Here is a 49,322-nt window from a genome sequence, read left to right as displayed (position 1 = left end):
TTAGACATAATAAATACTCCCCCATAAGCAGCCAGATTTTTATTTTTTAATCTGTCTACCTAAAGGGGAGCATATCAACCGAGGATCGGGGCTTTACTTTTTAAACGAAAAAAAAGAAGTATTCTGTCTATTAAAATCGATTGAAAACCTATTGCAAGGACAGGAAAAACCGACTAAAATTATTTTGGATTTCGAAATAGTGTCCGGGAGTTAATGTACCGGCTAAACATAAAAAATACCGAAAAAGGGGCGTTATCTTATGCCGCGGACCTTGTGGCTTTTAATTATTGGGATGGCAGTGAATGTAACCGGATCTTCTTTTTTGTGGCCTCTTAACACAATCTACATCCATGACTACTTAGGGAAATCCTTATCGGTAGCCGGCCTGGTTCTGATGGTGAACGCAGCAGCCAGTGTCGCAGGAAATTTAATAGGGGGAAGTCTATATGATAAAATAGGCGGCTATCGTTCGATTCTTCTTGGAATTGTCATCACGGTAATGGCACTCCTCGGTTTGACATTTTGGCATGGCTGGCCTGCATATGTGGTTTTCCTCACCTTTGTCGGATTCGGATCCGGGATTGTTTTTCCTTCGATGTTTGCGATGGCAGGATCAGTCTGGAAAGAAGGAGGACGCAAAGCTTTCAATGCCATCTATGTAGCCCAGAATGCCGGTGTGGCCATTGGCGCTGCTCTTGGAGGTCTCGTGGCGTCTTACTCTTTTCAGTTAATATTTCTCGCCAATACTGTCATGTATATCGTTTTTTTACTGATTGCGGTTTTTGGATACAGGGGAATAAACACGGTTTCGGGTCAGCAGACCTCCATCCTTCAGGAAAATGGCATGGTTAAAAATCATACCAAGCTTTATGCGCTGCTCATATTATGCGCGGGCTATTTATTGTGCTGGGTGGGATATGTACAATGGCAATCGACTATTGCCGCCTATACACAGGAGCTGAACATTTCTTTAAAGCAATACAGTTTGCTGTGGACTATTAATGGAGCCCTGATTGTCTTGGGGCAGCCGGTAATCAGTGCAATGGTAAAATGGTTTAAAACATTAAAGATTCAGATGGTCGCGGGAATGGTAATATTTATTGGCTCGTTTGCTGCTGCTGCGATCGCAGAGCAGTTCTCCGCATTTGTCACTAGCATGGTTATACTGACAGTAGGCGAAATGCTGATATGGCCAGCTGTTCCGACCATTGCCAACCAGCTTGCTCCTAAAGGGAGAGAAGGGTTTTACCAGGGAATCGTAAACAGCACAGCTACAGGCGGAAGGATGATCGGCCCTTTACTGGGGGGAATTCTGGTTGATCTTTATGGAATCTCCATGCTGTTTGCTGTATTAATGGTTCTTTTTGTTTTTGCCATTCTGACGACTCTTGTATATGACAGGAAATTAAAGGAGTCTAAAGAATTGGCGCATGCTTCATAACAATAAGCGAAAGAATGAAACCTGCAGTTTTGAGCTGCAGGTTTTATAGTTTCAAGTAATTAATTTAACCTGCGCCTTCAAGAGAGTTCTCTTTTTGGTTAGCGCAAAATACAACCTCATTGAAGAAGCTTTTCAGAATCAGCCATCTCGCCGGATAAGAATGGATAAAGTCTTCAAGGACCTCTTCAGAATAAAGAAGCAGGATATCCAGCTCTGCTTTCTTTTTCTTCAAATCATACAATAGGGCATGTGGAATGGTGTAGTAGTCGTTCAGCTGCCATTGATTTAGCTTCACTGAATAAATATTATGGTTCTCAATATAGGATTCCAATGCCTGTTTTTGCAGCTGAATACATTCTTCTTTGGACTTGTTTAAGTACTGCCAATGAGGATTGATCATATATATGCCTTTCAGCTGAAACACCTCCCATGTCTTTCGCGGATTACTAATGGTATGGACAGTAAAAGCAAATGGAATACCTATTGAAATGAATCTGTTGTCAGAAAAATATGATAAAATAGTGTTTACTATATTAGAATGTTCAAAATGAGGGGATCAAAAATGAAAAGCGCATTATTTGATTTGCCTGTTCAAATGGTTGAAACCATTGTAGAAAACGCCTTTGGATGGCTTGTCGTTGTAAATAAAGAAGGAACGATCATTTACATCAATAAAAATTATTGCGATTTCCTTGAGGTGGAGAGGGAACAGGTTCTGGGGAAGCATGTATCGGGGGTTATTGAAAATTCACGAATGCATATAGTGGCAGAATCAGGAAAGGAAGAAATTGCGGACCTGCAATTTATAAGAGGCAACTATATGATAGCAAACCGCATTCCCATTTTTTCTGATGGCGAGGTAATTGGCGCATTCGGGACGGTTTTCTTTAGGGATACAAAGGAATGGATGCAGATGAACAGCCATGTAAAGAGCATGCTCACAAAAATCCAGAGCTATATTCAGGGAATTGATCCAAGTGTAAAATACAGCCTCGATGATATATTAGGAAGCTCAAGCCAGATTCACAGCCTGAAAGAAAAGGTGAAAATGGTGGCAGCCAGTGACATTTCCGTTTTAATCCGCGGGGAAAGCGGGACCGGCAAAGAACTGTTTGCCCACAGCATTCATCAGCTAAGCAACAGAAGCCATCAGCCATTTGTAAAAATTAACTGCGGGGCCATTCCTGAACATCTGCTGGAGTCTGAACTGTTTGGCTATGAAGAGGGAGCTTTTACAGGGGCGAAAAAGGGCGGCAAAAAAGGAAAATTTCAGCTAGCAGATGGAGGAACCTTGTTTTTAGATGAAATCGGGGATATGCCGCTTAATATGCAGGTGAAGCTATTGCGTGCCCTTCAGGAAGGCGAGATCGAAAGTGTTGGATCGACTGCTCCGGTTAAAGTGGATGTCCGGATTATTGCTGCAACTAACAGACCGCTCGAAAAAATGATGGAGGAAAAGCGTTTTAGGGAGGATCTATTTTATCGGATTAATGTAGTGCCGTTCATGGTTCCTTCTTTGCGCGACAGGATGGAGGACTTACCGCTTCTAATTGACAGCTTTATCAAGAAAATAACGAAAAAATCGGGAAAGCGAATAAGTGCAATTGAAGAGGAAGTCATAGAAAAGTTCCATCAATACAGCTGGCCCGGAAACATCAGGGAGCTTGAAAATGTAATAGAAGCATCTATTCACCTGACAAGCAATGAAACTATCACGACAGAATCATTGCCGGATTATATGAAAGAAACTGCTGTATATCCGGTTGGAAAAAAGAATCTGAAGGATATTCTTGAGGAAACAGAGAAGCGGATTCTGTCACAAAGCTTGAGCAAATATAATAATGACCGAATAGCAGCAGCAAACGCTCTTGGCATCAGTAAATCGTCCATGTACGAAAAGTTAAAGAAATATGGAATTGTATAGGTGTAAAAAGTCCAGAAATCCGGAATGCATTCCAAAATTCTGGACTTTTTTGACTCTAGGAATCATTAATGCTGATAGCCCTCTGTTAGACGGAATTATCTGAAAACTATTCTATTAAATTGGAGGACTTGCTCCCTGCCCGTTCCAGATTTCCGGAAAAATAATTCATTAAATGTTCACCATTCCCTTCACCCAGGAAGTATTTTATGTTGGCACACTTCTTGCATTAATTTTCAGAAGAAGTTATTTTTCTATTTTTGAAAACGCTTGCAAGAGGAGGGGTGACAAGTTTATTTTCTTATATTTAAAACAAAGGGGGAAATGAAATGCTAAGTATGATTGGGTTAATAGGCGGGCTTGCACTGCTGATATACCTGACGATGCGGGGAATGAACCTGCTGGTGGTCGGTCCATTATCTGCGCTGTTTGTAGCTCTTTTTAGCGGTATGCCTTTATTTCCGCAGCTGGCAGGTGAAGGAGAGGCTAACTTGGTCGGGAACTATATGTCCGGCTTTTCGGGATTTGTCACATCATGGTATCTGATGTTCCTATTGGGTGCTATTTTTGGAAAGGTAATGGAGGATAGCGGTGCAGCTGACAGTGTATCCAAAATGGTCGTGGATAAGCTTGGAATGAAATATGCCGTTCTTGCCATAGTCGCTTCCTGTGCCATTTTAACTTATGGCGGAGTCAGTTTATTCGTTGTCGCCTTCTCTGTGTATCCGATGGCGTTGAGTTTATTTAAGCAGGCAAATCTGCCGAGAAGATTTATCCCTGCAGCACTGGCTTTTGGATCTGTAACATTTACGATGACTTCTGCAGGTTCACCTGAAATTCAAAACTGGATTCCGATTGAATTTCTTGGAACGACTCCATATGCGGGCTGGGAAGTCAGCTTAATTGTGGCTGTGTTCATGATGATCTTCGGCTACTGGTGGCTGAAGCGAATGATTACCAAGGCTGTAAACAAAGGAGAAACGTTTGAATCTCGCAAGCAGGATCCTGTAACAGAAAATAAGGATTTACCGCATCCAATTATGGGTGTTGTACCATTGGCTGTCGTTTTAATTATTTCCTTCGTTTTTCATGATTCACTTGCACAATCTGCACTTATTCTTGCCTTGCTGGGTGGAGTCATTGCCACATATCTATTGAACCGAAAGTATTTCACTAATTTCTGGAATGCTGTGTCTGATGGAACATTAGGTGCATTGATTGCTATAGGTAATACGGCTGCTGTCGTTGGGTTTGGCGGCGTAGCAAAAGCAGTGCCGGCATTTGCCACAGCGGTTGATTGGATGACGAGCATTCCTGGCAGTCCGCTGATAGGCGGTGCCATAGCTGTAAGTGTGATCGCAGGGATGACTGGGTCAGCTTCAGGCGGCCAGGCAATCGCCCTGCCAATTCTGGCCCCGCATTATATGGACATGGGCGTTAATGCAGAAGCCCTGCACAGAACGGTTGCCATTTCTTCCGGAGCCCTGGACTCGTTGCCGCATAATGGCTATGTTGTTACCACAGTACGTGCAATCTGCGGTGAAACCCACCAGGCAGCATATGGAGCAGTAGCTGCTGTTACGGTAATTGTCCCGCTTATCGGAGTTGCGATTGCTATTATCCTGTTCTCACTTGGGTTGGGAATCTAATTTCAGCAGGGGCTCTTAAAATTGAGCCCCGGTTTTGTTTTTGAAAGGAGCTTATTCATGGTACAAAATAAAGTCGTTTTTATCACTGGTGCAGCGCAGGGAATTGGATATGAGATTGGTAAGAGATTTGCTGAACATGGCGCGAGAATTGTTCTGACAGATATTCAGGAGGATGCCGTGAAAAAGGCTGCAGAAAACCTGCAGAATGAAGGTTTTGAAGCGCTTGGGCTAAAATGTGATGTGACATCAGAGTCTGATATACAGGCGGCCATCAATGAAACTATCAGCCGATTCGGTGCTTTGGATGTACTGATCAATAATGCAGGGCTGCAGCATGTTTCCTTTATTGAAGATTTTCCCACTGAGAAGTTTGAATTTATGATCAAAGTAATGCTGACTGCTCCATTCGTGGCTATAAAGCATGCGATGCCAATCATGAAAAAACAAAAGTCAGGCCGGATACTGAACATGGCTTCCATTAACGGGCTTGTGGGGTTTGCTGGCAAGGCAGCATATAACAGTGCCAAGCATGGCGTCATCGGCCTTACAAAAGTAGCGGCACTGGAGGCTGCTGAACACGGAATTACGGTTAATGCCATCTGTCCGGGCTATGTAGACACACCACTCGTAAGAAATCAGCTGAATGACCTAGCTAAAACAAGAAATGTACCCATCGAAAAAGCACTGGAGGAAGTCATTTATCCATTAGTCCCGCAAAAAAGGCTGCTGACGGTGGAAGAGATAGCAGATTATGCGATTTTTTTGGCCGGTGATGCAGCTAAAGGAATTACGGGCCAGGCGGCAGTTATTGATGGAGGCTATACAGTTCAATAAAGGCATGCGCATAGCAATTTTTAGAGAGGGCAGAGAATGGCCCTCTTTTTCTCATGTCCAGTAATGCGAATAAAACCTTTGAAACTATGGGTATATTGTTGATACTGAAATGATGGCAGATAATTGGTGGAGATATTGTGTATTTATTATTGGTTGTACTTGTTTATGTTTTTTTTGCCTGGAAATTTGTTGATTGGAAAAGATGGAAAGAATACTATCCAACTGTCCAATTTTATATCATTGCTAACTTTCTATATAATTTTTTATTTTATAATCATACCCTATGGGCCTATAGAGCAGTTACGCTGGATTGGCTGAATCACACGTTTATTGAAATCACCTTCACTTTGTTGATTATTCCAGTCGTCGTCATGATTTACCTTCGCTATTTTCCGGAAAAAAATCTAAAGAAAAAGATTTTTTATATTGGCGTGTGGATCGTTTATTTCTCAGTGCTGGAGTATTTGTTTTCTAAAAAGGGATTGTTTGTTTATGATAATGGGTGGAATTTCTGGTGGTCTGTGCTGTTTAATCTCATCATGTTCATCATGCTGCGAATGCATTATAAAAAGCCGGGAATCGCTATGGCAGTTTCGCTGCCCATCATTGCGATTCTATTATGGTTCTTTCATCCGCATCTGATTGATTTGAAATAATGAATTGAATGGCTTCGTAAACTTTTGCCCTAAAGAAAGTGAAACATGGTGCACAATTTTAAAAGCCTTGCATATTCTAAGTATTAAATTCCTGTCAGGATAAGCCTACTTGCATCCTGGCGGGAAATTTATTACAATAGTCATATTCTTATACTAAAATGCTTAGATAAGGAGCAGTAGTGGTGCAGCGCCCGTTTTAAGAGAGTTGACGGCAGGTGCAAGTCAGCCGGGCACATCATGAACTCGCCTTTGAGCAGCAAGTGTGAAATACCAGTAATGCTTGCCGTTTTCCGCGTTAAGGATGAATGAAGCGAGTGACATGTTCACTAATGTGGGTGGTACCGCGGGAGATTTATACATAATCCTCTCGTCCCTTTTTTGGGATGAGGGGTTTTTTATTTTTTTTAGGCTGTCTCATAAGACATGTTTCTTACAGACTAAGTTTAACTTTCTGAATTGCTTTCCACTGCGGAAAGCAAGTGTCCGCAGCGGAAATCAAGTGTCCGCAGCGGAAATCAACGGGCATTATTCATAAGCTAAACAACGGTTTAGAAGGAGAGAGCCTGATTTTACTTTCATTAATAGGAGGAAACAAAAATGAGTTTCAATCATCAGCAGATTGAAAAAAAGTGGCAAGGCCACTGGGAAGAAAATAAAACATTCAAAACAACTGAAGATAAAGGCAAGCGCAAGTTTTATGCGCTTGATATGTTCCCATATCCTTCAGGCGCTGGTCTTCACGTTGGCCATCCGGAAGGATATACGGCAACAGATATCCTTTCCCGCATGAAGCGCATGCAGGGCTATAATGTCCTTCATCCGATGGGCTGGGATGCATTTGGCTTGCCTGCAGAGCAATATGCACTTGATACAGGGAATGACCCGGCAGAATTCACAGAACAGAATATCAACACCTTCCGCCGCCAGATTAAGGCGTTAGGCTTCTCCTATGACTGGGATCGTGAAGTAAACACAACAGACCCTGAATACTATAAATGGACTCAATGGATCTTCTTAAAGCTTTATGAAAAAGGGCTTGCTTATATCGATGAAGTAGCTGTTAACTGGTGTCCTGCACTTGGAACAGTACTTGCAAATGAAGAGGTTATCGACGGAAAAAGCGAGCGCGGAGGCCATCCTGTAGAACGCCGCCCAATGAGACAGTGGATGCTGAAAATTACGGCTTATGCGGATCGCCTGCTTGAAGATCTTGATCTATTGGATTGGCCAGAGAGCCTGAAAGATATGCAGCGCAACTGGATCGGACGCTCTGAAGGAGCAGAAGTGACATTCAATATTGAAGGTCATGATGGCACATTCACTGTTTTCACAACACGTCCTGACACATTATATGGTGCAACATATGCAGTACTTGCTCCAGAGCACGCGCTTGTTGATAAGATCACAACTGAGGGCCAGCAAGAAGCAGTTCAGGCTTACATTGACAAAGTAAAGAGCAAGAGCGATCTTGAGCGGACAGATCTTGCTAAAGAAAAAACGGGTGTCTTCACTGGTGCGTATGCGATTAATCCGACCAACGGCGAAAAAATGCCGATCTGGATTGCAGATTATGTTTTAGTCAGCTATGGAACGGGTGCCATCATGGCGGTTCCGGCACATGACGAGCGCGACTATGAGTTCGCCAAGCAATTTGATTTGCCTATTAAAGAAGTCGTTGCTGGCGGAGATGTTGATAAAGAAGCATACACTGGCGATGGCGAGCATGTAAACTCAGGTTTCCTTGATGGATTAAACAAAGAGGACGCTATTGAGAAAATGATTGCCTGGCTTGAAGAAAAAGGTATTGGCACTAAGAAGGTTACTTACCGTCTTCGTGACTGGTTATTCAGCCGCCAGCGCTATTGGGGCGAGCCGATTCCAGTCATCCACTGGGAAGATGGCACAATGACTGCCGTGCCGGAAGATCAGCTTCCATTAGTGCTTCCAAAAACAACGGAGATCAAACCATCCGGCACTGGTGAGTCACCATTGGCCAATATCGATGATTGGGTTAATGTAGTGGATCCGGAAACTGGCAAAAAAGGCCGCAGGGAAACCAACACAATGCCGCAATGGGCAGGCAGCTGCTGGTACTACCTTCGCTATATTGATCCAAAAAATAGTGAAGCTCTTGCAGATCCCGAGAAATTAAAAGAATGGCTTCCGGTTGATATATATATTGGAGGAGCTGAACATGCGGTTCTTCACCTTCTATATGCCCGCTTCTGGCACAAGGTCCTTTACGATGTGGGAGTTGTCCATACGAAGGAACCGTTCCAAAAGCTATTTAACCAGGGTATGATTCTTGGGGAAAACAATGAGAAAATGAGTAAATCAAAAGGCAATGTCGTTAATCCGGATGAAATCGTAGAGAGCCATGGTGCAGATACTCTTCGCCTGTACGAAATGTTCATGGGGCCGCTTGAAGCTTCCATCGCCTGGTCTACAAATGGATTGGATGGCTCTAGAAGATTCCTTGACCGCATCTGGCGTTTGTTTGTGGAAGAGACTGGTGAATTAAGCCCGGGAATTCAGGACATTGATGAAGGCAGCAGTCTTGAAAAGGTTTACCACCAAACGGTGAAAAAAGTAACTGAGGACTACGAAGGACTTCGTTTTAACACAGCTATTTCTCAAATGATGGTATTCATCAACGAAGCTTATAAAGCAGATGTGCTTCCAAAAACTTTTGCAGAAGGTTTTGTTAAAATGCTTTCACCAATCGCTCCTCATATTTCAGAAGAGCTTTGGTCAAAATTCGGCCATGATGAGTCCATTGCTTATGAAGCCTGGCCGGCATTTGATGAAGCCAAAATGGTGGATGACGAGGTCGAAATCGTTATTCAAATCAACGGCAAAGTAAAAGCGAAACTAATGGTACCGGCCGATGCTAAAAAAGACCTGTTGGAGCAAATCGCAATGGGTGATGAAAAAGTAAAAGAGCAAATTGACGGAAAAACTGTCCGTAAAGTTATTGCAGTACCGGGCAAGCTTGTAAACATCGTTGCAAATTAAGTTATATGAGATGAAACCACCTCTAGTTGATCAGGGGTGGTTTTTTTGTATTTGTGTTAAAGAAACTTCTCATTTTTTTTTTTTGTGCCATATAGGGTATTATAGGAGTGGCAGCATTAGCAGATGCAAAGTGCTATTTAAAAAGATTTCCGGAAAGGGTGTTAGAATTGGATCGTATTGAAGAGATTACCACAGATGAATTGCAAAAAAAGCTGGAGGCTGGAGAGAAGCCCGAGCTTGTAGATGTTAGGGAAGATGAAGAGGTGGCATCCGGAATGATTCCTGGAGCCAGACATATCCGCATGGGCACGATTCCTGAGAATCTTGATAAATTTGATAAAGACACTGAGTACATCATTATCTGCCGCTCTGGCGGCCGCAGCGGAAATGTTTGTCATTACTTGCAGGAACAAGGATATAAGGTTCGCAATATGGCTGGCGGCATGCTGGACTGGCAGGGGAAAACAGAATAAATTACAAACGGGGCCAATTAGGCTTCGTTTTTTTTTGGAATGTTATTTTAAAAATTCCGAAAATTGTCCAAGCTAGTAAAAAATACTGGGAGGAAAGAACTCTATGATTAAGGTAAAGTTATTCGATCATGAGCATGAAAAAGACCTGGAAAAGGATATGAATCATTTTCTGGAGAAAATTGAGGAGAAAAAACTTCTGGATATCAAATATAATGTGGCCGCAGTGCATGAGGATGAAGACGAACAGATTTATTGTTTTACTGCCATGGTTATATATAGAGCCTAATGTATTCTAATGCATCAGGCTCTATTTTTATTACACGGTATGTGCAGATACAGCTGCGTTTAATCCGGCTAACCGGCCTGTTACAAGTGCCGAAGTGATATTGTAACCGCCTGTGTAGCCATGGATATCCAAAATTTCTCCGCAGAAGAAAAGACCTTCCATCATTTTTGAAGCCATTGTCTGCGGTTCGATTTCTTTGACGGAAACACCTCCGCCGGTCACAAAGGCTTTATCGAGAGGCAAAGTGCCGTTTACTTTAAACTGAAAAGATTTGCAGCCCTTAACAAAGCTTCTGATTTTTTCATTGGAAATAACAGCCCCTTGCGCAGATGGATCAATTCCGTTCTGCTCAAGAAGAAACAAAAGATACCTTTCCGGAAGAAGCCCTTTTAATAGGTTTTTAATGATTTTTTTCGGTTCTTCTTTAATCTTTTTGGACACTTCCTGAAAAAGAGGTTCTTCCTTTGTATCCGGGAGTGCATCCAGGTTCATGGTTACTTCTTTCAAATTCCACTTCTTCATCGCTTTCACCGCATACTGGCTGCAGCGCAAGACCGCCGGGCCGCTAATGCCGAAATGGGTGAAAATCATATCCATCCGATGCGTTATGAGCGCTTTTCCTTTAGGGTTTAGAACACTAAGTGCCACGCTTCGGAGCGACAATCCCTGCAGCGCTTTTTCTTTAATAAAGCTCTCTGAAGATGTCAGCGGGACCTCAGTTGGAAAAAGCTCTGTAATTGTATGGCCTGCTTTTTCCGCCCATGCATAGCCGTCTCCGGTTGAGCCGGTGTGAGGGACTGATTTTCCTCCGACGGCTATCACAACAGAGTCTGCTTCATAAACATCGCCTGTTTTTAATTCTACCGATTTCACCCTGCCATTTTCATAGTGAACATCCTGGATCGGGCTGTCTGTTTTGATATCGACCTTCAGTTCCCTCAGCCTTAAAATTAAGGCATCAACAACCGATTGCGCTTTGTCGGTAACGGGAAACATCCGCCCGTGATCTTCCTCTTTCAGCTCAATTCCCAAATTCTCAAAGAAGCGGATAATATCTTCATTGCTGAAGATGGAAAATGCACTGTACAAAAATCTCCCATTGCCGGGAATATGCTTAATGATTTCATCTACTGGGAGCCTGTTTGTGACATTGCACCGGCCTCCGCCGGAAATGGCAAGCTTCCTGCCAAGCTTGTTTCCTTTGTCAATGAGAAGGACCTTTGCCTTCTTTTCCGCAGCACCGATTGCTGCCATCAATCCCGAAGGACCTCCGCCTATCACTATTACATCATATTTCATGGTTTCACCAACTTATCTAAATTCGCTAAGTAAACAATAGATTCATTATAAATCAAATATCCTATTTCTAAAAATAATCCTTCATTATACGGTATTGCAAGTGGAATTTCCCCGGCAAGAAGAGTACACTACAAATAGTGTGTCTAAAAAGATAGAAAAATGACGAACGCAGCTCGGCATTCATATACAGTTCTAGATTACTGCGCAGCTTTTTTAAGGAAGGGATTATATGTCATCTAAGCTTTTAAAGGGAACCTTCATCCTTACGCTTGGCACCATTATTTCGAAGGTTCTTGGTTTGTTTTATGTTATTCCTTTTTATCAAATAGTCGGTAAGGAAGGGACAGCCCTTTATTCCTTTTCGTATACACCTTATACAATCTTTATTAGTATCGCAACTGCAGGGGTTCCGCTGGCAGTTTCAAAGTTTATCTCTAAATATAATGCAATAGAGGAGTATGCTGTCGGCAGAAAGCTGTTCAAGTCAGGTTTGGTGATCATGACGGCAAGCGGAGTCATCTCCTTCCTGCTCCTGTTCTTCCTTGCTCCAACGGTTGCCGAAATGACCCTGGCAGGGGAAGATGTGGAGGTAAGTGTTGAAGATGTAACAACCGTTATCAGAGCAGTATCATTTGCCTTGATTATTATTCCCTTCATGAGTCTGATAAGAGGATTTTTCCAGGGGCACCAGTCCATGGGGCCTACTGCGGTTTCACAGGTGGTGGAGCAGATTGTCCGCATCCTGTTTGTGCTTGCGGGTGCATATGTCGTTTTAAATGTTATGGAAGGCTCTATCACTACGGCAATCAGTGTCGCAACTTTTGCTGCCTTTATAGGAGGACTCGGTAGCCTCGGGGTGTTATTCTGGTATTGGTATAAGCGCAAGCCGCATTTGGATAAAATGCTTGAAGAAGATAAAGGAACAGTGGACATCTCTCTCAAGGGAATATATAAAGAAATCATTCTTTATGCTGCACCTTTTGTGTTTGTGGGTCTTGCAAATCCGCTCTTTCAATTCATCGATCAGATTACATTTAAAAGGGCGATGGACGCTATTGGCGAAGCAGGCAATGCTGTAGCAGCCTTTTCTGTTCTGAACTTTGAGACCCATAAGCTGGTCATCATTCCTGTCTCACTTGCCACAGCCTTCTCGCTGACACTTGTGCCGAGTGTGACGAAAGCATTCATGGAAGAAGACCGGGCTGACTTAAACCGCCAGCTGAACCAGACGTTCCAGGTGCTATTATTTCTGACTCTTCCTGCCGTGGCAGGATTGTCCCTGCTCGCAGAGCCCATTTTTACTCTATTCTATGAGCATAAAGATTTGGGTACTGAAGTGTTAAGAACTTACGCACTGGTAGCGATTCTCTTTGCTTATTTTTCGGTAACAGCAGCCATTCTGCAGGGAATCAATGAACAGCGTTTCACCATTTTGGGTTTGCTGACAGGCCTGCTTGTAAAGCTGTCATTGAATATTCCGCTCATAAAAATGTTCGAAACACAGGGAGCCGTATTTGCAACTGCACTTGGCTATATTGCGGCGATCTTAATTAACCTGTATGTAATAAAAACATATGCAAAATATCCATTCAAGCTTGTCTTAAGACGAGGTACGCTGATTGTATTATTTACTGCATGCATGTACATTGCTGCAGGCTTGGTTTATCAAATTACCACCAGCTTCTTATCGCCTGCATCCAGTGTCGGGGCTGTCATTATTGTCATCATCTGCGCAGCAGCAGGAGCCGGAGTCTATTTCTACCTAAGCTTCAGAACAAAACTAATCTATCTCCTGTTCGGATCAAGGGTTGATAGAATGCTGAAGAAATTAAGACTGAAAGCATAAAAAATAAAAGGTCTCCATGATGGGGGCCTTTTTAAAGAGGAAGTTTGTAAAAGCTTTCGCTCATTCAGAAATATTTCAGAGGAGGGTCATTATGAGAATAGACAAAATGCTCGCCAATCTCGGCTACGGCAGCCGCAAGGATGTTAAAAAGCTATTAAAGGATGGAGCAGTAACCGTTAATGATGAGAAAGTAAAGGATCCAAAACACCATGTAGATCCTGAACAGGATGCCGTTGTCATCAACGGCGAAAAAGTTGAATACAAGGAATTCATTTATTTAATGATGAACAAACCGCCTGGCGTCATTTCCGCAACAGAGGACTCACAATCTGAGACCGTGGTGGACCTGCTCGAAATGGAAGATCTTGTGTTTTCTCCTTTTCCGGTAGGGCGTCTCGATAAGGATACAGAAGGGCTTTTGCTGCTTACGAATGATGGCCAGCTGTCCCATCGCCTGCTTTCACCCAAAAAACATGTCCCCAAAACCTATTTTGCAGTCATAGACAGTGAAGTTACAGCAGAGGATATAGCCGCATTTCAAAAAGGGGTTATATTGGATGATGGCTATGAAACTAAGCCTGGGACATTAAAAATTCTTAAGTCCGGCATCACCTCTGATATAGAATTAACAATAACAGAAGGCAAGTTCCATCAAGTGAAAAGGATGTTCGAAGCTGTGGGAAAAAGAGTCATTTACTTAAAGAGACTTTCCATGGGCCCGCTCGAGCTGGATGAGACATTGGAATTGGGAGAATATCGGGAATTGACGGAAGAAGAGCTTGATAAGCTGATGAATTATGAAGTGGGATAAGACAGAAAAATCGCCCTGAGAGCAGGGCGATTTTTTATTTATTATGCTGGTTTTGCTTTGAGTATTAAGATGACATCTTTACTTTCTTTTGAGTAATAGTCCATTTGCCTCTGCTCGGACTCTTAACCAAGTCATTGTAGGCGAGGACATTTAAATCTCTTTGAATGGTGCGAGGAGTGATGCCAAATTCCTCTACAAGCTCCTGAGTTGTTACAGTTCCGCGCTTACTTATAAACATGTAGACGGATTTTACACGGTTTAACATCCGGTTAGTTGAAGGTTTCAAAAAACCACTCCCTATCCTTTTTTCAAACCCCATGGCAATTTTCTGCAACCGACAGCTACATTGAAGGTTAACCTTCAATCGTATGTAGTTTTCTTTTCCCCAGACAACCCCTTTATACTCTTGTTTTTAGTCAAGATGTCATACCTCTGACTATATTGTAACGTTATTATCTGATTATTTCTACTTCAAGGTTAAAATTTTACAAAATATTTATAATGGTGCTTCTTTTTTTAGTCTTTGCGTTCCCCCTTTTTTTAATGTATGTTTAATTCCCTAAATTACTGCGATTAAACTTCGATGCGAAAAGCATTATTTACTATACCTTATGGCAGAAGGGGTTTGTAATATGACAGAAAATTCTAAAATATGTTCTGGATTTCCCTATATCCTAAAATATGTTTTTTGATTATAATCAATTGGTATATTTATAAGTAAGATTGAAAGGAAGAAAAGTTATGGAAGCTCACACTCTGAGAGATCGCCTGGTATACCCGAAGGAAAGTATTTATTTTGCATTTGTTGCCTTATTTAGTATTGTGTCTTATATTTTTCTCGCATTTTCTATTATTGGGATTGTTATTATTTTAACTTTGATCCTTGTATCTCTCTTGTTCCATGGGATTATGATGGGCGGCATCAGAAGAAACGGGGTAAGAATAAGTGAGAAACAGTTTCCGGAGATTTTTGAAAAAGCAGTAATGACTGCGAAGGAAATGGGTCTGCAGGATCTGCCGGATATTTACGTAATTGAGTCTGAAGGGGTTCTAAATGCCTTTGCCACCAGATTTTTCAGAAGAAATATGGTTGTCTTATATTCTGGTATTTTTGAGCTGGTTGAGCGGGGAGCTGAAAAGGAAGTGCTGTTCGTCCTGGCCCATGAGTTCGCTCATTTAAAAAGAAAACATGTTATCATAAGTCTCCTGCTCCTTCCTGCTATGTGGGTTCCATTCCTGGGGAATGCGTACCTGAGAGCTTGCGAGTATACATGTGATCGTTATGCTGCCTTTTATATAAAATCCTTTGAAGCATCAAGGGATGCTTTAACCATGCTTGCCATTGGAAAAGACCTTTATCCTAAGGTCAATAAACAGGCATATATGGAGCAGCTTCAAACAGAAACCGGATTTTTTGTCTGGCTGAATGAAAAACTATCCACGCATCCGCACTTGCCAAAAAGAATATATGCCCTATCAAAATTTTTTGCCAATGAATCTACAATTGAATTAAAAGAACCGAAGGGCAGAGTTTGGATTGGTGCAGCAGTGTCAGTCCTGTCTTTGACGATTTTATCCGCAGGACTCTGGTTTGGTTTTAAAACACTTGAAAAAATGGATTTATGGACTGAAACGGTTATGGGTATTGAAGGTGCCACCGCACTAATGAACGCAGCGAGCGAAAATGATACTGACATGGTTCACACATTATTGACTGATGGTGCGGATATTGAGGAAACAGATGCAGACGGCACTACTGCTTTACATTGGGCTGTTTCTTATGGCCAGTATGACAGCGCTGCTCTTCTGCTTGAAAGTGGGGCTAACCCTAATGTAATCGATAACTATCAAACCTCTCCTTTAATGAGTGCAGTGTTTAATGATGATATTGAAATGGCTGCGCTGCTTCTGGAGTATGGCGCTGATCCCTCTGTGAAAGATGCCGAGGGCTATACAGCCTATGATTACGCAAAGGACTTTGAAAATATAGAATTAATGGAAATCCTCCAGCCATAAAAAAAACTGCCTCTTTGAAGGGGCAGTTTTTTTTATGGCTTAAAAATATTAAATTAGTGCAAACTTTTTCCAGTGATATTCGTATGTATAGTCAGGAGGAGAGAAAATGAATCTATTAAACGTGGAAATTGCATCTGCAGGCTATGAAAATGAAAAACCGATCATACATAATATTCGATTTGATTTGCAGGAAGGGGAATTAATCGGCCTTATAGGGCCAAACGGCGCTGGAAAAAGCACAACGATAAAAACGATTCTGGGATTGATGGAGCATAAAAAGGGAGCAGTGGAATTTAAGCAGGGAGTGAAATATTCCTATATCCCGGAACGGCCTATTTTTTATGATGAGCTGACACTGTGGGAACACCTGGATTTTACAGCGGCAGTGGAAGGATTGCCGGAATTCCATTATAAGAAGAAAGCAGAGGAGCTCTTAAAAGAGTATAATCTGTCTGAACATGCTCACAAGTTTCCCGGGACTTATTCAAAAGGAATGCAGCAAAAGGCTATGCTGATACTTGCGATGATTGCCGATCCGGATGTCTATATCATTGATGAACCGTTTATTGGGCTGGATCCTAATGCAATGAAACTGTTTCTGGAATCAATTGATCGGGAAAGGCAAAGAGGCGCAGGCATTCTCATGTCCACGCATGTTCTGGATACGGCAGAGAAAGTATGCAGCCGCTTCTTAATTGTGCATGAGGGGCAGTTGAAGGCTTCAGGCACATTAACTGATATCAGGCGGCAATGCGGTCTTCCCGCTGGGTCACTTTATGAATGTTTTCATCAGATCGCAGAGGGGAACCGCAATGAAAAATAATTCTCTCTTTCTCAGAAGGCTAATAGACAGCTGGAGTTATCAGTTTGGTATTTTCCGTTCCATTGCAGATTGGACCATTATGGTCTATCTCATTGTTCCGGGAACTGTCATCTTTGGAATGATCTATCGCTCCTGGTGGCTGGAAACTCCGGAATGGATTGCTGGCCTGCCATTGTTTCTCCTGTTCTTTCTGTTCTATATTTTTTCATGGATGGGAAATTTCCGTCCATTTGTATTAGAGGCAGATAAGGTATTTCTGGTGAAAAATAAGACCCTCTTTATGGGAATGAGAACATGGGGATTTGTTTACTCATTATTTTTTCAAGCAATGGGTACAGCAGCGATGATTGCTGTTTTTCTTCCCTTTTTAAAGAATAGATATCTTTTGGAATGGAACCAAATTGCTGTCTTCCTGCTCTTTTTCATCTCACTGAAATGGTCTATTATGATAGTTTCTTATTTTTTGAAAAGGATTGAAGGGAAATTAAAAAGATATGTGATTACCTTTTTGCTGTTTGTACTCTTAAGCTGGTTCAGCCAGCTTGTATATTCACTCTGGTCTATCGGTGCAGAATTTCCGGTTATAATTGCATCAGCAGTGCTGCTTTCCGGTGCATTAATAACAGCTTCCCAGATGCTGAAAAAAATCTCGTCCTTAGAATTTGAGGTTATGCTTGAACAAGAAGAAAAAACAAAGTATATAAAATGGATTTTTATGATGGCTCCTGATCTGGAAAAGCCCGTTGTTTCAATGCGGACAAAACCGCTATTATTCAGAAACTCCAGACGGATCTTTAATAAGAGAACACCCATAACGGGACTGGCGGAATTATTTTTAAAGATTTTTATTCGAAACCCCTCGTATATTTTCGGTTATTTTCAAATCATTTCCGTGAGCGCTGCCGGCATTCTTCTTATACCGCCTCTATGGATAAAAGTGATTGTATCAGGTGTCTTTCTTTTCCTGATGTATTCTTGGCTCTCCCTTACTTGGGATAAAGCGATTATGTCTCATCCCTTTACTAAAAAATACAGTGAAAAGGATTTTTACTTTACTTCGAGAAATAGAACCGTCTTAGCCCTTTTCCTCCTCGCCATTTTACTGTTAGGGCTGTTTTTAAGCGCCTCAACGCTCGTCTTGGCAAGGTTCAGCTTTCCTGATGCATAATAAATGTATGTTTCATTAAACTATCCCATGAGCAAAAGGCGGACAAAATGGGTTATAATGGGGAAATCATAAATGTTCAAGTTAAGGAGGCAACTGTATGAACGTATTAGATTGGCAAAAAGAGGTTAATAAGAGAAAAGATGAATTAATAAAGGATACTCAAAACCTTTTAAGAATCAGAAGTCTGCTGGACGAAGAGAATGCAACAGATGATGCTCCCCTTGGTGAAGGTGTAAAAGAAGCGCTTGATTTCATGCTTGCACTTGGTGAAAAGGATGGATTCACTGCAAAAAACGTCGGCAGTCTGGCTGGTCATCTGGAATTCGGCGAAGGCGAAGAAATTGTTGGAGTACTTTGTCACGTTGACGTGGTTCCAGAAGGGGATGGATGGACAAGCGACCCGTTTGGTGCAGAGATTCGCGATGGAAAAATCTTTGCCAGAGGGGCGATTGACGACAAAGGCCCAACGATGGCTGCTTATTATGCCATGAAAATTGTGAAGGAATTAGAGCTGCCTTTAAGCAAACGGGTCCGAATGATTATCGGAACAGATGAAGAAAGCGACTGGCGCTGTGTGGAGCATTATTTCAAACACGAAGAAATGCCTTCCATTGGATTTGCTCCGGATGCAGATTTCCCAATTATTTATGCTGAAAAAGGCATCTCTGATTTTGATCTTGTCCAAATTGGATACACCGAAGAAGCAGACAGAGAAGTATTGGCAGAGGTTGTCTATTTCCAGGCAGGAAGAAGATATAACATGGTTCCTGATTTTGCAAAAGCCAGTCTTGTGGTTCACCTTGAACATACTGAAGTGGTGCAAAGGTATATTAATTTCCTGAAAAAGACAGAGCTTGAAGGCAAGTATTACATAGATAATGGCGAGCTGATCCTCGAACTCCAGGGAGTCTCAGCACATGGGATGGAGCCTGATAATGGGAAAAATGCCGGTATACTGATGGCATCATTCCTGGCTTCTCTTCAGCTGGATGAGAAGGCATGTCAATATTTTCAGTTTGTTTCACAATACTTATGTGATGATTCCAGAGGAAGAAAGCTTGGCATTGCATGCACGGATGATATTACAGGCGACTTAACCATCAATGTAGGCAAACTTTCATATACGAAGGAAAATGGCGGCCGTTTAGGATTTAATGTACGCTATCCCGTTACAAATGATATGGGAGAAACGAAAAACAAGCTTGAGTCTCTAATCGAAAACGAACATTTCAGATTGGAGAATTTCTCAGATGCCAAGCCTCATCATGTGGAAGAAGATGATGTTTTGATTCAAACACTGAAGAAAGTATACGAACAGCAGACTGGCGAAAAGGCAGAGCTTTTATCCATTGGCGGGGGGACATATGCACGCTCATTGAAATCAGGAGTTGCATTTGGCCCGCTCTTCCCAGGCAGGGAAGATGTCGCACATCAAAAAGATGAATATATGTTTATTGAGGATTTGTTAAAGGCTGCAGCCATTTATGCACAGGCGATTTATGAACTTGCGAAATAACTTTGAAACCTGATATGATGGCTGAAAGATTTTACATACAGCAGACAGATAGACATACAAATCATATACAGGGAGTGTCGGGAAATGGAATATGTCATTTTGAATGGTGATTTGATCGAACGTTCAAAAGCGAAAGTCGATATTGAGGATCGCGGCTATCAATTTGGTGATGGCGTCTATGAAGTAATCCGCGTCTATAACGGGAAAATGTTTACAGCAGATGAGCATCTTGAAAGGCTTCTTGAAAGCGGCAAGAAAATAGAGCTGAACATTCCTTATTCCAAGGATCAGCTTAAACAGATGCTTATAGAGATGATTGAGAGAAATAATCTTGAACTGGGTATTGTTTATATGCAATTTTCCAGGGGGACTTCTCCTAGAAACCATGCATATCCTGGTGCAGATGTTGCACCGGTGCTTACCGCCTATACACGTGAAACCACAAGGCCGGTTGAATCAATGAGAAATGGCGTTAAAGCTATTCTGATTGAAGACATCCGCTGGCTGCGATGTGATATAAAGAGCCTGAATTTGCTGGGCAACATCATGGCGAAGCAAAAAGCAGCCCAATCAGGCAGCTTTGAAGCCATTCAGCATCGCGGAGATACGGTGACTGAGGGAAGTTCTTCCAATATAGCCATTGTAAAGGATGGAACACTTTATACACACCCTGCAACAAATTTGATCTTAAATGGCATTACCCGCCGCAAGATCAATGAGATCTGCAGGGAAACTGGAATAGCACTTAAAGAATCAGCTTTTACTAAGGAAGATTTACTGGCCGCAGATGAAGTCTTTATGTCCAGCACATCAGCCGAAGTTACTCCGATTATCGAGATTGAAGGAAAGCTGATTGGAAATGGAAGTCCAGGACCAATCACAAATAAATTACAGAACCTTTTTGAAGAGTCAATTGAAAAACAGTGCGGCAGCTTGACGGTTAAAATTAGATAATACTTAAACGAAAGACCCCAGGAATTTTTCTGGGGTCTTTTACCTTAGCTTATTCAAACTGAAACAGATCGCTTGAAAGATATCTTTCTCCAGTATCGCAGACAATGAATACGACAACATCGTCCGGCTTTAGCCTTTTTGCAACCTGGATGGCGGCATAGCAGGCAGCTCCTGAGGATGGACCGACTAATATCCCTTCTTCTCTTGCCATTCTGCGTGTGGTATCATATGCTTCTTCATCTTTGATTTGATGGATTTCATCATAAACATCGGTATTGAGAATTTCCGGAACAAATCCGGGACTTGTGCCGACAAGCTTGTGCCTGCCAGGCTTTCCGCCTGATAGGACGGGCGAGCCTTTTGGCTCCACTACATGCACTTCCAACCCCGTATAATGCTCTTTCAGAACTTCACCTGTGCCGGTAATCGTCCCGCCCGTACCTGCCGTGGCAACGAAGGCAGACAGTGGTTTGCCGATTTCCTTCATAGCCTCAATAATTTCGATGGCAGTTGAATGGCGGTGTGCATCAGGGTTAGCGCTATTTTCAAATTGCATCGGCACAAAGCTGTTTGGAATCTCCTCAGCCAGTTCATTTGCTTTATTAATAGCACCGGGCATTTTGTCATCTCCAGGAGTCAGGACAACTTCTGCTCCATATGCTTTCAAAAGGTTGATGCGCTCTGCCGTCATAGTATCAGGCATAACCAGGATGGCTTTATAGCCGCGTGCAGCTGCATTCATTGCCAGCCCGATGCCGGTGTTCCCGCTTGTTGGTTCAATAATGGTTGAACCAGGTTTTAATTTGCCTGCTTTCTCCGCTTCGATAATCATATTATATGCCGCGCGGTCTTTTACACTGCGGCTTGGATTGTAGAATTCAAGCTTTGCATAAATGCTTGCGCCATTTTCAGGTGCCAGCTTATTTAATTTCACAAGTGGAGTATCTCCAATTAAGTCCGCAAGATTGTTGACAACTTTCATCTGACTCTCCCTTTCAAAAATGACTTTATTTAATAACAAGGAAGTTTACTATATAGAATTATTATCTTTGTTATTTTATCGCAGTCTAACGGTCAGTAAGACCCCCACTCAAGACTCAGAGGAATCAAAGGAGGTAAGTGAGGGTCAAACTGACCGTAAAGGCCGAAAAGAAGAACAAAGACTAAGAACGCCACGTCCTGTGGCAACGTCTTTGTGACCCACTTCCTGTGGGCCTCAACTAACAATCAGTGGGGATAAAGAACCCCCCGCTGATTGAAGTTTCACTTTATGTCCATTTGTTTAATTTCACCCTGATAAAGGAAATCTATACCTATCCGTTATATCCATCATACTAAAACAGACTATTCCAATCAAATCAAAAGGAATTGGAAGGAAGACAAAAATAAGAGGATAAACAGAAAGTATCTGCCAATTTCAACAGATGTTTGTTAAAATAAGTGGAAATATGGAGGAATATCAAATGTCCAAACAAATGAATGCTCATTTTTTCTTTGCGGTGAAATTGCCGGTTGAAACAAAGAAAAAATTGAAGGAATATATGGAATGTGCAAGTCTCAAACTGCCTTTTAGCCGCTGGGTCCATCATGAAGATTATCATATTACTTTAGCATTCCTTGGATCGGCCCCCGAAGAAAAACTGCAGAAAGCATCCAGTCTTATCGCTGATTCCATCAAAAACGAAAAGAGTTTTCCGCTGTACATATGCAAACTTGGCGTATTCGGAAAACAAGACGCGCCAAGAATTTTCTGGTGTGGAACACAGCAGGACAAACATCTTCAAGACTTAAGATTGAAAGTATATTCAGCCTGTCAGGAAGCGGGATTTGAGCTGGAGACAAGGCCGTTTAAGCCTCATATCACCATGGCAAGAAAATGGGCCGGCACTGGTCCATTTCAGCAAAGTCTGCTCGATGTTAACAGTCCTTTTAAAGACGGGCATCTGGAGTTTGAGGCTTCAGAAGTTGTTCTATATCAAACTCATCTGGATAAATCGCCGAAATATGAAAGCATTGCCATCTTTCCGCTTTTGGCGGAATAAAATAATTACATACTTAAAAAGTAAATGATAGATAGAAAGTTATTTACGAAAGCAGGGCTAGGAGAATGGGACAGTTAATTAAATTGCAGGATTATGTATCACGTTACCAGCAGGACATTTTTGTTTATCCCTCCCGTTTTGTCAGGCTGAAAAAACAGCAGTGGGATAAATGGCATAAAGCGTGGGAATCAAATGAATCCTTTACCCCTCAATCCGCGCAGCATGATACTGCGGGCACAGCGGACTGGTCCGGTGAAGAAAAAGAGCCGCTGATTGAAAAACTAAAGGGGTTATTAAAACGGAGCAGGAATGAAGAATTTGAGGAATATGATGCTGCCGGAAATGAAGTGAAAAAGGAGGAAGACGTGCTCGAATTTGAAGCCTCCTTTGCTGTACGTCCAGAAACAATTGAGAATCTAAAACACCAGTTTCTGGACCAGCTTTACCGGTTCCAGATGAAATGGGCAACCTCTACACTAACGGAGAAATCATTTCCCGAGAAGCACTACTATTATGATGAAAAGCTAAAGTACTTTCTGCAGAGATATCCGGATACGTATCTTGTCATGTATAATCCGATCTTTTTATTGAAAAGGGCTCCGGTTGAAACAGAAATTATTGTCATAGGGCCGACAGAGGTATGGTGCATCAGCTTTTTGGAGCAGGAAGATTCAGCGGTATTCACAGGTTCAAAGGATAGATTCTGGATAAAAAAGGGGAAAGGGGAAGAAAAAAAAGTCCTGAATCCACTGCTTGCATTAAATAGAACAGAAAAAATTATCCAAAAAATATTTGAAATTCATTCTATTGAATTGCCGGTTAAAAAAGCTGTTCTTACGCGAAATGGCTATATTGATTATCCTGCAGCACCGATAGATGTGCAGCTGGTCGAGAAAAGGAACTATGATCAATGGTTTCAGGCAATGAGAAGTCAGCGTTCTCCCCTCAAGCATGCTCAATTAAAAGGAGCACAGGCACTGCTTCAATATTGCCAGACTGCATCAGTCAAAAGGCTGGAGTGGGAGAATCGGAATGAATCCTGAAACGTTCCACGGGGATAAACCACTTATGTTCATTATTAATCCGCAGGCGAAAAATGGTTATTGCCTGAAAGTCTGGGGAAAAGTTGAGCAGATGCTGAAAAAGGCAAATATCTCTTACTATGCAGTCAGGACAGAATACTGCGGCCATGCAAGGGAATTGGCAAAGATTTATATAGAACAGGCAGGCGGACAAAGATTGTATCTTGTTGCTGTGGGCGGAGACGGAACGGTTCATGAAGTGATGAATGGCGCGGCGGGTCATCATAATGTAACTGTCGGTTTTATTCCAGGAGGGTCCGGGAACGACTTCTCGCGGGGCTTTGATATCCCTAAAGACCCGGAGGAATCTTTAACCGCAATACTTAAGGGAATCAGCCATCCTGTGAAGGCCGATATCGGAATGATTAGACACACTGATGGGAAAACAACATATTTTATTAATAATATGGGTGCAGGATTTGATGCACTGATTTCCCGGAAAGTAAACAGTTCAAAGTTGAAGGGTATCTTGAATCAGCTTTCTCTGGGCCAATTTGTATACGCTCTCTTTCTTATAAAAGAGCTGTTTTTCTATAAATGCTCTGATCTTGAAATCATCATTGACGGAAAAAAACATCAAATAAGGTCAGCATGGTTTATCACTATTTCCAATCAGCCATTCTACGGAGGCGGTATGAAGATTTCTCCGGATGCAAACCCTTTTGATGGAATTCTAAATGTTACGGTAGTCCACAATATATCCAAGATTAAACTTTTGTTTGTATTTGCCTCTGTCTTCAAAGGGAGACATATAGGATTTAAAGAAGTCGCAATTCTGCAGGGCAAAAATATCAGCATTCGTTCATCACACCCCATCCCTGCCCACGCAGATGGCGAGGTTATGGACAGCACACCGATTTCAGCAACTGTTTGCCCGGAATTCATTTCAATAATTAAAGGATATGTTAAAGAAGGGTGATGATTTTTAGGAGAGAGCTGCTCTTAAATTACCGTCCTACTAAGCAAAGGAGCTGAGTTCGGAATGATAACGATTGAACGGACTTTTAATGCATACCTGGATGAAATGCACATCATTACGATTCTACTTCCTTTCAGCTATCATCAGGGACGTTCTTCCGGTTTCTCTCTCCTTTCAGACGTGGAGGAAGAGTTTCCTGTAGACATATTGCAAAGCAGCCCGATTGAGGACGCTGTTAAATATACATGCAAAATAGACCATGATGTGGAATTCGGGAAACAATACTGGATAATGGATGAGTATGGCGGAAAAACAGACCTGCAAATCGGAGCGGTCATTCGAACAAGTGATTTTGATGAGAAGTTCTATTATGACGGACCACTGGGTATATCGTACAGCAAAGAAAAGACATGCTTCAGGCTCTGGGCTCCGACAGCCGCAATGGTAAAGCTGAAGCTAAAAGAAGCATTGGAGGGGGAAGAGGAGCTTTTTCCGATGACAAGAGGCGAGAAGGGAGTCTGGAGCTGTGAAGTAACCGGCGACCTGGATCGTTTTCTTTATTCTTTCCTGGTATGCATTAACCTGGAGTGGAAAGAAGCTGTAGATCCATATGCTGTGTCCTCGGCTATGAATGGTGAATATGGTGCTGTCGTCAATCTGGAAAGTACAAAAATAAAGAAGCCGGAGCTTCCACCGCTCCATCAGCCGACAGATGCTATTATATATGAAACACATATCAGGGATTTTACCATTCATCCAGGGAGCGGGGCACAACAGAAAGGCCTATATCTGGGAGCAGGCGAGACAAACACTGTTGGCAGTGACGGGGAGCCGACATGCCTGTCATATGTCAAACAGCTCGGTGTAACTCACATTGAATTTCTGCCTGTCCATGACTTTGAAGGTGTAAATGAAGAAAGTCCAAAAGAAGAATACAACTGGGGGTATAATCCCCTCCATTTTAATGTCCCGGAAGGAAGCTATTCTTCCAATCCCCTGGATCCCTATTCACGGATTAGAGAGTTGAAAGCTTTGATTCAGGCTGTTCATTCCCAGGGGCTTAGAGTCATAATGGACGTAGTCTACAACCATGTATATATTCGTGAGCATTCTTCTTTTGAAAAAATCGTACCGGGCTATTTCTTCCGCCATGATCAATATGGAATGCCTTCAAATGGCACCGGAGTTGGAAATGACTTTGCTTCTGAGCGCCTGATGGCCAGGAAATTCATTGCTGATTCTGTATCATACTGGATGAAGGAATATCAAATTGATGGTTTCAGGTTTGATTTGATGGGTATCCTCGATATCGAAACGATGAATGAGGTTCACAGAATTTCGGAATCAATTGACCCTGCTGCCATTATCATTGGAGAAGGATGGGATTTGAATACCCCTATACCGGAAGACCGGAAAGCAAGCATCCGCAATCAGGAAAAGCTGCCGGGAATCGGCCAATTCAATGACTGGTTCAGAGATTCCGTCAAAGGCAGCACCTTTAATTTATATGATAAAGGATATGCGTTAGGGAATGACCATTACTATGATGCGGCGAAGCAGGTATTGGCCGGAAGCATTGGCCTTGAAAAAAAGGAGAAAGGCATCTTCCTTTCCCCGTCGCAATCAGTAAATTATGTGGAATCCCATGATAATCACACTCTATGGGATAAAATCCTGGTTTGTTCTGAAAATGCGGATTCGATTACACAGCAAAAAAAGCACCGTTTGGCAACCGTAATGGTACTCCTGTCACAGGGAATTCCATTTCTGCATAGCGGGCAGGAATTTTATCGGACCAAAGGCGGGAATGGAAACAGCTACCGAGCTCCAGACTCCATCAATCAACTGGACTGGGAGAGAAAATCACGTTATTTTAATAATGTTGAATATATTAAAGGGATGATCAGCATTAGAAGGTCAATTCCTCTTTTCAGGCTTGCCGATGCCGGATTAATCCGGAATTCCATGCAGTTCATGGATATTAAAAAACCGCTAATTGGTTATGTCTTAACCAGCTCTGATCAAAATGCCGGGTGCAGCCATGCAGCAGTTATTATCAATCCTACAGCGACGGAAGAAGAAATCCTGCTTCCTGATGGGGATTGGGACCTTATTGCTGATGAACATACCGCCGGTAATTCCACCATACGCAAGATAAGCACCAGATTGACAATTCCGCCATTAAGTTCATATGTACTGGTTTGCAGAAAATAGTAACAGGCTGCTGCTTTTTTCTGCAAACATTACCCTTAATTAGAAAATACTGATATAACGACCGGAAAAAACATCATTTTTCCTGATGATATTCCGTAAACCTAAATAGTTGCACTTGACGAAAAAAGCCAGTAAGAATAAAATTTATAAAGATGGCTATTGTGAGGAACTTACATCAATAGCTCTTTTTTTATTTTTAAGTTCCCGTTACATGGCTGGTTTTATATTTGCTTATTACTTTTGTGCATTATTGGTGCTTTACTTAATTAACCTGATAAACAGCTATATTTTGCGAAAATGCATTATAGTCGAATAGAACATAACATTACTAAGCAACGGCCCTTTTATCGGCCATGGCAAAATAAGTCTTGATGCAAAAAACAGGGCTTATTTTTCAACTCAAGCTATTTAACAACCAATGGCTTACTAAATTGCAGGTGAACAATTTTGGAACATTTATTTGGACATGACTGGGAGATTGTTCCCGCCGGAGGGGCGACAGGGGAAGCTTTTTATGCAAAGAATGATGAGCAGAGGCTTTTTCTTAAAAGAAACTCTTCTCCTTTCCTGGCGGTTCTATCTGCGGAAGGAATCGTCCCGAAACTTATCTGGACAAAAAGAATGGAAAATGGGGACGTTATAACTGCCCAGCAATGGCTTAATGGACGGGAGCTGAAAGCTTCTGACATGAACCGGGAAAGCGTGGCAAAGCTTTTGAGGAAGATTCACTCTTCAAAGCCGCTGCTTGGTATGCTGACAAGAATGGGGAAGTCTCCGCTGCAGCCTGAAACTCTTCTGCATTTGATAGAGGAAGAGCTGGACTTTGATCTGAAGGAGCAGGATGCTGTTATTCAGTCAGTCGATTTCCTGAAAAAAGAAGTCTCGCATATCCGCTGTGAAGAAAATACGGTGTGCCACTGCGATGTGAATCATAACAACTGGCTGCTTGCGGAAAACAACCAGCTGTACTTGATTGATTGGGATGGAGCCATGATAGCAGATCCCGCCATCGACCTGGGCATGCTGCTATATTGGTACATTCCTAAAGAAGAATGGCCGAATTGGCTTGAGCGGTATGGCATTCAATTGACAGATGATTTGCTGCTCCGGATGAAATGGTATGTGATTGCACAGACTTTGACATCTATCCAATGGCATAAAAATAAATTCCGATTCCAGGAAATGGACAAGTGGCTTTCTTACCTGGATGAGCTTCTTTGAGATTTACGAAAATTGATCAATATCCTGTACCCATTGTGATAAATCATTCTGATGGGATTCAATGTGGGTATCCAATTGGGAAGAATTGATTCCATGCTGACTGTATTCATAAATTTCTTCTAATACTGTTTTTACGTTTTGTTTAATGTTTCCGTTGATCATTAATGATTTAACCAGGCGTTCCAATTGTTCACATTCTGAAATAGAGCCACAGCAATCTGTCTGATGATTGCTTAAAATATCTTTTAATAAATTTAATTGATCCTGGTGTCCAAGCGGCATGAAAAACACCCTTTCTTTTGAATCTGAAAATAAAAGCAAAAGGAATTCACTTTTAGGTTGTGGATTCCTTTTTTATTTATTCATGGGCGGAATGTAATTTAAGTGTATAAATGTCATCTGGTTAAACTACAAACAAGGGATGAACCTATTTAGCAAAAATAAAGTTGCATCACCGGGATGGGCATGATATTGTTTGAACGATATTAATTTTTAGGAGTGTCAATATGCGACAGCGAAATAAACCTTGGGCGAAGGATAAATTAGCCGAATATACTCAATACGTAATTTCAGAACCTGAAAAATATAAAGGAAAATGGAATGAAGCTTTCGATAAAAATCAGCCCCTTCATATAGAAATTGGGACAGGCAAAGGCCGCTTCGTAACTGGTATGGCAAAAGCAAACCCGGATATCAACTATATTGGAATCGAGCTGGCTGAAAGCGTGATTGTCACCGCTCTGGATCGTATCATCGAGGAGGAGCTTCCAAATGTAAAGCTTTTGAATGTGAATGCCAATGATTTGCGGAATTACTTTGAAAAAGGCGAAGTCAATCGTGTCTACCTCAATTTTTCAGATCCATGGCCGAAGAAGCGTCATGCAAAACGCAGGCTGACTTATAGAAGCTTCCTGGAAATTTATGAAGATATCCTTGTGGATAAAGGAGAAATCCACTTTAAGACTGATAACCAGGGATTGTTTGAATCTTCTCTTATGAGCTTTTCCGATTACGGCATGCTGCTGACGTTTGTCAGCCTCGACCTTCACAACAGTGATTATGAAGGAAACATCATGACCGAATATGAAGAAAAGTTTTCCTCAAGGGGAAGCCGTATATTCCGGTGTGAAGTGCAATACAGATAATCTAGTCTATCCATATGGATAGACTTTTTTACTGCGCATAAATAGTTTAAATATTTCTAAAAGTAAGCGCTTAAATGTTATGATGAGGTAAGGAAAAAAGCGAGCGCTTGCTCAGAAAGAATAAATGGAGGAGATAATAATGGAAACATTGAAGTTAAAGAACATAAAGATGTCCTGGCTTCGCGGCGGTGTCACATATCTTGACGGCGGAGCCATGTTTGGTGTAGTTCCGAAGCCTTTGTGGTCAAAAAGATATCCATGCAATGAAAGAAATCAGATCGAGCTGAGAACAGATCCCATTCTTATTCAATTTGACGGCAAGAATATTCTAGTCGAAACAGGTCTGGGAAACGGGAAACTGGATGAAAAACAGAAGAGGAATTTCGGAGCGCTTGAAGAGTCGTTTGTTGAACAGGATTTAGCCAAGCACGGTTTGTCCCTCGGGGATATCGATTATATCCTTATGACGCATCTTCATTTTGATCATGCCTGCGGACTGACAAAACCGGAAGAAGGAAAATTCTCGTCTGTATTTCCGAATGCCAGAATCATCGCATCACGGGTGGAATGGGAGGAAATGAGAAATCCTAATATTCGTTCAAGAAATACATATTGGAAGGAAAACTGGGAGTCCATTCAGGATCAGGTGGAAGTTTTTGAAGAGGAGTGGACACTCGGCCCAATTAAAATGGTGCATACAGGCGGCCATAGTGACGGACATTCCATCCTGGTTATAGAAGATGAAGACGATATCGTCATTCATATGGCTGATATCATGCCAACACATGCCCATGCAAATGTTTTATGGGTCCTCGCTTATGATGACTACCCGATGGATTCCATCAGCGCCAAGGAAAAATGGATGGAATACGGCATGAAAAAAAACGCCTGGTTCACTTTTTACCATGATGCTTTTTACAGGGCAGTCAAGTGGGGTGAAGCAGGAAATATTGCTGAAAAAGTGGAAAAGCAAAAAAGCTAAAAAATCCCCATCCGGGGATTTTTTAATACAGCTCTGCTGCTGGCGATTAATGCAGCGGGAAGACGTCCAAAATGGCTCCAGTCTCCGCATCGGCAATGAACTCATACTGCTCGGCTTCCTCACCGGAAAATCTTGAAATGCCGCCCTTATAAACCTGATATTTCAAATGTCCCTTTTCATAAGGTTCAGCTTTCATTTGAATCCATGATCCGCTTATCGGACCTTCCTGTTTAAATGCATCCTTTGCATTAGCTAAAGCTTTTTCCGGGGAAACGGAAGTTTTCTGCGAAAGCAATTCCCTTGCTGCGTATCCGCTTGCCAAACCAACACCTACACCTAACATAAAAGATTTCCAATTCATAATTGCACCTCCCCAGGCTGATGATATAAGCAGTTCATTATTAAAATTTTCTGTTTTCCAAATCTATCTTACCAAAAATAGGCTGGAACTAAAATAAATATTGCATTTCGTCAGTCGAAATTTCCTGTCTGAAATGGTGGAAAGACGTATGAAAGTTCTGTAAAATAAAATTATACATATCTGCATAGACAATCTATTGATTGAAAAAGGAGAAGAATATATGAACGAAAATACTTTGCAGCTTTTTAAAACATTGACAGAGTTGCCGGGAGCACCTGGAAACGAGCATTTAGTCCGGAAATTCATGCGCGAACAAATCAGCCAATATACAGATGAAGTTGTTCAGGATAAGCTGGGAGGCATCTTCGGAGTTAAAAGAGGGGATGAAGGCGGTCCGACTGTAATGGTAGCAGGACATATGGATGAAGTGGGATTCATGGTCACCAGCATTACAGATAATGGCATGATCCGTTTTCAGACACTTGGAGGCTGGTGGAGCCAGGTTTTACTGGCACAAAGAGTACAAATTATTACAGATCATGGACCTGTGACAGGAGTTATCGGTTCCATTCCTCCGCATCTTTTAGACGAAGCAAAGCGCACAAAGCCGATGGAAATAAAGAATATGCTGATTGACATTGGGGCGGATGACCGTGAAGATGCTAAAAGAATAGGCATTAAGCCAGGGCAGCAAATTCTGCCGATTTGTCCATTCACACCAATGGCAAATGAAAAGAAAATTTTGGCGAAAGCATGGGATAACCGTTATGGATGCGGCTTGGCGGTGGAGCTTTTAGAGGAAGTCCAGAATGAAGCTCTTCCTAATATCCTTTATTCAGGAGCAACAGTTCAGGAAGAAGTTGGCTTAAGAGGTGCACAGACTGCAGCGAATATGATCAATCCTGATATTTTCTTTGCGCTGGATGCAAGCCCTGCCAACGATATGACAGGGGATAAAAATGAGTTCGGGCACTTAGGCAAGGGAGCTCTGCTGCGGATACTTGACCGTTCAATGGTAACGCACCGGGGCATGAGGGAATTTGTACTGGATACAGCCGAAACGAATAACATCCCATATCAGTATTTCGTCTCACAGGGCGGAACAGACGCTGGAAAAGTTCATGTATCCAACGAAGGTGTTCCCAGTGCAGTAATCGGCATCTGCTCCCGCTATATTCACACACATGCATCCATCGTGCATGTCGACGATTATGCAGCGGCAAAAGAATTGCTTATTAAACTTGTAAAGTCTTGTGACCGTTCAACAGTAGATACGATCCGCCAGAACAGTTAACCGGATGAGACAGCATGTGCTGTCTCTTTTTCCTGTCAAAAGAAAGGAGCTCTTATGAAAATCATCATTGGGTCAAAAAATCCTGCAAAGATTTCGGCAGTACAAGCTGCCTTTAGTGATTATGAAGCTGACATCATGTCCGAAGATGTGCCCTCAGGTGTGAACGATCAGCCATTTTCGGATGAAGAAACTATAAAAGGGGCCATCAACAGAGCTTATGGAGCACTCGAAATATCCGGAGGTCAAATCGGCATTGGGTTAGAGGGCGGTGTGCAAAAAACAGAATATGGGTTTTTTCTCTGTAACTGGGGGGCACTGGCGGAAAAAGGGCAGCCTCCGATTATTGCAGGCGGAGCCAGGATTCCTCTTCCTGATGCTGTTGCAGAAAGGCTATCAGCCGGCGAAGAACTGGGCCCTGTCATGGATGATTACGCCAAAAAAGAAAACATCCGTAAAAATGAAGGGGCAGTTGGCATTTTTACAAATGGACAGATCGACCGTTCTGCCATGTTCTCGCATGTCATGAAGCTTCTTATCGGGCAATATGAATATAGAAAAAGGGGATAGCATAGCGCTACCCCCTTTTTTTATTCGGTTTCAAAGATGTACGACAAAACTTTCAATGCCTGGCTGACAGTTTCAACAGTAACATTTGCTTTGCTTGAAAGCTCTTTTAGAGGATGGTGAAGTTCCTTTGGACGGATAAGGATCAGCGGCTTTCCAAGTGCGGCAGCTGCGCTTGCATCCATGGCGGTGTTCCATTGCTTGTACTTCTCACCAAATAATGCAATCACCAGATCTGATTTTTGCATTAGAAGATGTGTTCTTAAGTTATTAATGCCTGAAGCAGCTTCATCCCGAAGTATTGCATCCGGCTGCGTCCCGAGAATTTCCTCACCAATCATGTCAGAACGGTCATGATTTTCCATGGGACCTGTAAAATGTACAGGCAGCTGTAATAATTTCGCTTTTTCCTTTATTTCATTCCGCCAATTGGAATGTATTTCGCCTGCTAAATAGACGGTTATTTCCATTCTTTTTCCTCCCTTATGCAATATTCTTATATTTTAACATTTCTTCTAGGAAGTAACGCAGTGAAAAGGCTGCCAATCCTGATATGCAGGGTTGTCAGACTATTGAGAAGAAATGTATGATAGGGAAGGATATGAGAATCCATGCAAGGAGGGGACAATAGAATGAGTAAAAGATTCACCGCAGCCTTGCTCTTATTTATTTCATTTATACTGCTCAGTGCCTGTTCAGCATCGTTGGAAGAAGAGCAAACCGCCGCAAAGAATGCTGCAGAGGAAGCATTTAACCAATCACCTGAAAAGACAAATCATAAGTTTGAAGATATAAAATATTATTTGCCTTTCGGCTATGAGGTAGAAGAGGAAAGCCCAAATAACATCATCCTAAAAAATGGCTCGAAACGCTATATCCTTTTTTACAACCAGCATGAAGGTCCGGACAGCAAGATTGTTTATGATGCTACCTTAAAGCAGAAAGATGAATTTGAAGTTAAAGAGACATTTACAAAAGAGGGACATAATGGCTTCCTATTAATCAACAGCGGAAAAAAAGACGAACATGAATTGGTCGTCGGGATTGGCGGCGTAAAATTATCAACGCAGGCTAAAACCAGAAACTTATCCTCTGACGCCGCTGCGATGATGGAAATAGCCAATTCTGTTCAAATGAATAACTAAAGCGAGGGGCGCTGCCCTTCGTTTTTTTTTGTCTTAATAAGCAGCTGAACCTTTAATTGATATAATAGAAAGCCCCTGATAGAAGAACAATAAAAATACAGAAGATTTTATATTACAAGTGTCTTTACATATGTTATCTTATAAATGCAGAACTTTTACATAGGGGGAAAATTATGAGAGCTTTCCTGAATCAAAAAGGGGTTACCCTTTCAGCTAAAGTTTATTTTATAGATGCCCTGAGCAGCATGGCGCTGGGCTTGTTTGCTTCGCTGATCATCGGGCTGATTATTAAGACAATTGGCGAACAGACTGATATCAAATATTTGCAGGATATGGGCATTCTGGCTATGGGGCTGATGGGCCCTGCTATTGGAGTGGCAGTTGCATACGGACTGAATGCTCCGCCGCTGGTTGTTTTTTCAGCCATCGCAAGCGGGGCTGCCGGGGCGGCTCTTGGGGGTCCGGCAGGGAGCTTCGCTGCAGCCCTTATTTCCACGGAACTTGGTAAATTGGTCAGTAAGGAAACAAAAGTGGATATCATTGCAACACCGCTTGTAACCATTGCATCGGGTTATGTCGTATCTACACTTATTGGACCCGGAATTGACTTTGGGATGAAAAGCTTTGGCAGCCTGATCATGTGGGGAACCGAACAAAGGCCGATCCTCATGGGCATCATCGTCGCGGTATTAATGGGACTTGCCTTGACCGCTCCCATCTCTTCAGCTGCCATTGCGCTTATGCTTGATTTGCACGGAGTTGCAGCAGGAGCTGCCACAATTGGCTGTGCAGCACAAATGGTCGGCTTCGCTGTGAGCAGCTACAGGGAAAATAAAATGGGCGGTTTAATTGCGATAGGAATTGGAACATCCATGCTGCAGGTTCCTAATATTATTAGGAACCCGCGCATCCTTATTCCACCTACAATCGCAGGAGCGATCCTCGCACCGTTTGGCACGACCATCTGGCTAATGGAAAACAATGCTGCAGGGGCAGGGATGGGTACAAGCGGGCTTGTTGGCCAGATTATGACTTTTACCACGATGGGCTTTGGCCCGGACGTTTGGATGAAGGTCATCGTCTTGCATATTATTGGACCCGCTCTCATCAGCCTGATATTATCTGAATATATGAGGAAGAAGGGCTGGATCCAATTTGGAGACATGCATATCAGCACAGGGGGCGTAAGAAAATGAAAAAATTGGAATCAATGGAGCAATTTAACGAGATGCGCAGCAGCGGGAAACACATTTTCATGTTTTCAGCAGACTGGTGTCCTGATTGCCGGGTGATTGAACCGGTATTGCCTGAAGTAGAAGCAAAATATAGTGACTATAATTTCGTTTATGTAGACCGCGATCAATTCATTGATCTTTGCATTGAGCTTGATGTCTTTGGCATTCCGAGCTTCATTGGATACAGGGATGGCCAGGAGCTCGGCCGCTTTGTCAGCAAAGACCGCAAAACACAGGAAGAAATCGAGAACTTTATTCAAACTCTGGAAAACTAGGCATGGCACTGATTTAATAAATGTCAGCTTCAGCGCCTGCCCCCTCGATTTGCAGTGGGGGCAAGGTGCTTCTGCTTTTAAGCCCTCCTGCATCTTTTTTGAGCAGGAGGGTTTATTAGTGTAAAATGATAGTCGGAAATCAATCCCCAAAGGAGGGGCTTATATATGAAAATGGATAGCAGAAAAATGAAAAATGAATTAGAGCAGCGCTTAGCAAAAGAGAACCGAACTTTCTCTTTTGACAGGGAGAAAGACCAGCTTAGAATAGAAAATAAGGACACTGGAAAAGGAATTACCATCTCTCTGCCTGGCATTATAGCTAAATGGCAGGAGCAAAAGGAAAAAGCGATTGACGAAGTCGTTTATTATGTGGAGGAAGGCCTGGAAGCAATGGTGGAGGATGCTCATTTATCCGGCCATGAAAAAAATATTTTTCCGGTCATTCGATCAACTTCTTTTCCGGGTGAATCACAGGAAGGCATTCCTTTTCTGACAGATGAACATACTGCTGAAACCCGGATCTACTATGCCCTTGACCTCGGTAAAACGTATCGGCTTATTGATGCACAGCTAATGGGAAAAGAGGGATGGGATCCGGAAAGAATTAAAGAAACGGCTCTCTTTAATGTAAGATCTCTCTCGACCGATATGAAATCGGATACTGTAGCAGGCAATACTTTCTATTTCTTAAATAAGAATGATGGATATGATGCAAGCAGGATACTGAATGATTCATTCATTAAAGAAATGAGCAGAAAAGCAGAAGGAACCATGGCAGTGGCAGTCCCGCATCAGGATGTATTAATCATTGCTGATATTAAAAATGAAACAGGCTATGACGTTCTCGCCCAGATGACAATGAGTTTCTTTGCGAGCGGCAGAGTGCCCATCACTTCCCTATCATTTCTATACGAGAATGGAGAGTTTGAACCAATATTTATTTTGGGTAAGAATAAAAAGAAATAGCTTTTAAAGGCCACATCAATGTGGTCTTTTTTATTGGCTGTTTTCGCAAGGTTTGTTGCTAATTGTATATTATTTACTGAGTTGATTGGAGCGGAAGGTGCGAGATCCTCTAAAATGCCTTCGCATTTTCTTCGTGCGGTGTTTACTCAAGGAAGCTTTTTCAAAGTCCTGCGGGAGTAGCGGGACAGGTGAGACCCCGCAGACGTGCAGCGTCGAGGATGCTCACCGCCCGCCCCGCGGTTCGCTGAGCATCCTGGAGCGGAAATCAACGGACAACATTACAGGTGATAATAAAACGATTTATACGAAAAAACTTTTTTATTAAAACTTGCCGACCCATCCTGAAAAAAGGTATTAAACCCCCAGGAGAGGTAAACTATTTTCGAAATATATAACAATCAATTATTTCTATTAGTATTGCGAAAAAAGTCAGCTGTCTGTACAAATGAATTATTAACCTTTCCTGAGTCGAAAGTATGTCTGCAGCTCTTCGTTTGTTTGTAAATTTACCCATTCTGTCTTTAAAAGGACTCATTCTCGGATTTCTTATTCAAAATCTGTGAATAACTGCTAAAATAATAGAGATAGTCTAACAAAGTTTTTGATAGAAAGAGTTGATATAAATGAGCTGGATTAAGAAACTGTTCCATATGTTTAAAGATAATGATGAAGAATATGAAGAATTTGAAGATCATGCGGATGAGCGAAACCAAGAGAAACAGCCTGCTTCTCAAAGTACAAAAGAAAGTTCAAGAGATGTAGATGCGAAAGTAGTTTATCAATATCCTAAAGGTCAATTCCGTTTTCCGGTCATACCTGACCATGAAGCAGCACGGGAAAATAAGAGGCAGCAAAAGCAGGAGCATACACGCGGGCAGACGGTTAAGGAAACACCTGAAAAACGGCAGCCAAGGGTAAGGGAAACGGAGCGGCAGAGAAAACCAAAACCAGCAGATTCTCCATTTCATGAAAAAAGGGTGCCCCGTTCTGCAGAAAGGGAGCGGCAAAAAAAGACTGTGCCATCACCTGCAAGTGAAGAAAAAATCCTGACCCGCAACGAAAGAGAGGCTGCCAATAAGAAAAGGCCTTTCCAGCCAACAGAAATTCCATCCCCGATATATGGGTTTAAGAGACCGGGTTCAAACACTCCTAAGGATCAATCAGGGAACGGGGAACAGGAAAATAACCGCAGGGAAATTACATACGATGAGGTTATGCGCAAAATTCAGCAGAAGCCTCAAAATGGGCCGAAGATGACTGCTGATGATTCGCCAAAAGAAAGAAAAACCGTCATTACTGATAAGCTGGAAGCTTTCCAGGGACAGGCTGCTGCATTGGAAAAAGAGGAACCGGCAGCAAAAAAATATAAAATAGGTGAAGCATCTGAATTAATGTTTGAAGTTCCGGAGGAAAACCAGGAAAAAGAACCCTGTGAAGTGGAAACACATGCAGCATGGGACGATGAGCTGGAACCTGTCATTCATCCTGGTTCTTCCAAATCAGCCGGCAATAAGTTTTCAAACCATGAAGAGTGCATTGATCATGAGAAAAAATCTGAAGTCAGCAGATCGCTCGCAAATATGATTGAAGAGGCTCTTCATGAAGAAGAAACAGAAGAAGAAACAGAAGAATACACAGAAGACACAGCAGAACTTTCCGGACAGGATGATTTGAATTCTAATGCGATCCCAGAACCAGAGGCTGAAGAGGTCCCAGACGAAAGTCAATTAATCCAGGATATAAACATAGAATCAGAGAATGAAGAGATGTCAAATCCAGTGCAGGAAAGGAATGTTCAAGAAGAAAAGCCTTCTTCCAGAGGGTCAATCCCATTCAACGTCATTATGCTGAACAATGACAGAAAAAAATTGAACCAGCAGGGGAAAGTATCAAATCCGGCTGATGAAAAAAAAAATAATATCGCGATGTTTCCATCTGAAAGCATCCAGCAGTCTGCTGCTTCAGCAGAAAGAATTGAGGATTACTCGACTTCACCGGAATCGGACAGGATGAAGGAACAGCAGATATATCAGACGGAAGATGACATTTCGTATTATCAATTCCCTTCGCGGACATTACTGACACCGCCGGTAATCATGGATGAAGAATCTGATTGGCTTTACGAACAGGAACAGATGCTAAACTCCACCCTGCAGAATTTCAATGTCAGGGCCAGGGTTGTCAATGTTACGCAGGGACCTTCTGTCACAAGATTTGAAGTGCAGCCTGAACCGGGGGTCAAGGTGAATAAAATCACGAACCTCTCGGATGATATCAAGCTTAGTCTGGCTGCAAGGGATATTAGGATTGAAGCACCAATTCCAGGAAAGCATACAATCGGCATTGAGGTTCCAAATCAGAGCAGCCGCCCGGTATTTATCAGTGAGATCATAAACACCCCGGAGTTCCAGAATGGAAGCTCCCCATTGACGGCTGTGCTTGGACTTGATATCTCAGGAAAGCCGATTGTGACGGATTTAAGGAAAATGCCCCACGGTTTAATTGCCGGTGCAACGGGATCAGGAAAGAGCGTCTGTATCAACACGATCCTGGTAAGCCTTTTGTATAAGGCGAGTCCGGATGAATTAAAGCTTCTCCTGATTGACCCGAAAATGGTTGAACTTGCACCATATAATCGAATCCCTCATTTAGTCAGCCCGGTTATTACCGATGTAAAAGCAGCAACAGCTGCCCTGAAGTGGGCTGTAGAGGAAATGGAACGGAGATATGAATTATTTGCCCATGCCGGTGTGCGGGATATAAACCGTTTTAATGAGCTGGCTGAAGAGCATCAGCAATACTCAGATAAGCTTCCATTTATGGTCATTGTGATTGATGAGCTGGCAGATCTGATGATGATGGCGCCGGCCGATGTGGAAGAAGCCATTTGCCGGATAGCACAGAAAGCCCGGGCATGCGGAATGCATCTGATTATCGCAACCCAGCGGCCATCCGTAGATGTTATTACCGGCTTAATAAAAGCAAATGTGCCAACAAGGATTGCATTCTCTGTGTCATCCCAAATTGATTCAAGAACAATCATCGATATAAGCGGAGCGGAAAAGCTCCTGGGCCGGGGAGATATGCTTTTCCTTGAAAATGGATCCTCAAAGCCGGTCAGACTCCAGGGGACATTTGTTTCAGACAAAGAAATTGATGATGTCGTAGCCCATGTACGCAGGGAACAAGAACCTGATTACTTATTTGAGCAGGAAGAGCTTTTGAAAAAAGCCCAAGCCATTGAAGAAGAGGATGAACTGTTTTTTGAAGCATGCGAGTTTGTTGTTGATCAGGGCTCAGCTTCCACTTCAAGTCTGCAAAGAAGATTTAAAATAGGCTATAATAGGGCAGCCAGGCTGATTGATATGATGGAAAAGCAAGGGTTCATTTCAGAAAATAGAGGCAGCAAACCGAGGGATGTCCTTATTACTGCGGCTGATCTTGAATCCATACAAGACACTAGTACATTAAATTAATCCATGGTATTCTTTACTTGCATGTTTAAAATAATATGAATAACTACTACGATAACGAAGAAAGCATTCATAAGCCGGCGTCCTGCCGGCTTAGGGGCCTGCTCCTTGCAACGCCAAGTCTGCAGGCAAGCCTGCTTTCTTTCATGTTTGTAAGGAGCTTGGGATGAAAGAGATTGAAATGAAGGTTAAGGGAGAAATAAAGCGTCTGACAAACCAGACTTTTAAATTTGATGAACGTGTAAGAGATGGCTGGTTTTCAGCGGTTTACTTCCTAAAGACCAGAGAAATTGTTAAGAAATATCACGTTGATAAAATTGTAACTATGCAGTTTTTTCAAAAGAGTCATGCCGTTCTATGCGGTACGGATGAAGTCATTGCGCTGTTAAAAACATTTGCGGACCGTCCGGATGATCTGGAGATCCATTCATTAAAAGATGGTGACAAGATTTCACCCTTTGAAACAGTAATGACCATAACAGGAAGATATCAGGATTTCGGCTATCTCGAAGGAATCATTGACGGCATATTGGCCAGAAGAACTTCGGTTGCCACAAATGTCTATAATGTGGTAAAAGCAGCAGGAGTTTCCGGTGTTCAAAAACAGGTCATCTTCATGGGGGACCGGGATGATCACTATACCACCCAGGCAGGTGATGGATATGCAGCCTATATTGGGGGAGCAACAGCCCAGGCTACTCATGCGATGAACGAATGGTGGGGCAAAAAGGGCATGGGGACGATGCCGCATGCGCTGATTCAGATGTTTGAGGGAGATATCGTCGCGGCTGCTGAAGCTTATCAGGATACATTTCCTGAAGACGATTTAGTTGCTCTGGTAGATTATAACAATGATGCAATAATTGATTCCCTGAAAGTCGCAAGGGCTTTTGGCGATGAGCTTAAAGGTGTCCGGGTTGACACATCCAGAACGATGATTGATCAATATTTCTTAAGAAATCAGCATATCCTGGGAACATTTGACCCGCGTGGAGTCAATGCTGAACTGATTTTTGCTCTAAGAAAAGCGCTTGATGACGAAGGCTTCGGCCATGTGAAGATTGTGGTGAGCGGAGGCTTCACCGAATCCCGAATCCGTGATTTTGAAGAAAAGGGTGTTCCAGTTGATACTTATGGTGTGGGAAGCAGCCTTCTTAAGATCACCATTGGGTTCACGGGAGATAATGTGATGATAGACGGAAAGCACGCAGCCAAGGCAGGCCGCCGTTACCGCCCCAACCCCCGCCTTGAAAAAGTTGAATAACAGAGCAATACTTTTAAATGGATATGGAGGGCTCACTTCCGGTTTTGCATCCTTCTCGTAAAGCTGAACAGCTCCAGGGCGGGAATAGAGAGCCTTCCTGATATCCAATGGTTTATATGTAATGTTTAGGGAATAAATAGCTGGCAATACGTTACATAGTTTTTAAAATCGATTAATGATATAATGTTTCAATACATTAAAGTGTAAGTTTATCGCAGTCTAACGGGCAGTAAGACCCCCACTTCAAGACTCAGAGGAATCAAAGGAGGATAAGTGGGGATCAAACTGCCCGTAAAGGCCCGATTGGTGAGATACAGTGAAACTTGCCGATGCGCAGGCAGAGGCTTAGTTGAACCAATCGGGTTCGTAGTGTCGATTGATCGAAGCGCTAGCGGAGATCTTAGCGACACTAGAACGCGACTAACAATCAGTGGGGGATAAGGAAAACCCCCACTGATTGAAGTTTCACTTTATATAAATAATAGCGAAACAGCATAGCAGCACAGTCACGGAAGCATGTCTTCTCAGGGGATATGCGCAAAACTAGATATATGTCATATACTGTTTTACAGATATACGATGGTTGGAGGTTCTTTATATGACTATTTACCATTTCGTAGGTATTAAGGGGTCCGGAATGAGTGCATTGGCACAAGTTCTGCATGATATGAACTATCAGGTTCAAGGCTCCGATTTTGAGAAACACTTTTTTACACAGGTGGCACTTGAAAATTCCGGAATAAAGATCCTTCCCTTTCAAAAGGAAAATATACAGCCGGGCATGACGGTAATCGCCGGGAATGCATATCCGGACACGCATGAAGAGATTGAGGAAGCAATGAAGCTTGGCTTGCCTGTTGTGCGCTATCACCGCTTTTTAGGTGATTTTATGAAGAATTTCACAAGCATTGCAGTGACAGGAGCACATGGAAAAACATCCACTACAGGCTTGCTTGCACATGTTATGAGAGGTGCAAAACCAACTTCATTCCTTATTGGAGACGGTACGGGCAAAGGGGACGAAGAAGCTGAGTATTTTGTTTTTGAAGCTTGCGAATACAGAAGACACTTCCTTTCTTACTACCCGGATTATGCGATAATGACGAACATCGATTTCGACCACCCTGACTACTTTGCCAATGTTGAAGATGTTTTCTCTGCTTTTCAGGAGATGTCTTGGCAAGTGAATAAGGGCATTTTTGCATGCGGTGATGACGAACAGCTGCAAAAAATACAGGCTAAAGTGCCTGTCGTATTTTACGGTTTCGGAGAAGAAAATGATTTCCAGGCACGCAATGTAGTAAAGACGACTGAAGGGACAACATTTGACGTTTTTGTCCGCAATACCTTCTATGAGACGTTTTCAATTGCCGCCTATGGAGATCATAACGTCCTGAACTCTTTAGCTGTCATCGCTTTATGTCATTATGAAGAGATTGATGCGAAAATTGTTCAGGAACAGCTTCTTTCCTTTGAAGGGGTAAAAAGAAGATTTTCCGAGAAGAAAGTGGGCTCTCAAGTAATTATTGATGATTATGCCCACCATCCGACAGAAATTAAGGCAACTGTAGAAGCTGCCAGACAAAAGTATCCTGAAAAGGAAGTTGTCGCGGTTTTCCAGCCTCATACCTTTACGAGGACTCAGGCATTTCTTGAGGATTTTGCATCAAGCCTCAATTTGGCTGACAAGGTTTATCTATGTGAAATCTTTGGCTCTGCCCGGGAAAACCATGGAAAACTCACGATCAATGATCTAAAGGATAAAATTCCTAATGCACAAATTTTAAATGAGGAAGAAACAGCTATCCTAAGAAATCATGAAGAAAGTGTAATTATGTTTATGGGTGCCGGAGATATCCAAAAGTTCCAGCAGGCATACGAAAACCAAATATAATTTATAAAAAAGGATGCTCCGCTCAGGAAGCATCCTTTTTTACATAGACTTGTAACTCCTATTTTAAGTTCTCTGGATTTAATGCTTCCAGTTCAGCAATGACGAATCGCCCGTCTTTACGGATTAATACATTATCAAAATAGATTTCACCGCCGCCATAGTCAGGGCGCTGGATGTTGACCATATCCCAGTGGATATTGGATTTATTGCCATTATACGCTTCGTCATAGCATTGTCCCGGTGTGAAGTGGAAGCTTCCATCAATCTTCTCATCGAACAGAATATCCTGCATCGGATGGAGAATGTACGGGTTAACCCCAATGGCGAATTCACCTATATAGCGCGCACCTTCATCCGTATCAAAGATTTTATTGATGCGTTCACTGTCATTGGCTTCCGCTTCAACAATTTTACCGTCTTTAAATGTCAGCTTGACATTTTCGAATGTAAAACCATGGTATGGAGATGGTGTGTTATAAGTGATAACGCCGTTCACAGACTCACGTACAGGGGCAGTATAAACCTCTCCATCAGGAATATTCATCTGGCCGGAGCACTTGATTGCCGGAATATCCTTAATCGAGAAGGACAGATCTGTGCCAGGGCCGGTGATCCGGACTTTATCGGTTTTATTCATTAATTCGACAAGGCTGTCCATCGCTTTATCCATCTTGCCGTAATCCAAGTTGCATACATCAAAGTAGAAATCTTCAAATGCCTCTGTGCTCATTTTAGCAAGCTGAGCCATGGAGGAATTTGGATAGCGCAGGACTACCCACTTCGTTTTTGGCACGCGAATTTCTCTATGTACTTTTTGTCCTATTGTTGAACCATGGATTTTCATTTTATCATCCGGCACATCAGCCTGCTCGTTGATGTTATCTCCGGAGCGAAGTCCTATGTATGCATCCATTTTGCTCATAACATTTGCTTCAAATTCAGCCATCATATTGAATTGCTCTTCTTGTGCTCCTAAAAGCAGGGAACGATCCACCTGATGATCTTTTAAGGAGACAAAAGGGTATCCTCCAGCAGCGTATGCCTCCTTAACCAGTGCCGTCACTAATTCCTTCTGCAGTCCAAAATTTTCAATAAGGATCTTCTCGCCTTTCTGGAGACGGACTGAATAGTTGATCAAATTTTTGGCGAGTTTTTCAATACGGGGATTTTTCATGGATATATACCTCCATTAAATTTATTTTTCCGACAACTCTTATTGTAACCGAAATGAATGGTTTTGTTTAACCTTTTCCAATTATGCTAATATTTACTTTAACAGATGAAAATACCCGAATGAGAAGGAATTTGCACTTTACAAGTGGAATCTATTAATGTACTCCTGGTTTAGAGGCAGTGCATCTGGGTAAAAAGTTAGTATACAGACAACCGGAGGTGTAGGAATTGGAAATAATTTTATACTTAAGTGTAGCAGTCATTGCTATTGCATTCCTTGTTTTGGTCATTTATTTGGCAAAAACATTAAAATCCTTGCAAGGTACATTAGATAACGTTTCACACACATTAGCAGGCCTTGAAAGGCAATTAGACGGTGTTACGAAGGAAACTACAGTCCTTCTCCACAAAACAAATTCACTGGCAACAGATATTCAGCAGAAGTCTGAGAATCTGAACAGTGTCGTAACTGCGGTAAAAGAAGTTGGTGACTCTGTCCGCAAATTTAATGGATCCATTCAGAAAATCACATCTTCTGTTAACACTCAGCTTGAACAGAATAAAGATAAAATCTCACAGGTGGTTCAGTGGAGCAATGTTCTCCTTGAAATCAAGGATAAGTGGAAAATGAGAAAAGAAGACCCTTATCAGTACAATGTCGGCGAGAAACAAATGCTTCCGCCCGAACGCCAGAGAGAAAGAGCACGATACTAGAATTAAAGGAGGAAAAAGGAGAATGAATAGCCAAGACCGTACTCAATTTGATTCAAACCAGGTAAAAACTGAGGAAAATATCAATACGAAGGATTTTGTGATTGGTGCTCTTATAGGAGGAATGGTTGGCGCAGCTACAGCTTTGTTCCTGGCTCCAAAATCAGGAAAAGAGCTTCAAAGTGATTTAAGCGAAAAAGCGGCCATCCTGAAAGAAAAATCAGGTCAGTACCGAGAAACAGCTATGACAAAAGGAACTGAACTGGCAAATGCTGCAAAAGAGAAAACAAATGTGTTAACTCAAACAGTGACCAAGCAATCCAATGAGCTTGTAAATAAAGTGAAAAACTTAAAAGACTATCAAAATGGACAAGCTCCTGCAAACGGCACAGCTGAAGAAGAGGGAGCAGCTATCAATGATGAAACATTCCAAGTTGAAGGAAACGCTCCAGTCAATGATGCGGAAATACAAATGAAACTGGAAGAAACGAAAAAGGCTTTTGACGAAACCGAGCAAAAGTATAACTAAACTATTTGTTTAAACAACGGTGAAGTGGTACGATAACTTCACCGTTGTTTAATTTTAGGAGGAGAGAAGAATGAAAAAATTTGATAGTCATGAAGCATTCAATCAAGCGGTAGAGTCAGGAGAGCAGCTGCTGCTTTTAAAACACAGCTCCACATGCCCGGTGAGCGGTGCAGCATATGAAGAATATGAAAGCTTTGTGAAAGAGAATAAAGATGTTAATGCTTATTATTTAGTTGTTCAGGAGGACCGCCCTTTGTCCAATCACATTGCAGAAGCTTTTCATATTAAACATGAGTCGCCTCAGGCAATTCTGTTTAATAATGGAGATGTTGTATGGCATGCATCACATTGGAAGATTACATATGACTCCCTTTTGAATGCAGTGAAGGAAAACAGCTAAAACCCATCCAATCGGATGGGTTTTTAATTTTTAGCTCTGTTTAATAGTTGAATGCTTATTATTTATGGCAGGCCACACAATTTTAAGGTGATCACCAGGCTCTACTGATTCATGAAAAGATGTTTGTTCCCCATTTTTCAAAAGGATGAAGCCGCCGGAAGAGGAAGCAGGCATATCGACATTAACATGACTGAATATATCCTGAAAAATAAAGGGGGATCTTGGTTTTTTCAGGATTGTTATCGCATCTCCAGCAGAAATCACGTCATCTTCGGTGAGTACAGCGCCTTCTCTCTGAAATTCGAGTATTCCCCTGGACAGCTCTATTTTCTTGCTGTTAAAAATGACAGGGATGCTCTCCTGAAGTTTCAGCTGCTTAATATCTGCTAATTCCTTTACGGTCAGAGTATTTCCTTTTTCAATGCGAAGATTGTCACCATCATCTACGATGCTGTGGCAATTAACCTCAAGGCCGTTTTTATAAAGCTTTCCGGAATGGCGCGGCAGAAAAGTCTCTTTTTCGTTAATGCTGATTCGAAAAGGCTTCAGCTCGTTTAATAAATTATTTAGATTTAAAATTGTTAAGATTTCTTCAACAGTTTCCGGTACTGTGCACACCACTTTATCCCGATCAGCAAGAGTCTGCTCGAGCGGGGCAACTTTTTCATTACAGGTAATGGCAGGGTGAATTGTATACTGTTTTCCGTTAATAGTGATAGTCTTTTCCGGGACTTCATCTATTAAATCCTTAATGCAAACTTCAGCAGGCAATCCGTCATGCCCTTTTGAAACGGTTATGCTATCCCCTGATTTGATTTCTTCATCTAAAGCACTTGGGATGTTGTTGCGAGTGATGACTGGAGCTTCTCCATGGCTTCCCGGAATCGTAATGCTTTGCCCGTTTAAATTGATAATCATGGCAAGGCCGGGCTTCCCGTAAAGCTTATTCATTTTAATGCCTGCTGCCAGCATACAATCCCCGACTGTCAGGTTTTTTACCTCAAATAGCCGGACAGGCTGATCGTTGACGTAAACAGTACAATATTGAACCGGCGCTTTTTTAGCGGCAATCGCAATTCCTATTGGGGTGACTAATTCAGGGCCCTGGTCTGTATAATCCGGTAAATGCAGCCCGCTGATAGCATCAATCCCTCTAATTGCAACTCTATTTGCCGGAAGGCCCAATCTGTTCGCTATCCTTTCAGGCAATCCGGGTGTTAAGCTCCCGCCGCCTGCCAGCATGACGGCTTTTGGCGGCCTGTTATTCAGCCGCACTATTTCTTCGCAGATGGAATTTGTCAAACGTTCCAGTGCTGGAGATATTTTTTCAATTGTCTCTTCTCTGCTGATTTCTGATTGGAAGCCGAGAATATCGGTGACAGTAATCGTATCGGATACGTGCAAGTCTCTTTTTGCCTTTTCTGCTAGAGGGAAGTCCAGCAGAAGCTGGTCACTAATGGCTTCGGTGATCTCATCACCTGCTACAGGGACCATTCCAAATGCAGTAACTGTCCCCAAATCTGTTATGGCAATATCGGATGTTCCGGCACCGATATCAACAAGTGCCACATTCAGCCTTCTCATTGAAGGCGGGATCAGGACATTAATAGCCGCGATTGGCTCCAGTGTTAAGGCTTCCATTTCCAGGCCAGCCCTTTGAAGAGCTGAGATGAGTGACTCCACTACAACCTTTGGCAGAAAGGTAGCAATGATTTCTACAGATGCTTCATCCCCCTGCTGATCAATCAGACTGCCGATTTCCTCTCCATCAAGGTGGTAGTATAAAACCGAATATCCAACACAATAGTAATAATAGCTTTTTTCAGCTGCCTGCTTTTCTGCTGCGATTGCCTGTGCCTGCTGAACCGCACTTAATTCAAGGTGAATTATATCCTGTTTTTGCATCATCGGTTTGCCTTTAATGGTGATCGATGTTTTAGATCTTTCTGTTTTTAAAGCCCTGCCAGCTGCTGCTACACAAACTTTATTTAATGGGCCGTGTTTCACTTCAAGTTCATCTCTTATTTCTGCTATAATTTTCGAAACAGCCGGAACATCATGGATCTGGCCATCGAGCATGGCCCTTTCTGCATGCTCCTTAATCACGATGTCTTTCACATGGTATTTGCCGCCGTCTTCCTCAAGAATAATTCCGACCACCGTGCGAGTGCCGATATCCAGTGCAAAAAGCTTTTTTTGTTCGTCCAAAGCAATACACCTTCTTTTGAATTGTCATAGAATGCTTAATTATGCCTTTATATTGCTTTATTACTTAAAAGCGTTTAATTAATAAAGAAATTTTTCGTGACATGTCTGAATAATTCATATATAATAACCCTAATTATAAAAAATGTATCATATATCGAGGGGCCGTAAAAGAGGAAGATGGAAATACTTAACTCGTGCTTAGGGTGCGGGCTTTGTGTATACATCCTGAAAATTCAAAACGGCTTAAATTGAGATTCGAAAGGAAGGGACAGGAAATGAGCAATAATGAACTGGATAAACTTCGTGATCGAGTGGATGAGCTGAATCTTCAGCTTTTATCTTTGATCAATGAAAGAGCTGAACTTGTTCAAGAAATTGGAAGAGTAAAGGAAACACAAGGGGTTTATCGTTATGATCCTGTCCGGGAACGCAAAATGCTGGACTTAATAAAAGAGCATAATGACGGTCCTTTTGAAAATTCAACAATTGAGCATATGTTCAAGGAAATATTTAAAGCAGGTCTTGAACTTCAAAAAGATGATCATAGAAAAGCGCTTCTTGTTTCACGCAAAAAGAAGCCTGAAAACACAATTGTGGACTTGAAAGGTGAAAAAGTAGGAGATGGCAATCCTCATCTTGTTTTTGGTCCATGTGCAGTTGAATCATATGAGCAGGTAGCAACTGTTGCTGAAGCTGTAAAAGCGAAAGGGCTTAAACTTCTTCGCGGAGGAGCATATAAACCAAGAACTTCTCCATATGATTTTCAGGGTCTTGGCCTTGAAGGCCTGAAGATTTTAAAAAGAGTGGCAGATGAATACGATCTGGCAGTTATTTCTGAAATTGTAAGCCCTAATGATATTGAAACAGCTGTAAATTATATTGATGTCATTCAAATCGGTGCAAGAAACATGCAAAACTTCGAGCTATTAAAAGCAGCGGGTGCTGTAAATAAGCCAGTTCTTTTAAAGCGCGGGATTGCAGCTACAATTGAAGAATTCATTAATGCAGCGGAATACATCATGTCCCAGGGAAATGGACAGATCATCCTGTGTGAGCGGGGAATCCGCACCTACGAACGGGCAACACGCAATACACTGGATATTTCAGCAGTGCCAATCCTTAAGCAGGAAACACATTTGCCTGTACTGGTTGACGTTACACATTCAACAGGCCGCAGAGATTTGCTTCTTCCGGCAGCAAAAGCAGCGCTGGCAATCGGCGCAGATGGTGTAATGGCAGAAGTTCATCCTGACCCGGCTGTTGCCCTTTCAGATTCAGCACAACAAATGGACTTAAATCAATTTGATCATTTTATGTCTGAACTGCAATCTTCAGCATTGCTGAAAGTGTGATCATCGAATAAGAGCCGTTCGCGCATTCTGATTCGGCATCCACGGAACTATTCAATATACGGAGAGCCTTCTGCTAATGGCAGAGGGCTCTTTTTGTGTGCCAGGCATGTTCATTAACTTGGCGGTGAAAGTCCGCTATGGGCGTTGGGATATGCGAACCATTAG

The 49,322-nt window shown here is 42.3% G+C and carries 44 protein-coding genes and 1 other annotated feature; of the genes, 35 read left to right on the top strand and 9 right to left on the bottom strand.

Annotated features, from left to right (window positions below; translation table 11 throughout):
• The first annotated feature begins 259 nt into the window (after positions 1-259).
• Positions 260-1,441 carry an MDR family MFS transporter gene (locus tag ACTHRG_RS21520; RefSeq protein ID WP_440231959.1) on the top strand — a complete coding sequence of 394 codons (1,182 nt, stop codon included), beginning with the start codon at positions 260-262 and terminating at the stop codon, positions 1,439-1,441.
• A 64-nt stretch (positions 1,442-1,505) separates the two neighbouring features.
• Here ACTHRG_RS21520 and ACTHRG_RS21515 read toward each other — a convergent pair whose 3' ends face one another.
• Positions 1,506-1,841 carry a hypothetical protein gene (locus tag ACTHRG_RS21515; protein ID WP_440231958.1) on the bottom strand — a complete coding sequence of 112 codons (336 nt, stop codon included), beginning with the start codon at positions 1,839-1,841 and terminating at the stop codon, positions 1,506-1,508.
• Between the two features lie 162 nt (positions 1,842-2,003).
• Here ACTHRG_RS21515 and ACTHRG_RS21510 point away from each other — a divergent pair, with 162 nt between their 5' ends.
• The 7 genes from ACTHRG_RS21510 to ACTHRG_RS21480 all read left to right on the top strand — a co-directional run bounded on the left by ACTHRG_RS21510 (position 2,004) and on the right by ACTHRG_RS21480 (position 10,275).
• Positions 2,004-3,365, top strand: a complete 1,362-nt coding sequence (locus tag ACTHRG_RS21510; RefSeq protein WP_076261873.1) for a sigma-54 interaction domain-containing protein — start codon at positions 2,004-2,006, stop codon at positions 3,363-3,365.
• A 326-nt stretch (positions 3,366-3,691) separates the two neighbouring features.
• Positions 3,692-5,011, top strand: a complete 1,320-nt coding sequence (locus tag ACTHRG_RS21505) for a GntP family permease (RefSeq protein WP_076261875.1) — start codon at positions 3,692-3,694, stop codon at positions 5,009-5,011.
• Positions 5,012-5,068: 57 nt separating this feature from the next.
• Entirely contained in the window at positions 5,069-5,845 is a 777-nt protein-coding gene (locus ACTHRG_RS21500) for a 3-hydroxybutyrate dehydrogenase (protein WP_076261979.1), read from the top strand.
• A gap of 137 nt (positions 5,846-5,982) precedes the next feature.
• Positions 5,983-6,501, top strand: coding sequence for a CBO0543 family protein (locus ACTHRG_RS21495; RefSeq protein ID WP_076261878.1), 519 nt, complete (start codon positions 5,983-5,985; stop codon positions 6,499-6,501).
• Positions 6,502-6,655: 154 nt separating this feature from the next.
• Positions 6,656-6,879, top strand: a binding site (T-box leader).
• A 219-nt stretch (positions 6,880-7,098) separates the two neighbouring features.
• The gene (gene leuS / locus ACTHRG_RS21490; RefSeq protein WP_440231957.1) at positions 7,099-9,516 is read left to right on the top strand and encodes a leucine--tRNA ligase; all 2,418 of its coding nucleotides are present in this window, start codon (positions 7,099-7,101) and stop codon (positions 9,514-9,516) included.
• A gap of 167 nt (positions 9,517-9,683) precedes the next feature.
• A complete protein-coding gene (locus ACTHRG_RS21485; RefSeq protein ID WP_076261981.1) occupies positions 9,684-9,989 on the top strand; it encodes a rhodanese-like domain-containing protein in 306 nt (101 codons plus the stop codon).
• A gap of 103 nt (positions 9,990-10,092) precedes the next feature.
• Positions 10,093-10,275, top strand: coding sequence for a sporulation protein Cse60 (locus tag ACTHRG_RS21480; RefSeq protein ID WP_076261883.1), 183 nt, complete (start codon positions 10,093-10,095; stop codon positions 10,273-10,275).
• Between the two features lie 30 nt (positions 10,276-10,305).
• On the opposite strand, the gene ACTHRG_RS21475 is transcribed toward ACTHRG_RS21480, so the two are convergent.
• Entirely contained in the window at positions 10,306-11,574 is a 1,269-nt protein-coding gene (locus ACTHRG_RS21475) for an NAD(P)/FAD-dependent oxidoreductase (RefSeq protein ID WP_076261886.1), read from the bottom strand.
• Between the two features lie 229 nt (positions 11,575-11,803).
• Between ACTHRG_RS21475 and ACTHRG_RS21470 the strand changes: the two genes are divergently transcribed.
• Together ACTHRG_RS21470 and ACTHRG_RS21465 are read left to right on the top strand one after the other, a co-directional pair.
• Positions 11,804-13,420 carry a putative polysaccharide biosynthesis protein gene (locus ACTHRG_RS21470; RefSeq protein WP_440231956.1) on the top strand — a complete coding sequence of 539 codons (1,617 nt, stop codon included), beginning with the start codon at positions 11,804-11,806 and terminating at the stop codon, positions 13,418-13,420.
• 91 nt (positions 13,421-13,511) lie between these two features.
• Positions 13,512-14,231: a pseudouridine synthase gene (locus ACTHRG_RS21465; protein ID WP_076261890.1), complete on the top strand. Its 720-nt coding sequence runs from the start codon at positions 13,512-13,514 to the stop codon at positions 14,229-14,231.
• A 64-nt stretch (positions 14,232-14,295) separates the two neighbouring features.
• Here ACTHRG_RS21465 and ACTHRG_RS21460 read toward each other — a convergent pair whose 3' ends face one another.
• Positions 14,296-14,517 (bottom strand): DeoR family transcriptional regulator, encoded by a 222-nt coding sequence (locus tag ACTHRG_RS21460; RefSeq protein WP_026041817.1) that lies wholly within the window; start codon positions 14,515-14,517, stop codon positions 14,296-14,298.
• Between the two features lie 455 nt (positions 14,518-14,972).
• Here ACTHRG_RS21460 and ACTHRG_RS21455 point away from each other — a divergent pair, with 455 nt between their 5' ends.
• The 5 genes from ACTHRG_RS21455 (at position 14,973) to dat (ending at position 20,708) form a co-directional block, all read left to right on the top strand.
• Positions 14,973-16,247, top strand: a complete 1,275-nt coding sequence (locus ACTHRG_RS21455; protein ID WP_076261892.1) for a M48 family metallopeptidase — start codon at positions 14,973-14,975, stop codon at positions 16,245-16,247.
• A 106-nt stretch (positions 16,248-16,353) separates the two neighbouring features.
• Entirely contained in the window at positions 16,354-17,070 is a 717-nt protein-coding gene (locus ACTHRG_RS21450) for an ABC transporter ATP-binding protein (protein WP_440231954.1), read from the top strand.
• Positions 17,060-18,238 carry an ABC transporter permease gene (locus tag ACTHRG_RS21445; RefSeq protein ID WP_440231952.1) on the top strand — a complete coding sequence of 393 codons (1,179 nt, stop codon included), beginning with the start codon at positions 17,060-17,062 and terminating at the stop codon, positions 18,236-18,238. Before ACTHRG_RS21450 ends, ACTHRG_RS21445 begins: the two co-directional genes overlap by 11 nt.
• 97 nt (positions 18,239-18,335) lie before the next feature.
• A complete protein-coding gene (gene pepV / locus ACTHRG_RS21440; protein WP_440231951.1) occupies positions 18,336-19,754 on the top strand; it encodes a dipeptidase PepV in 1,419 nt (472 codons plus the stop codon).
• An 84-nt stretch (positions 19,755-19,838) separates the two neighbouring features.
• A complete protein-coding gene (gene dat, locus ACTHRG_RS21435) occupies positions 19,839-20,708 on the top strand; it encodes a D-amino-acid transaminase (protein WP_076261903.1) in 870 nt (289 codons plus the stop codon).
• A gap of 49 nt (positions 20,709-20,757) precedes the next feature.
• Here dat and cysK read toward each other — a convergent pair whose 3' ends face one another.
• Positions 20,758-21,690, bottom strand: a complete 933-nt coding sequence (gene cysK / locus ACTHRG_RS21430) for a cysteine synthase A (protein WP_440231949.1) — start codon at positions 21,688-21,690, stop codon at positions 20,758-20,760.
• 481 nt (positions 21,691-22,171) lie between these two features.
• Between cysK and thpR the strand changes: the two genes are divergently transcribed.
• From thpR to ACTHRG_RS21405, 5 genes are all read left to right on the top strand, one after another.
• On the top strand, positions 22,172-22,750 hold the full coding sequence (gene thpR / locus ACTHRG_RS21425) for an RNA 2',3'-cyclic phosphodiesterase (protein WP_440231947.1): 579 nt from the start codon (positions 22,172-22,174) through the stop codon (positions 22,748-22,750).
• A 65-nt stretch (positions 22,751-22,815) separates the two neighbouring features.
• The gene (locus ACTHRG_RS21420) at positions 22,816-23,793 is read left to right on the top strand and encodes a nuclease-related domain-containing protein (RefSeq protein ID WP_076261908.1); all 978 of its coding nucleotides are present in this window, start codon (positions 22,816-22,818) and stop codon (positions 23,791-23,793) included.
• Positions 23,783-24,751 (top strand): diacylglycerol/lipid kinase family protein, encoded by a 969-nt coding sequence (locus ACTHRG_RS21415; protein ID WP_440231946.1) that lies wholly within the window; start codon positions 23,783-23,785, stop codon positions 24,749-24,751. The genes ACTHRG_RS21420 and ACTHRG_RS21415 overlap by 11 nt, the downstream gene beginning before the upstream one ends.
• 63 nt (positions 24,752-24,814) lie before the next feature.
• The gene (gene pulA / locus ACTHRG_RS21410) at positions 24,815-26,965 is read left to right on the top strand and encodes a type I pullulanase (RefSeq protein WP_076261912.1); all 2,151 of its coding nucleotides are present in this window, start codon (positions 24,815-24,817) and stop codon (positions 26,963-26,965) included.
• Between the two features lie 447 nt (positions 26,966-27,412).
• Entirely contained in the window at positions 27,413-28,186 is a 774-nt protein-coding gene (locus ACTHRG_RS21405) for a phosphotransferase family protein (RefSeq protein ID WP_076261915.1), read from the top strand.
• A 3-nt stretch (positions 28,187-28,189) separates the two neighbouring features.
• Here the strand turns inward: ACTHRG_RS21405 and ACTHRG_RS21400 are convergent, their stop codons facing one another.
• Positions 28,190-28,468 carry a YtzH-like family protein gene (locus ACTHRG_RS21400; RefSeq protein ID WP_076261918.1) on the bottom strand — a complete coding sequence of 93 codons (279 nt, stop codon included), beginning with the start codon at positions 28,466-28,468 and terminating at the stop codon, positions 28,190-28,192.
• Between the two features lie 224 nt (positions 28,469-28,692).
• Here ACTHRG_RS21400 and trmB point away from each other — a divergent pair, with 224 nt between their 5' ends.
• On the top strand, positions 28,693-29,331 hold the full coding sequence (gene trmB, locus ACTHRG_RS21395) for a tRNA (guanosine(46)-N7)-methyltransferase TrmB (RefSeq protein ID WP_440231945.1): 639 nt from the start codon (positions 28,693-28,695) through the stop codon (positions 29,329-29,331).
• A 139-nt stretch (positions 29,332-29,470) separates the two neighbouring features.
• On the top strand, positions 29,471-30,313 hold the full coding sequence (locus ACTHRG_RS21390; protein ID WP_440231943.1) for a YtnP family quorum-quenching lactonase: 843 nt from the start codon (positions 29,471-29,473) through the stop codon (positions 30,311-30,313).
• A 46-nt stretch (positions 30,314-30,359) separates the two neighbouring features.
• Here the strand turns inward: ACTHRG_RS21390 and ACTHRG_RS21385 are convergent, their stop codons facing one another.
• Complete coding sequence (locus tag ACTHRG_RS21385; RefSeq protein ID WP_076261924.1) at positions 30,360-30,674, bottom strand: PepSY domain-containing protein; 315 nt, start codon at positions 30,672-30,674, stop codon at positions 30,360-30,362.
• Between the two features lie 220 nt (positions 30,675-30,894).
• Here ACTHRG_RS21385 and ACTHRG_RS21380 point away from each other — a divergent pair, with 220 nt between their 5' ends.
• Together ACTHRG_RS21380 and ACTHRG_RS21375 are read left to right on the top strand one after the other, a co-directional pair.
• Complete coding sequence (locus ACTHRG_RS21380; RefSeq protein ID WP_440231941.1) at positions 30,895-31,968, top strand: M42 family metallopeptidase; 1,074 nt, start codon at positions 30,895-30,897, stop codon at positions 31,966-31,968.
• A gap of 54 nt (positions 31,969-32,022) precedes the next feature.
• A complete protein-coding gene (locus ACTHRG_RS21375; RefSeq protein WP_440231939.1) occupies positions 32,023-32,535 on the top strand; it encodes a DUF84 family protein in 513 nt (170 codons plus the stop codon).
• 20 nt (positions 32,536-32,555) lie between these two features.
• Here the strand turns inward: ACTHRG_RS21375 and ACTHRG_RS21370 are convergent, their stop codons facing one another.
• Positions 32,556-33,002: a YtoQ family protein gene (locus tag ACTHRG_RS21370; RefSeq protein WP_440231937.1), complete on the bottom strand. Its 447-nt coding sequence runs from the start codon at positions 33,000-33,002 to the stop codon at positions 32,556-32,558.
• Between the two features lie 162 nt (positions 33,003-33,164).
• On the opposite strand from ACTHRG_RS21370, the gene ACTHRG_RS21365 reads away from it, so the two are divergent.
• The 7 genes from ACTHRG_RS21365 (at position 33,165) to murC (ending at position 42,784) form a co-directional block, all read left to right on the top strand.
• The gene (locus ACTHRG_RS21365; RefSeq protein ID WP_076261935.1) at positions 33,165-33,677 is read left to right on the top strand and encodes a hypothetical protein; all 513 of its coding nucleotides are present in this window, start codon (positions 33,165-33,167) and stop codon (positions 33,675-33,677) included.
• 173 nt (positions 33,678-33,850) lie between these two features.
• Positions 33,851-34,873 (top strand): PTS transporter subunit IIC, encoded by a 1,023-nt coding sequence (locus tag ACTHRG_RS21360; RefSeq protein ID WP_440231935.1) that lies wholly within the window; start codon positions 33,851-33,853, stop codon positions 34,871-34,873.
• Positions 34,870-35,187, top strand: a complete 318-nt coding sequence (locus ACTHRG_RS21355; RefSeq protein ID WP_076261939.1) for a thioredoxin family protein — start codon at positions 34,870-34,872, stop codon at positions 35,185-35,187. Before ACTHRG_RS21360 ends, ACTHRG_RS21355 begins: the two co-directional genes overlap by 4 nt.
• A 165-nt stretch (positions 35,188-35,352) precedes the next feature.
• Complete coding sequence (locus tag ACTHRG_RS21350) at positions 35,353-36,153, top strand: DUF1444 domain-containing protein (RefSeq protein ID WP_076261941.1); 801 nt, start codon at positions 35,353-35,355, stop codon at positions 36,151-36,153.
• A gap of 623 nt (positions 36,154-36,776) precedes the next feature.
• On the top strand, positions 36,777-39,629 hold the full coding sequence (locus ACTHRG_RS21345; protein WP_440231931.1) for a DNA translocase FtsK: 2,853 nt from the start codon (positions 36,777-36,779) through the stop codon (positions 39,627-39,629).
• Between the two features lie 163 nt (positions 39,630-39,792).
• Entirely contained in the window at positions 39,793-40,890 is a 1,098-nt protein-coding gene (locus ACTHRG_RS21340) for a nicotinate phosphoribosyltransferase (RefSeq protein ID WP_076261947.1), read from the top strand.
• Positions 40,891-41,488: 598 nt separating this feature from the next.
• Positions 41,489-42,784, top strand: coding sequence for a UDP-N-acetylmuramate--L-alanine ligase (murC, locus tag ACTHRG_RS21335; RefSeq protein ID WP_076261949.1), 1,296 nt, complete (start codon positions 41,489-41,491; stop codon positions 42,782-42,784).
• Between the two features lie 58 nt (positions 42,785-42,842).
• Here the strand turns inward: murC and ACTHRG_RS21330 are convergent, their stop codons facing one another.
• Positions 42,843-43,958, bottom strand: coding sequence for an aminopeptidase (locus tag ACTHRG_RS21330; protein WP_440231928.1), 1,116 nt, complete (start codon positions 43,956-43,958; stop codon positions 42,843-42,845).
• A 227-nt stretch (positions 43,959-44,185) separates the two neighbouring features.
• Between ACTHRG_RS21330 and ACTHRG_RS21325 the strand changes: the two genes are divergently transcribed.
• The 3 genes from ACTHRG_RS21325 (at position 44,186) to ytxJ (ending at position 45,597) form a co-directional block, all read left to right on the top strand.
• Positions 44,186-44,671, top strand: coding sequence for a DUF948 domain-containing protein (locus ACTHRG_RS21325; RefSeq protein WP_035330351.1), 486 nt, complete (start codon positions 44,186-44,188; stop codon positions 44,669-44,671).
• 22 nt (positions 44,672-44,693) lie between these two features.
• Positions 44,694-45,197 carry a YtxH domain-containing protein gene (locus tag ACTHRG_RS21320; protein ID WP_440231925.1) on the top strand — a complete coding sequence of 168 codons (504 nt, stop codon included), beginning with the start codon at positions 44,694-44,696 and terminating at the stop codon, positions 45,195-45,197.
• Positions 45,198-45,267: 70 nt separating this feature from the next.
• The gene (ytxJ, locus tag ACTHRG_RS21315; protein WP_440231923.1) at positions 45,268-45,597 is read left to right on the top strand and encodes a bacillithiol system redox-active protein YtxJ; all 330 of its coding nucleotides are present in this window, start codon (positions 45,268-45,270) and stop codon (positions 45,595-45,597) included.
• 30 nt (positions 45,598-45,627) lie between these two features.
• On the opposite strand, the gene pilM is transcribed toward ytxJ, so the two are convergent.
• A complete protein-coding gene (gene pilM, locus ACTHRG_RS21310; protein ID WP_076261957.1) occupies positions 45,628-47,805 on the bottom strand; it encodes a cell division protein FtsA in 2,178 nt (725 codons plus the stop codon).
• A gap of 275 nt (positions 47,806-48,080) precedes the next feature.
• On the opposite strand from pilM, the gene ACTHRG_RS21305 reads away from it, so the two are divergent.
• Entirely contained in the window at positions 48,081-49,157 is a 1,077-nt protein-coding gene (locus ACTHRG_RS21305) for a bifunctional 3-deoxy-7-phosphoheptulonate synthase/chorismate mutase (RefSeq protein ID WP_076261985.1), read from the top strand.
• Positions 49,158-49,322 lie beyond the last annotated feature (165 nt).

It is taken from the genome of Cytobacillus sp. SAFR-174 (assembly GCF_051964675.1).
GTDB lineage: Bacteria > Bacillota > Bacilli > Bacillales > Cytobacillaceae > Cytobacillus.
The sequence above is the reverse complement of the archived record's forward strand: the minus strand, read 5'-3'. Positions and strand labels throughout refer to the sequence as shown.

Coding starts and splice junctions, on each gene's coding strand:
- ACTHRG_RS21520 (WP_440231959.1), top strand. CDS start 260: ATGCCGCGGACCTTGTGGCTTTTAATTATTGGGATGGCAGTGAATGTA.
- ACTHRG_RS21515 (WP_440231958.1), bottom strand. CDS start 1,841: ATGATCAATCCTCATTGGCAGTACTTAAACAAGTCCAAAGAAGAATGT.
- ACTHRG_RS21510 (WP_076261873.1), top strand. CDS start 2,004: ATGAAAAGCGCATTATTTGATTTGCCTGTTCAAATGGTTGAAACCATT.
- ACTHRG_RS21505 (WP_076261875.1), top strand. CDS start 3,692: ATGCTAAGTATGATTGGGTTAATAGGCGGGCTTGCACTGCTGATATAC.
- ACTHRG_RS21500 (WP_076261979.1), top strand. CDS start 5,069: ATGGTACAAAATAAAGTCGTTTTTATCACTGGTGCAGCGCAGGGAATT.
- leuS (WP_440231957.1), top strand. CDS start 7,099: ATGAGTTTCAATCATCAGCAGATTGAAAAAAAGTGGCAAGGCCACTGG.
- ACTHRG_RS21480 (WP_076261883.1), top strand. CDS start 10,093: ATGATTAAGGTAAAGTTATTCGATCATGAGCATGAAAAAGACCTGGAA.
- ACTHRG_RS21475 (WP_076261886.1), bottom strand. CDS start 11,574: ATGAAATATGATGTAATAGTGATAGGCGGAGGTCCTTCGGGATTGATG.
- ACTHRG_RS21470 (WP_440231956.1), top strand. CDS start 11,804: ATGTCATCTAAGCTTTTAAAGGGAACCTTCATCCTTACGCTTGGCACC.
- ACTHRG_RS21465 (WP_076261890.1), top strand. CDS start 13,512: ATGAGAATAGACAAAATGCTCGCCAATCTCGGCTACGGCAGCCGCAAG.
- ACTHRG_RS21455 (WP_076261892.1), top strand. CDS start 14,973: ATGGAAGCTCACACTCTGAGAGATCGCCTGGTATACCCGAAGGAAAGT.
- ACTHRG_RS21450 (WP_440231954.1), top strand. CDS start 16,354: ATGAATCTATTAAACGTGGAAATTGCATCTGCAGGCTATGAAAATGAA.
- ACTHRG_RS21445 (WP_440231952.1), top strand. CDS start 17,060: ATGAAAAATAATTCTCTCTTTCTCAGAAGGCTAATAGACAGCTGGAGT.
- pepV (WP_440231951.1), top strand. CDS start 18,336: ATGAACGTATTAGATTGGCAAAAAGAGGTTAATAAGAGAAAAGATGAA.
- dat (WP_076261903.1), top strand. CDS start 19,839: ATGGAATATGTCATTTTGAATGGTGATTTGATCGAACGTTCAAAAGCG.
- cysK (WP_440231949.1), bottom strand. CDS start 21,690: ATGAAAGTTGTCAACAATCTTGCGGACTTAATTGGAGATACTCCACTT.
- thpR (WP_440231947.1), top strand. CDS start 22,172: ATGTCCAAACAAATGAATGCTCATTTTTTCTTTGCGGTGAAATTGCCG.
- ACTHRG_RS21420 (WP_076261908.1), top strand. CDS start 22,816: ATGGGACAGTTAATTAAATTGCAGGATTATGTATCACGTTACCAGCAG.
- ACTHRG_RS21415 (WP_440231946.1), top strand. CDS start 23,783: ATGAATCCTGAAACGTTCCACGGGGATAAACCACTTATGTTCATTATT.
- pulA (WP_076261912.1), top strand. CDS start 24,815: ATGATAACGATTGAACGGACTTTTAATGCATACCTGGATGAAATGCAC.
- ACTHRG_RS21400 (WP_076261918.1), bottom strand. CDS start 28,468: ATGCCGCTTGGACACCAGGATCAATTAAATTTATTAAAAGATATTTTA.
- trmB (WP_440231945.1), top strand. CDS start 28,693: ATGCGACAGCGAAATAAACCTTGGGCGAAGGATAAATTAGCCGAATAT.
- ACTHRG_RS21390 (WP_440231943.1), top strand. CDS start 29,471: ATGGAAACATTGAAGTTAAAGAACATAAAGATGTCCTGGCTTCGCGGC.
- ACTHRG_RS21385 (WP_076261924.1), bottom strand. CDS start 30,674: ATGAATTGGAAATCTTTTATGTTAGGTGTAGGTGTTGGTTTGGCAAGC.
- ACTHRG_RS21380 (WP_440231941.1), top strand. CDS start 30,895: ATGAACGAAAATACTTTGCAGCTTTTTAAAACATTGACAGAGTTGCCG.
- ACTHRG_RS21375 (WP_440231939.1), top strand. CDS start 32,023: ATGAAAATCATCATTGGGTCAAAAAATCCTGCAAAGATTTCGGCAGTA.
- ACTHRG_RS21370 (WP_440231937.1), bottom strand. CDS start 33,002: ATGGAAATAACCGTCTATTTAGCAGGCGAAATACATTCCAATTGGCGG.
- ACTHRG_RS21365 (WP_076261935.1), top strand. CDS start 33,165: ATGAGTAAAAGATTCACCGCAGCCTTGCTCTTATTTATTTCATTTATA.
- ACTHRG_RS21360 (WP_440231935.1), top strand. CDS start 33,851: ATGAGAGCTTTCCTGAATCAAAAAGGGGTTACCCTTTCAGCTAAAGTT.
- ACTHRG_RS21355 (WP_076261939.1), top strand. CDS start 34,870: ATGAAAAAATTGGAATCAATGGAGCAATTTAACGAGATGCGCAGCAGC.
- ACTHRG_RS21350 (WP_076261941.1), top strand. CDS start 35,353: ATGAAAATGGATAGCAGAAAAATGAAAAATGAATTAGAGCAGCGCTTA.
- ACTHRG_RS21345 (WP_440231931.1), top strand. CDS start 36,777: ATGAGCTGGATTAAGAAACTGTTCCATATGTTTAAAGATAATGATGAA.
- ACTHRG_RS21340 (WP_076261947.1), top strand. CDS start 39,793: ATGAAAGAGATTGAAATGAAGGTTAAGGGAGAAATAAAGCGTCTGACA.
- murC (WP_076261949.1), top strand. CDS start 41,489: ATGACTATTTACCATTTCGTAGGTATTAAGGGGTCCGGAATGAGTGCA.
- ACTHRG_RS21330 (WP_440231928.1), bottom strand. CDS start 43,958: ATGAAAAATCCCCGTATTGAAAAACTCGCCAAAAATTTGATCAACTAT.
- ACTHRG_RS21320 (WP_440231925.1), top strand. CDS start 44,694: ATGAATAGCCAAGACCGTACTCAATTTGATTCAAACCAGGTAAAAACT.
- ytxJ (WP_440231923.1), top strand. CDS start 45,268: ATGAAAAAATTTGATAGTCATGAAGCATTCAATCAAGCGGTAGAGTCA.
- ACTHRG_RS21305 (WP_076261985.1), top strand. CDS start 48,081: ATGAGCAATAATGAACTGGATAAACTTCGTGATCGAGTGGATGAGCTG.